Source organism: Burkholderia sp. Bp9015, from assembly GCF_003853505.1.
In the GTDB taxonomy this organism is placed as follows: Bacteria; Pseudomonadota; Gammaproteobacteria; order Burkholderiales; family Burkholderiaceae; genus Burkholderia.
Genome location: NZ_QTPZ01000041.1, coordinates 1 through 57147 on the forward strand (window position 1 = coordinate 1; position 57147 = coordinate 57147).

Here is a 57147-nt window from a genome sequence, read left to right on the forward strand (position 1 = left end):
TCGCGCCGCTGTACGTGCCGCTCGCGGTTCCGCCGAGCGTCAGCGCGTTCGCGCCGAGATTCACGTTCGTGCCGGCCACGCCCGACAGCGCGCCGAGCGTTTGCGCACCCGACGCATTGCTCAGGTCGAGCGTCGCGCCCGCGTTCGCGAGATTCATCGCGCCGGTCGCCGACAGGCTGCCGCCCGCGCCGATCGCCAGCGTGCCGGCATTGATCGTCGTGCCGCCCGTGTAGGTGTTCGCGCCCGTCAGTGTCACCGTCGCCGCGCCGTTTTTCACGAGCGCGCCGGCGCCGGAAATCACGCCGCCCAGCGCGAGCGCATTGCTGCCGCCGAGCGTGAGTGCCGTGGCCGTGCCGAGATCGATCGCGTTGGCGACCGACAGGCTCGTATTCGCATCGAGCGTCGCCGCACCGCCGACGGTCAGCGTGCCGGCGCCCAGCGCCGCGGCGTTGCCGAGCACGAGGGCGCCGGCGTTCAGCGTCGTGCCGCCCGTGTAATTGTTCGCGCCGCTCAGCGTCAGCGCCGCCGCGCCGTTCTTCACGAGCCCGCCGCCGCCGGAGATCGTCCCGCCGAGCCCGAGATCGGTGCTGCCGCCCAGCGTCAGCGTCGTGCCGGTGGCGACGTTGATGCCGTTCGCGAGCGACACGTTGGTGGTCGCATCGAGCGTCGACGAGCCGTTGACGTTCACCGCGCCGGAGCCCAGCGCCGTGTTGCTGCCGACGACGAGGTTGCCGCCGTTCAGGTTCGTGCCGCCGGAGTAGACGTTCGTGCCGGTCAGCGATTGCGTCCCGGGGCCGGACAGCGTCACGCTGCCCGAGCCGCCGATCGTGCCCGCGTAGGTCGCGTTGATGGTGCCGTTGAGCGTCAGCGAATTGCCGCCGAGGTCCACGTTCGTGCCGGCCGCTCCCGCCAGCGCTCCGATCGTCTGCGCGCCCGACGCGCCGCTCAGGTCGAACGTCGCGCCCGCGCCGGTCAGGTTCACCGTGCCGGTCGCCGCGAGGCTGCCGGCGCCGCTCAGTGCGAGCGTGCCGCTGTTGATCGTCGTGTCGCCCGTGTAGGTGTTCACGGCCGTCAGCGTGGCCGTCGCGGAGCCGTTCTTCACGAGGCCGCCGTTTCCGCTGATCGTGCCGGACAGCCCGAGGCTGTTGCTGCCGCCGAGCGTCAGCGTCGCGCTGTTGTTGAGATTGATCGCATTGTCGAGCGTGACATTCGCGCTCGTGTCGAGCAACGCCGACGCATTGACGTTCACCGCGCCGGTGCCGAGCGCCCCGTTGTTGCCGACCACGAGGTTGCCGCCGTTCAGGTTCGTGCCGCCCGTATAGGTATTGGCACCCGACAGCGCCAGCGTGCCGCCGTCGTTCTTCGTCAGCGCACCGCTGCCCGACACCGTGCCCGACAGCGTGAGCCCGGTCGCGCCCTGCACCGTCAGCCCGGTGCCGAGCGTTACGTTGTTCGACACGTTGAGCCCCGCCGTGCCCGCCTGCAGCGCGCCGCCGTTGGCCGTGATCGTGCCGGTGCCGAGCGACGCGTTGTCGTTGATGATCGCGACGCCGCCGCTCGACAGCGTCGCGTCCTGCACGGTCGCCGCGCCGTTGATCGTCCAGTTGCCGCTCGCGACGTCGAGGTGATTGAAGTTGACGTAGTTGTTGATCGCGATCGTGCCGTTCGCGGAGGTGCCCTGCTGCAGGTTCAGCGTGTTGTTGCCGCCCGCGCCGCCGTCGACGATCCCCGTCGCCGCCACGTTGAGCGTGTTCGGGCCGACCGTGATGTTGAACGCGCCGCCGGTGCCGCCCGCCGCGTTGACCGACGAGCCCGTCACCGCGTCGAACGTGTTGGTGCTGTTCGCGCCCATCGACACGCTGCCGTTGATCGTGCCCGAGTTGGTGAACGTGTTGCCGCCCCCGGGCGTGCCGTTCGTGGCGAGCGACACGCGGCCGTTGATCGTGCCGCTGTTCGTCATGTTGACCGTGCCGCCGCCGTATGCGGCGACCACGGGCGCATCCGCGCCGGACAGCGTCGCGCCGACCAGCGGGTTCGAACCGATCGTGCCGGTGTTGTTGATCGTCGACGTGCCGCCGGTGCCGTTCTGGACCGACAGTGCCATGCCGGTCACGCCGCTGATCGCGACCCCGGTCGAGCCGAGCATCGTGCCGTTGTTGGTGACGGTGGTATTGCTCGCCGACGCATTGCCGAGCACCGCGCCGCTCGACAGCACGCCGAGCCCCGAGCCGAGCGCGGACGGGTCGATCGTGCCGTTGTTGGTCAGCGTGTTGTTGTTGCCGGTCAGCGACATCGCGGTGCCGCCGACGCCCAGCAGCACGCCGACGCTCGCGCCCGGATTGACGGTGACGTTCAGGTTGTTGGCGCTGTTTGCATAGCTCGGCGCCAGCGGATTCGCGACGCCCGAGCAGGTGACAGTGGTGCCTGCCGTGCTGCAGGTCGCGTACGCGGGAACGATGCCTGCGCCGGACAAGGCCAGGAAGACGCCCGTCGGCAACAGGAATTTCGGAAACGGCTCTCCGCTCTTCTTCGAATGCGCAATGTTCATGCTTCCCCTCGTGCTCGGCATGGCCGGTGAATCGAGCCGGCGGCGGCGGAAAATCCGGGACGCAAGCGTGCCCTCCGGCGGTCGCGGAACGACGTCGGTCTATTCGTGGATGAACTGCGGGTTAATCGATTCTCGTTTGCGAGTGCAAACTCAACCGGACGACATGATCGTGGCCCCTTGTTCTTATGCAGCGACTTTCTGGTTGATTTGATTACCGCCCTGCTTTTTGTCAGACAAGGCTATATCAAATAAACAGGGTTTTCCAGTCGATGTTTGGTTATCGGAGCGAGGTCGATGGAATACGTATTTTTTACTCGTGCGATTGCGTGAAACGACTGTATTAAAAGGATCTTTCGGTCATTCCGTCATGCCAGGCAAAGTTACCTGCACCACGAGATCAGTAAAAACACCGATAATTCATACTAATCGCCGGCCGGTTTTTCGCGACTCAATTTAAATAATGACGGCGGCAGTTGGCGCAAATAATCCGAACCCATTTTATTTAAAGAATTGAGAGCATGGATTCTCAACACACTTGCAGAGTGCCTTCGAATTCGGCGCACATGATCCCGCCGCCTTGAAATGAAAAATGAAAGCCGGAAGGTTAATCGCCCCCCGGCCACGCGGCCCCGCTTGAAACGCGGGTTCAAAGGTGTCGGACTTCAGGACAAGCGTGCCGCCGGCTTGCACGGCACGCGGCCCGGCATGCTGCCACGGCCCGCTCGCGCATGGCCAGGCACTGCGGTCGACACGGCGTGTCGAGCCTGTCCGGAGCAGCCGGACGATGTTCGGCATGCCGGAGCTTCGGGGTTCGAAGAATGTTCAACGAAGGTCGACGCGCCTGCCCGGCCGGCGTCAATCCACCGGACACATCGCGAGCCGCCCCATCGCCTCCCCGGCGCCGCGCACCGCGCAGGTGGCCGGCTCGTCGGCGATCCGCGCGCTCAGCCCGGTCTCGTCGCGCAGCAGGCGTTCGAGATCCGCGAGCAGCGCGCCGCCGCCCGTCAGCACCACGCCGCGATGCGCGATGTCGGTCACGAGTTCGGCCGGCGCGTTTTCCAGCACCGACTTCACCGCGCCGATCACCTGCTTGAGCGGCGCGGCCAGCGCGTCCGCCACATCGTGGTTGGACAGCTCGATCGAACGCGGCAGGCCGTCCTTGACGCTGCGCCCGATCGCGCGCGTCGACGCGCGCGGCACGGCGCTGGTGGCCGAGCCGATCGTCTCCTTCACGCGCTCGGCGGTCTGCTCGCCGAGCAGCACACCGTACAGGTTGCGCACGTGATTGACGATCGCCGCGTCGAACTGGTTGCCGCCGACCCGGATCGCCTCGCGATAGACGACACCGCCGAGCGCGATCACCGCGACTTCGGTCGTCCCGGCGCCGATGTCGACGACCATCGAGCCGACCGGCTCGGTCACCGGCAGGCCCGCGCCGAGCGCGGCGGCGAGCGCTTCCTCGATCAGTTCGACGTCCGATACACCGGCCGCGAACGCCGCCTCGCGCATCGCGCGACGCTCGACCGCCGTCGCATCCGACGGCACGCACAGCGTGACCTCGACGCGGCGGCTGAAGCGCGAGCGCGTGCGCGACATGTCGATGAAGCGCCGAAACATCTGCTCGGCGGCGTGCGCATCGGCGATCACGCCGTGCCGCATGGGCCGCACGGCCTCGAGATGCCCCGGCTCGCGGCCGAGCAGCGCCTTCGCGAGTTCGCCGACCGCCTCGAGCGTCGGTCGCGCATCGGACGCGCCGCCCTTGCGAAAGCACACGACCGACGGCTGATCCAGCACCACGCCGCGCTCGTGCGTATAAATCCGCGTACTCGCCGTTCCAGGGTCGATCGCAACGGGTTGCGCAAACAACTTTCCGAACAGCGGTGTCGACATGGTTACCCTTTTCTTGAACAAACGGCCGAAGCGGCCAGGCCGCATCCCCGCGGCGCGCCTTCGCCGCCCCATTGAAGTCTTAGCGGCAAATCGTGCCGATACTTTAAGCAATTCCAATGATTATTTCGCGACGAAATTGCCGAAACCGCGTTTCGGCAGGCCTGCGGCTACGCATCGGCCGCTCGCGCTGCGCTTGTAAAACACGGTAATCTCTCGGTCTTGCCTGCTCCCGGCAGGCGCCCGACGCCCGATCACGCCAGGTATTCCACCATGACAGCGACCGCCTCTCTCCGCTGGCTCGGGGTGCGCCGGCTCGGCGCCACGCTCGTTGCGCTGTGGTGCTGCACCGTTGCCGCGCAGCCCTTGCCGGCCGCCGACACCGCCGCGCGCACCGCGCCGGCGGCCACTGCCGCCGCACCGGCCGCCCCTGCCACGACGGCCGCCCCCGCCGCCACGCCCGCATCGACCTGCAACGCCGACGGCGGCCCGGCCGGCCGGCCGCCGGTCGGCCTCGTGCTGTCCGGCGGCGGCGCGCGCGGTTACGCGCACCTGGGCGTGCTGAAGGTGCTCGAAGAAAACCGCATCCCGATCGACTGCATCGCCGGCACGAGCATGGGCGCCGTGGTCGGCGGGCTGTATGCGAGCGGGATGGCCGCCGACGAGATGCAGAAGCAGCTGTCGGAGGTGAACCTGGCCGACATCGCGTTCGACGTGACCGACCGCGCCGACCTGCCGCAAACCAGCCGCGAGGACGAGCGCCTGTACATCAACAGCCTGACGCTGGGCTTCGGCAAGAAAGGCGTGAAGGCGCCGGTCGGCCTCGTGCAGGGCAACCGGCTGCAGGCGCTGCTCGCGAACTGGACCGCCGCCGTGCCGACCAACCAGCCGTTCGACCAGTTGCCGATCCCGTATCGCGCGGTCGCGACCGACCTGCAGACCGGCCAGATGGTCGTGCTGGACCGCGGCTCGCTGCCGCTCGCGATCCGCGCGAGCATGGCGATGCCCGGCCTGTTCGCGCCGGCCGAGATCAACGGCCGCGCGCTCGTCGACGGCGGGCTCGTCAGCAACCTGCCGGTCGACACCGCGCGGCAGATGGGTGCGAAGGTCGTGATCGCCGTCGACATCGGCTCGCAGCTGCGCCCGCTCGACGCGCTCGCGTCGCCGGCGGACGTGATGCAGCAGATGGTCGGCATCCTGATCCGCCAGAACGTGACGACGCAGCGCAAGCAGCTCGCCGCGCAGGACGTGCTGCTCACGCCCGACCTCGGCGCGCTCGCGTTCACCGATTTCCAGAACGCGAAGCAGGCGATCGCCGCCGGCGCGGCCGCCGCGACCGCGGCGCTGCCGCGGCTCAGGCACCTCGCGCTTACGCCGGAACAGTACGCGGCCTACCGGTCCGCGCATGCGCAGCCGCTGCCGCCGCCGATCCGCATCACGCGGGTCGAGATCAAGACGACCGGCGGCGTGCCCAAGCGTGTCGTCGCCGACGCGCTGCACGTGAAACCGGGCGACACCTACGATCCGGCGACCGTCAGCCAGGACCTGCTCGGACTGACGACCGGCGGCAATTTCGAGAGCGTGACGCAGCAGATCGTGAGCCACGGCGACGAGAACGTGCTCGAGATCGATGCGCGGGAGAAATACTGGGGGCCGAATTTCCTGCTGTTCGGCGTCGGGATGTCGAGCAGCTCGACCGACGAAGGCGGCTTCCGCCTGCACGTCGGCTACCGGCGGCCGTGGCTCACCGAATCGGGCCTCGAGTTCCGCGCGGACACGACGATCGGCAGCGACCTGCAGTCGGCGCGCGTCGAATTGCGCCAGCCGTTGCCGGCCGCATACGGCTTGTACATTTCGCCCTATGCGGAATACCAGCGTCGCTACGTGAACCTGTACGACAACAGCGGCCAGGTGAAGCTGAACCAGTACTTGATGCAGACGGCGCGCACCGGGCTCGACTTCGGCCTGCCGATCGCGCGGCTCGGCGACTTCCGGATGGGTATCGGCTATGCGACCGGGCACGGCTCGCCGAACTACAACCTGCCGTTCCCGTTCGACGACGGCAGCTCGACGCTGATCTGGCCGAGCTTCACGTCGCAGGCGCTGACCGCGCGTGCGCGGCTCGTCATCGATCAGCTCGACGATCCGATGTTCCCGCGCCGCGGCTACTACGGCGAATTCCGTGTCGAACGGTCGCTGTGGTCGCACAACAGCCAGTCCGCGGAGGACCTCGCCGATACATCCAACACGCCTTACACCGAGCTCTACGCCAAGGCGATGATCGCGCAGCAGTTCGGCCGGCACAGCGTCAGTGCAACGATCGAGGGCGGCAAGAGCATCGGCGGCACCAACCTGATCAACGCGTTCAACTTCACGCTCGGCGGGTTCCAGCATCTGGCCGCGTATGCGGCCGACCAGCTGACGGGCAACGAACTCGCGTACGGCAACGTGACCTACATGAACCAGCTGATGACGTTCAACGCGTCCCCGATCAAGGCGCTGTCGGTCGGCGCCAGCGCGGAACTCGGCAACGTGTGGTCGAGCGGCGTGAAGGTCGGCGGCGGCACGCTCAAGCAGAGCTATACGTTCTTCACGAGCCTGTCGACCTCATTCGGTCCGCTGTACATGGGTATCGCGCTCGCGCCGGGCGGCCGGCGCAACATCTACCTGCAGCTCGGCCGCACATACTGATGGCGGCGCGTGCGGATGGCGGCGGGCATCCGCCGCGTCAGCGCCCGCGCCTTGCGCGGCCGGACGCCGGCTAGATCGGCCAGCTGATCTCGAAGCGCGCGCCGCCGAGTTCGGCCGGATCGACGACCGCGATCCGGCCGTTGTGCGCGTGGAGCACCTGCCGCGTGATCGCGAGGCCGAGCCCGTAGCCGCCGGTGCGGCGGTCGAGCCGCACGAACGCGTCGAAGATCCGCTCGCGTTCGCTCTCCGGCACGCCCGGCCCGTCGTCCTCGACATAGATCGCGATGTTGCCGTGTTCGATCGCGATCCCGACGACGATCCGCGACGCCGCATATTTGCTCGCATTGCGCAGCAGGTTGCGCATCGCGTACGACATCAGCCGCCGGTCCATCTTCACGCGCAGGTCCGACGCGATCGCGATGCGCGACTCGATCGCGCGCTCCGGATACAGCAGCTGCGCGTCGCTGACCTGGTGCTCGAACCACGCGACCGGCGCGGTCAGCTCGAGGTTCGACTGCAGCGAGCTGTATTCGAGCCGCGCGTACGTGAGGCTCATGTCGATCAGTTCCTCGAGTTCCGTCACGTCCTGCGCGATGCTCTCCAGCGCACCGTGGTATTCGGCGGCCGAGCCCGGCTCGCGCAGCATCTCGAGCGCGAAGCGCACGCGCGCGAGCGGCGTGCGCAGCTCGTGCGAGATCCCGTTCGTCAGGTCGCGCTGCGCGGCGATCAGCCGCTCCATGCGCATCGCGAGCGCATTCAGCGTGCGCGCGAGCGGGCCGATGATCACGCTGTGCGACTCGCGTGCGCGCGTGTTGAAGCGCCCGCCGGTGAAATCGATCGCGCGCTCGCGCACCATCACGAGATCCGACCAGACCGGCCGCATCCACCGATACGCGGCGAGTGCGGGCGCGGTGAACACGAACGCGAGCACGATCCAGATATCGCCCGGCAGCGCGTCGAACGCATGCCACACGACTTCCGGCGACAACACCACGCACAGCGCGAGCGCCGGCACCAGCGCGGTCAGCAGCACGAGGCCGAGCAGGTGCAGGTAGGTGCGCACGTACAGGCGCGACCAGCTCGGAATGCGGTCGGCGCGCGTGTCGGTCCACGCGCGGCGGAAATGCAGCCAGCGCCATTTGACATAGCGCAGCGCGGAAAGCGGCGCTGCGTCGGGGTGCGAACGGGTGCGTCGGATCATCGCGGCTTCCGGCTATCGTGCGATGCGGGGACGCGGCGGCCGACGGCGTCGCGCCAGGGTGGCGTCATTCCCACGCATGCTTGCTGAACTGGTAACCCTTGCTGCGGATCGTCTTGATCCGCTGCGGGTTGCCTGCATCGTCGTGCAGCTTGCGGCGCAGCTTCGAGATGCGCCCGTCGATCGTGCGGTCGAGGCCGTCGAATTCGACCCCGCGCAGCTGCAGCATCAGGTCGTCGCGGCTGACGACCTCCCCCGCACGGCACACCAGCACCCACAGCAGGTCGAACTCGGCCGACGTGAGGTCGGGCGAGCCGCCGCCGGGCAGCACGACCGAGCGGTCGGTGCGGTCGATCGAGAACTGGCCGAATGTGTAGCGCTCCGGCTGCGACGCGGCGCCCTCGGCCGCGCGCGCGGGCACGCGGCGCAGCTGCGCCTTGATCCGCGCGAGCAGGATGCGCGGCTCGACCGGCTTGTGCACGTAGTCGTCGGCGCCGAATTCGAGGCCGAGCAGTTCGTCGAACGGCTCGTCGCGCGCCGTCACCATGATGATCACGCCGTCGTATTGCTTGCGTGCCTCGCGGCAGATCTCGAACCCGTCCTTGCCCGGCAGGTTCACGTCGAGAATGACGAGATCCGGGCGCGTGGACAGGATCGCCGGCACGGCGGCGTCACCATGCAGCACAGTGTCGACTTCATAGTCGTTCTTGCGCAGGTAGCCGGCGATCAGCGTGGACAGGCGGGTGTCGTCTTCGACGAGCAGGATGCGAAAGGGCATGGGCAACGGTCGGATCGTACGGGGAGACCGCGGCGGCGGCAGGCTTGCGCCGGCTGCCGGCCATCGGTCGAAACGTACCGCATGATACTGCGCCCACCGCTCGCCTGTTTGCCCGACCGATAAATAAGGGCGCGATTGCTGCCGCGCTTGACGAACCGGCGCCGAAACGGTTCCATACGGGCTCTTTGGAAACCGGGCCGCCCGCCCTGCCTCGCACGCGATGAACTATCAGCCGATCCTCGAACGCATCCATACCGAACTCGCCCCCTGGATCGGCCAGGGACGCGTCGCCGACTACATTCCCGAGCTCGCGAAGGTGCCCGCCGACAAGTTCGGGATGGCCGTCGTGACGCTGGACGGAAACGTTTACACGGTCGGCGACGCGCGGGAGCGCTTCTCGATCCAGAGCATCTCGAAGCTGTTCGCGTGCACGCTCGCGTTCCAGTTGCTGGGCGACGCGCTGTGGGAACGGGTCGGCCGCGAGCCGTCGGGCACCGCGTTCAATTCGCTCGTTCAGCTCGAAAGCGAGCGCGGCAAGCCGCGCAACCCGTTCATCAACGCCGGCGCGCTGGTCGTCACCGACGTGCTGTGCCGCCGCTTCGTCAGGGCCGAGACGGCGCTCGTCGAGTTCGTGCGGCGGCTGATCGGCGCGACCGACCTCGACTACGATTCGCGCGTCGCGCTGTCGGAACTGCAGCACGCGGAACGCAACCGCGCGATGGCGCATTTCATGGCGAGCTTCGGCAACATGCAGATGCCGCCCGATACGGTGGTCGACGCGTATTGTCGCCAGTGCGCGATCACGATGAACTGCGTCGAGCTGGCGCAGGCCGCGCTGTTTCTTGCGAACGGGGGCGTCGCGCCCGTTACCGGCGAGCGGGTCGTCGACGCGAGTTCGGCGAAGCGGCTGTCGGCGCTGATGCTGACCTGCGGCACCTATGACGCGGCGGGCGACTTCGTATATCGCGTCGGCTTGCCTGCCAAGAGCGGTGTCGGCGGCGGGATCGTCGCGGTGCTGCCGGGGGAGATGGCCGTGTGCGTGTGGGCGCCGGGGCTCGATGCGAACGGGAACTCGCTGGCGGGGACGTTGGCGCTGGAGTGGTTGACGACTTATACGGAAAGGTCGATTTTTTGACGCACAGAATTCACGCGCAACGCATTCTTCGCAATGTGACGATCGATTCGGCACACACCGGCACGTTGAATCGGGAATTCGTTCTCGGGCAGCAATCGACCCGGAGGACACGCTCGCAACGCCCGAAACCGGACATCGCACCCGTCATGAATCGAGCGCGACAACCGATCGCATCGGAACATTGAGCGAGCAAGATTCGGATAGGCCGGCGCAAATCCGGCCACGCAGCTAGAAGGCGCTCTTTATCACGCCCCCGTCGGCTCGCAACGCAGCGCCGGTCGTCGCCGACGAAAGCGGGCTGGCGATATACGCCACGAGGGACGCCACTTCCTGCGGCGAACCGAATCGCTTGATGAGCGATGTGGGACGGACCTTCTCGAAGAATTCCTTTTCGAACGCTTCAAACGATTTGCCGTCGGCCTTCGCGAGCGTCTCGACGAATTCGCCCACGCCGCGCGATTTCGTCGGCCCCGGCAGGATGCTGTTGACCGTGATACCCGTGCCGGCAACGGCTTCGGCCAGCCCGCGCGCAACCGCGATCTGCGCGGTCTTCGTCACCCCGTAGTGGATCATTTCGGCCGGAATCTGCACCCCGCTTTCGCTCGAAATGAAAATGATGCGCCCCCAGTCGGCCTGCTTCATTGCCGGCAGAAACAGCCGGGCGAGGCGTACGCCACTCAGGACGTTGACCTCGAAGAAACGCTTCCAGTCCGCGTCAGGAATCTCTTCGAATGGCTTGGGCTCGAAGATGCCGAGGTTATTGATCAGGATTTCCACACCCGGATAGCGTTGCGCCAGTTCGTCGGCCGCTTCGGCCGTACTCAGGTCGCCCGCAAATCCAGCCACATCGCCGCCGGTATCCGCTTTCAGTTGCGCGACTACGTCATCGACAGATGACCGGGAGCGTCCGTTCACGATCACACGAGCGCCTTCCTGGGCCAGCGTGCTGGCGATAGCGAGGCCAATGCCGGCTGTGCTGCCGCTCACCAGTGCGAGTTTGCCTGTCAGATTCAGGTTCATGAGTGATTCCTTTTTCCGTGGACAAAGTAGACGTGACGACATCGAGTCTCGAACGACTGGATGTCGCCAACAGGTTTACGTACGCGTAATCGATGCGCCGCCATCGACCAGCGAGGCAGTGCCGGTGACAAAGGACGAATCGTCGGATGCGAGATAAAGCACTGAACGCGCCAGTTCTTCCGGCTTTGCCACGCGCTTGAGCGCATGCAGTCCGGTCACGAACGCCTGCGATTCTTGAGTGTCGTTCATGCCGCGATACATCTCCGTGTCCACGGCACCCGGCAACACCGCGTTGACCCGCACGCCTTGCGCGCCGTACTCCGCGGCGAGTGCCTGCGTCAAGCCGATCAGCCCGGCCTTGCTCGCCGCGTAGGCCGCCGTGCCGGGAAACGCGAACGAGTAACCGACGAAGGTCGACGTGAAGATGATCGATCCGCCGCCTTGCTTCAGCATTTCGGGAATCTGGTGCTTCGCGCCCAGGAAGGCACTGGTCAGATTGGTCGCCAGCGCGGCGTTCCAGCCTGCTTCGGAAATACCGGTGGTCGGGCCCATCTCGCCGAGCGTACCTGCGTTGTTATAGGCGATGTCCAGACGGCCGAAGCGGCTCACTGCAAGCGCGACCAGCGCTTTCGCGAAGTCCTCCGACTGTACGTCGCCGGCCAGATACGCGGCTTCGCCGCCTTCGCTGGCGATCTCCGCCGCGAGCGCTTCGAGTTCCGCGGCGCGCCGCGCCGCAATGACCACCTTGGCGCCTTCCTTCGCGAACAGCTTTGCAGTGGCGCGGCCAATACCTGCGCTGGCACCCGTCACGATGGCGACTTTTCCTGTCAAACGTTGCATTTCCAATCTCCTGATCCGCTGCGTCGGCCAGCGCCCGATGCGTTGGCCCGTGAGAGCAATATAGGCTTCAGTCTTGATTGCAGAAAGGCATAAAAAATGGTCCTATCATTAAGTTTTTGTGAATGATCGAGGATTGGTATGGATCGCCTTCGCGCCTTCGAGGTTTTCGTGACGGTGGTGAGCCGTGGCGGCTTCGCGCGCGCGGCGGAAGCGCTCGGCACGTCGCCGGCCAACGTCACGCGGTACGTGCATGAACTGGAAGCGCACCTCGGCACGCGCCTCCTGAATCGCACGTCACGCACGCTGTCCCTGACGGAGGGCGGCGAGACACTCTACGCCCGCTGCAAGTCCATCCTCGACGAGGTTGCGGAGACGGAGGGGCTTGTGTCATCCGCGTCGGTCGAACCACGTGGACGACTGCGCATCAATGCGCCCGTGAGCTTCGGCATTCTGTATCTGGCGCCGCTATGGCCCGGCTTCATGCAGAAATATCCGCGAATCGAACTCGACATCGGGCTGATCGACCGCGTCGTCGATATCGTCGACGAGGGCTACGATCTCGCCATTCGCATCTCGCGCGCCGGCTCGACCAACCACGCGGCACGCAAGCTGGCGACATCGCAAAACATCTTGTGTGCGTCGCCGGCCTATCTGGCCCGCTTCGGACATCCGACCGCGCTGACGGACCTGGTCGAGCATCGCTGCATCGGGTACACATATGCGGCCACTGGCGACGAATGGGAACTGATCGATGGTAACGGCAAGACCCATCCTGTGAGGGTCGACTGCCATATGCATACCAATAACGGCGATACGGCGCGCTCGGCAGCGCTCGCCGGGCAAGGGCTGATCTGGCAACCCACGTTCCTGATCAACGACGATCTGCGTGCAGGCAAACTCGTTCACGTGTTGCCTGAGTATCGTCTACCCGAGATCGACATACTTGCTGTCTACCCGAGCCGCCGACACTTGAGCGCCAGAGTGCGCGTCATGATCGATTTCCTGGTCGATGCGTTCGGTGGCGTGCCGCCGTGGGACCGGGATGACGGAAATCGGGCAGGCGCCACGCCGGCGATGCGTTGAAGGCGCATCCCGAACATGCGTCCGCCATGTTCGGGCATTCAGGCTGCGGGAGCGCGATCGTTCCGTGCTCTGGCGCGCGGACATCGGATGACGGCCCCGGCCAGCCTTTGACCACGGTCGGCGACTGTCTGGAAATTTCAGCATCTCCGGACATGGAATGCGCGCGAAAGCCCGTCACCTCGGCGCAGGCGACATTCGAATGTCGATGCGATAGAACCCGCCGACATCCACGACTGGCCGAACCCGGTCCGACGGCGAAGATCGCGCCGCATTGTTGGAGTCCGCGGACCGTCATTCCATACGTTGCAAATTTGATTATTGACGGGTGTCCGTTGCGGGCCGCACGCCCCGTGGGGGAAAGTCGAACGAGAGAAACGGCATCGCTAGTCTGCAACGCAATGGGCGCGCTCTCCTGCCCCGTGGAAACGGGCCATGTCACGCGCGGGAGACACTCCGAATTGGCGTGCATATTCACGGCTGAATTGACTCGGGCTTTCATAGCCCACGCTAAAGCCGACGCCTGCGACATCTCCTTGTTGCGCTAAAAGCCGGGCGCGAGCGGTCTGGAGGCGGATTTGCTTTTGATATTGAAGCGGGCTCATGGCGGTTGCCGCCTTGAAATGGCGGTGGAAAGATACTGGGCTCATCCCTGCCAACGCGGCCAGGCGTTCGACCCGCACCGACTCCGAAAAATTGGTGCGCAGCCATGTGATGGCACGACTCACCTGCGAGAGGCGGCTGTCCGCCATGGCAATCTGGCGGACCATGGGGCCACACGGGCTTTGCAGAATCCGCCAGAACACCTCGCGCCGGATCATGGGCGCAAGGACTGCAATGTCCTCCGGCCGGTCGAGCAACCTGACCAATCTCCACATCGCATCAAGCAAATCGGGCCCAGCGTGGTTGACCTCCACGCCGGCGGCGCCGCCCTGTGGCGCCATTGGCTCGGCGATCAAGCTCGCGAGCATGCCCAAGTCCAGGTCCAGCGTGACGGCGGAGTATGGCGCCTGGGTGACCTGCCCTGTCGCTGGCAGGTCCACGGACACGGCTACGTAGTCGCCCGGCACGATGTCGAATAGCCGGCCTCCGAGCACCGTCCGCTTTGCCCCTCCGAGGATTAGGGCCAAAACCGGCCGGTGGACCACGTAGGTGACCACCGAAAGATCCGTCTCGACATAAAGCGTCAGCCCGCCAACGGCGGTTTCAGTCGGGCCTTCCCCGCCATGGCGCTCGACCAGCGCGCGAAGTTCGTACAAGTGGTCCAAGCCTGCCTCCAAACACCTCAGGGCATTGCACCCGCTCCGGAAACACCAATTGACAGGATTGTGCAAGAGATTGGCGGCATTGCGCTACCGCCGCGAACGGTCGCTGCGATTCAATGGAGCGTCCCAAACGCAGAATTGAACGAGGAAACCGTATGACGCACACGCCTCAAAAACCAATCGGTTCAGGCTTCGGCCCCGCCTCGACCGCCGACGAGGTGATCCGTGGCATCAATCTTACGGGCAAGACCGTCGTGGTAACCGGCGGCGCTTCAGGTATCGGAATCGAGACCGTCCGTGCATTTCGTTCCGCAGGCGCCAGGGTCATCGTGCCGGCCCGCGATACAGCCCAGGCCGAAGCAGCCCTCGCGACCATGCCTGACGTCATCGTGGAAGCGATGGACTTGCTGGAGCCTGCAGCGATAGACAGATTCGCCAGTCGCGTACTGTCGCTGACGGACACGCTGGACATTCTTGTCAACAACGCTGGAGTCATGGCCGCACCGCTGACACGCGATGCGCGCGGCTACGAAATGCAGTTCGCGGCCAACCACCTCGGCCATTTCCAACTCACCTGCCGGCTATGGCCCGCACTCGTGCGCGCGGAGGGGGCTCGCGTCGTAGCGCTCAGCTCCTACGGACATCGCCGCGCCGGCATCGATTTTCGCGACCCTCATTTCGAGCGTCGTGAGTACGACCGATGGATAGCCTACGGCCAGGCCAAAACCGCGAACGCCTTGTTCGCCGTCGCGCTGGATTCAATCGGCCGGCACTGGAACGTGCGCGCATTCGCCGTCCATCCCGGTGGCATTGCCACCCCGCTAGCGCGCCACATGCTGCCCTCCGAGATCGAAGCGAGCCGGATCTTCGATGCCGAGGGCAAGCCGGTCATTGATCCGGAAAACAACAAGAAGACGCCCGAACAGGGGGCGGCCACCTCCGTGTGGTGCGCGACGAGCCCTCAACTAGCCGGCATGGGCGGCGTCTACTGCGCCGATTGCGACATCGCCATCGCGCTTCCCAGCGACGGGAGCCCTGAAATGCACGGCGTCAGGCCCCGTGCCATCGACCCCGTCTCCGCCGGCCGTTTGTGGCAGCTCAGCGAACAACTGACGGGCGTGACGCTGGATTGAGCAAATTCGATGCGACTCGGGACAACCAGTCGCGCCTTATCACCAACCACTATGGCAACGTAGCCAGGAGAAAAAACATGCGAACGGTATCACTCGGAAGCCAAGGCATGGCGGTCAGCGCGCAAGGCCTTGGGTGCATGGGTATGAGCACTACCTACGGGCCCAGCGACGAGCACGAAAGCCTTGCAACCCTCATGCGCGCCCTCGACCTCGGTGTGACGTTCTTTGATACGGCGGAGGTCTACGGCCCATTCATGAACGAGGAGCTTCTCGGCAAGGCCTTCATAGGCAAGCGCGACAAGGTCATCCTGTCGACCAAGGCAGGATTTCGCTACACCGAGCACGGCAAGCTCGCCATGGAAGGTGAGAAGCCCTTGGTCACGGGCGATCCGTCGCATATCCGAAAGTCGGTCGAAGGATCGCTGCGACGCCTGAGGACCGACGTCATCGACCTCGTCTACCTGCATCGCATCGATCCGGCAACGCCGATCGAAGTGACGATCGGCGCGCTAGCCGACCTCGTGCACGAAGGCAAGATCCGCTACCTCGGCCTTTCCGAGGCATCGGCAAAGACGATCCGGAAAGCCCACGCGGTTCATCCGCTCACGGCCGTCCAAATGGAATATTCGCTGTTCGAGCGTGGCGTCGAGCACAACGATGTGCTGGCGACCGTCCGAGAGCTGGGAATCGGTTTTGTCTCCTACTCGCCGCTCGGCCGAGGCTTCTTGACCGGTGCGCTGAAGCATCTGGATAACCTGCATCCGACCGACTTCCGCCGGTTCGATCCGCGCTTCCTGGGAGAGAACCTCCAGTCCAATCTACTGTTGGTCGACCGCATCACCGAGATCGCTGAAGCAAAGGGCGTCATGCCGTCTCAGCTCGCCCTTGCATGGGTGACGAGTACCGGAACGGTGCCCATTCCGGGAACGCGACGCATCAGGTATCTCGAAGAGAACGTCGCCGCCGTCGATATCACGCTGACCCAGGACGAGATGAACGCCCTGGATGCGGCCGCTCCGTTCGGCGCTGCAGCTGGCGAGCGCTATTCGTCCGGAATGATGGCCACACTCGGTCATTAGGACAGCAACCCGCAGGAGGCGCCGCGAGCGTTTGCGCAGGCGGTGATCGACGTTGACAGGTTTTGATCCGGCAGACTCCGGCCTTGAAGGCGCGCGCCTCAGCCAGACTGTGGTCAACACGACGTAAGTAACCAGGGGCCGCGCCACGACGTATACGAGCTGTGGCCTGTCGGACATCTTGCGATTTCGCGCAAGTTTGAAAGATGCATAACTCTTGTTCTCGGGAGCGGGTTTGCTTCGTAACTCCCCGCCGTGCACCACGACTCCCGCCCATCCTATTCGCCCAAAGCGGTGCGGTACGCGATCCGGCTTCCAACGAGGGCTACGATTCTGTTCGTCCAGGTAGAGCAGCCACGGAGACCTGACTGCCGGCGAGCATCCTGTTGGCTCGGCGCACGAACACCCAGTGCCAAATCCAGAGGAGAACCGCAACTCCGCCGGCGACGGTGCCAATGGTATTGGGTATTAGCGAAAGAACCTGGGCAAGACACCACCCGATGCCGCTGATCCGGCCGAACGAGCGCAAACCCGACAGAGCCGGATTGATACGAGACTCCGCTTCCAGGGACTTCGCGACGTTGGAAATAATGAAGAAGTCCTCGATGAAGTTGTATGGCAAGAGGAACATGAGCCAGACGCTGTTGGGTTCGGCCGCACGCGATCCTCGGTTGACCGATTTCAGGGTGGTCCTGAGGTCGCTCGCGTAGGCATAGACCAGCGCCAGGAAAACCGCGATGACGACGATGCCACCGATCGGCCCAAGCATCTCCATTTCGCCGAGAACGCCTCCGCCTTCAGCGGGATAGATAAGGGGATAGGCGAGCCCAAAGGCAATGGGGATGCTCAGAATGGCTTTGAGAATGGTCCGCGCAGTCGTGCTCATGTATATCGGCTGGAGTAGGTGCGTTGTCGCAGGCAGCATAGCGAACGATCATCCTCGCCGTGCGATTATTTCCTGATATATACCGCCTTTTCTCGCGACTCCAGCCGAGCGGTGTTCTCGATTGATTCGACCCGTTCGATGGCAGGAATGCAGCCCGCCGAGAGGTGCGCCTCCTGTGCGACGGTCAGCACACGCTGGAGAGCTTCCGTTCCTAGAGGTGCTTGCGAACGTCACCGTCAAGCGCTTGCTTGACGACTCGTGTTCCGCAGTTCGTCCCGGGCCAATGCGCGTTAGCCTCGATCTCCCGATCGAATATCCGCCGTCCGCTGAGCACAACGGTCACTCGTTCCGAACATCCGATCGCTTGTCCTCCCTCCGCGGATCGATTGCAGCGACCGAAAGCCGGGCGCACCACGTGACTGACCTGGCTCCAGCACCCAGCCCGACCTGCGCCCCCAACGGCAAGCAATGGTCAGAGATCTCCGCGCACTTCACCGGTTCCCAGCGCGCTGCGCTGCCGGTTGACTTCCGCCCAAAGCTCATCGCTGTCGTCATTGCGCAGCACGACCATCCAGTCCAGTTGATCGTCGGTCACGCCGAAGTATTCCAGGATTTCCCGGCGAACCGCATCGACGAACTGCGCATATTCCGGGGTTGCCTGCGCCTGCGCGTGCAGGGCGTCGTATGCGGCATCGTCCGCGCCGCCGCCGTGCTCGTCGATATAGCGCGAGATCCACTGGTCCAGTTCGCGGTCGTAATCGGCCTCGGCGCGCATCGCTTGCACAGCCGTGTAGAAATCCAATTGCGCAAACGCGGCGATTGCCGCCGTTGTCGCCTCGTCGAAGGTAGTCGTCATTCCATCTCTCATGTCGGTCATGGCACATCATCGCACGGGCCGCACCCGGGCAGATGCCGCGATTCCGGACGGTGCAACACACCGCCTCGCGCCACCGGTCGACCGGAGCAAAGGCACCGTGAGCGGGGGCACGTCTTCCAGTGCGCCACTCATCGGGGCCGCCCGGCAACAGGACACTCATTTTGCCGCATTGCGAGCACAGTGAAGAAAGCAACCGGGCGCGGCAAATCGCGGAACAAGTTTCGTGCGTATCGCCGCAGGCGTCACACCGGTACTCAAGCGCCAATGCGGGTGCCGGTCGTGCATGACTCGTAATGGCCGAATCGAACGCCGTTGGATACCTCCCCGGCGGTCCGTTGCCGGTTGAATCCGCTCCCCTTGCCGAAAAGCCCACTCGTCGGTCAGTCGAATAGCCTTCGGCCCATGATCTGCGCGCCGGACACACGAGCCTGTCAACCACAGACCCGCCGCTCCTGCGGCAAAGCGGAGTGGCCTGCGCTGCTGCGCAAGCTGGACCGCATCGCCCCTCTTGTCGCCGCTGAAAAAGCGCAAGCCCGGCGCGAAGCCGGGGTGACGGAAACGCGCCGCTGTAATCGCCCTCAGGCCGACGATGCCGCCGACGCATTGCCGCCCGCGCGGCGACGGTACAGCCCGAGCGTCGCGCAAAAGCCGCAGAGCGCAGCGAAGCTCAGCCAGTAGCCGGGTGCGGCCTTGTCATGCAAGACCTGAATCAGATACGTCGATACGGCCGGCGTAAAGCCGCCGAACAGCGCCGTCGCGAGACTGAACGCCAGCGAGAAGCCCGCGACGCGCACTTCGACCGGCATCACTTCGGTGAGCGCGGCGACCATCGCGCCGTTATACATGCCGAAGAAGAACGAGAACCACAGCAGCACGATCAGCATGCGCGCGAAGCTCGGTGCATCGGCGAGCCAGGACAGCGCCGGATAAGCCGTGAAGATCGTCAGCGCGGAAATGGCGAGTAACAGCGGTTTGCGGCCAATGCGGTCGGAAATCGTGCCGCCGATCGGCAGCCAGACGAAATTCGACGCAGCCACGAGCAGCGTCACCATCAGGCTGTCGGAGGTGGACAGCTTCAGCACCGACTTCCCGAAGGTCGGCGTATACACGGTGATGAGATAGAAGGTGGTGGTAGTCATCGCCGTCAGCAGCATGCCGCCGATGACGGTGCGCCAATTGCCGAGCAGCATCGCAAAAATCTCGCGCGCCTGCGGATGATGCCGCCGCGCTTCGAACGCCGCGGTCTCCTGCAGCGAGCGGCGCAGCACGAACAGGAACGGCACGATCGCGCAACCGATGAAGAACGGCACGCGCCACCCCCATGCAGCGATCTGCTGCGCGGACAGCCACTGGTTCAATCCGTAACCGATGGCCGCCGCCACGACGATGGCGACCTGCTGGCTCGCCGACTGCCAACTCGTGTAAAAACCCTTGTTGCCGGGCGTCGCCATTTCCGCGAGATAGACCGACACGCCGCCCAGTTCCGCGCCCGCCGAGAAGCCCTGCAACAGACGCCCGAGCAGCACGAGCGCTGGCGCGACCAGGCCGATGGTCGCGTACCCCGGCACGCAGGCAATCAGAACGGTGCCGCTCGCCATGATCGACAGCGTAACGATCAGCCCGGTGCGCCGCCCGACCTTGTCGATATACGCGCCGAGAAAGATCGCGCCGAGCGGACGCATCAGGAAGCCCGCGCCGAACACAGCGAAGGTGAGCATCAGAGACGCGAACTCGCTGGTGGACGGGAAAAAGATCTTCGCGATCGAGGTCGCGTAGAAGCCGAACAGAAAGAAATCGAACTGTTCGATGAAATTGCCGCTGGTCACGCGCAACACGGCGGCGGCCCTCGTCATGGGCGAAATGCCGGGCGTGGCAGCGATCGATTCTGTGCGGTTCATTGCGTCTCCTGCTTCTTGTCTATGATGATGGGCGCCCACGCGCCCTGGTGTCTGCTAATCCGAACCGAGGTTCAGCGTGCTGCGTTGCCGCTTCTCTAGCGACGATTTGAGCAATGCCGCCGAGCGGAAGATGCCGTGCGCGAACTTGCCGTAAGGCAGCGTGGCGAACAGCGCCATCACGATGCCGAGATGAATCGCGAGCAGCGACGGCATCGCCGAGGTCGTGCGGAGCGCGAGCAGCGCGAGACCGGATGCGCTCGTCAGAAGCAGGAGCGCGATGAAGCCGCGGTCCATCGGACGCTGACGGGGATCGCCCCGCTCCGGAACGCGTTTCAGGTTCAGCCACAGCAGTCCCGCCGGCCCCGCAATCAGCCCGATGCCGCCCGCCGTTCCCATCAGCACCGGCACGCTCAGAAACGGATACGGCGCTTCCAGACCGAATGCATAGTGATAGAGCGTCGCGACTGCGGTTGCCGCAAAGCACAGCATGAAGCCGTAGAACGTCAGGTGATGGAAGCGACGCCGCGCCAGCGTGAAGGCATCGTCCTCTTCGTTGCAGCCGTCGCCGTGGCCGCCGTCCAGGTACTTGAGCGTCAGCGCGTTCCTGGCCGCTTCCGCGACGGCTGGCGCGCTCGCGCTCGCCGTTCCTGCCGACACGTCGCGCCAGAAGCGCGTGACGCCGAGACCGAGCGCAAGAATGGCGAACAGGAAAACGATGCCGAACATCGCCGCGAGCAGGCCGTGCGGGAAGATCGCGTAGAAGTTCGCCGGCGCGACATCGCCCGACAAGCCGCCGCGCAATGCCGTACCGAGCAGCAGAAACAGCGCGATTCCGGCCGCCAATGCAACCGACAAAGTCAGGCCGTTTCGCTTGTACAGCGCGCCGAACGACGCAGGAAACGCGTATTCGGTGTAGGTTTCGAGCCGGACTTCGGCCATCGCTTTCGGCACGTTCACGCCGAATTCGTGCGGCGGCGCGTATTGGCACGCGTGATAGCACGCGCCGCAGTTGTGGCAGAGATTCGCCAGATAGTTGACGTCCGCCTTGCCGAATTCCAGGCGGCGCGTCATGGCCGGGAACACCGCGCAGAAGCCTTCGCAATAGCGGCAGGCGTTGCAGATCTGCATCTGCCGTGCCACTTCGGTTTCGCCGGCGCTCATGTGTACGATGGGGATCACGCGCGCCGTGCTGCCGTGTGGAGTTTTTTTCGTATCGACCGAGCACGCCGTGCGCGCGCGTTCGGGCGCGAGCGGGTCAGACTGCTGCACTGGTTGCCTCCGTTGTCTTGAGCGCGGCGCGTGCGGCCTGCGTCCCGGCAATGCGCCCGAAGGCCGTGCCGATCGACATGCCGACGCCCGCCGTATAGCCCTTGCCGAGCACGTTGCCGGCCATCATTTCGCCGGCGACGAACAGGTTTTCACTGGCGTTGCCGCCGAAGTGAACCTGCGCGCGGTCATTGGTCTTGAGTCCGAGATACGTGAACGTGATGCCTGGCCGCAACGCGTAACCGTAGAACGGCGGTGTCTCGATGCGGCGGGCCCAGTGTGTCTTGGGCGGCGCGAGGCCTTCGGTGTGGCAGTCGTCGAGCGCGGTGTGGTCGAAGGTGCCGTCGCGGCACGTATCGTTGTAGCGCGTGAGCGTTTCCATGAAGCGCGCCTCCGGCAGCCCGAGCTTGCGCGCGAGTTCCGGCAGCGTGTCGGCCTGTGCGCCCGGAAACACCGGCGGCATGAAGCGGCCGATTGCTTTCGAGTCGATGATCGAATAGCCGATCTGCCCCGGCTGATGCGCAACGAGCCGTCCCCAGATTGCATAGCGCTTCGGCCAGAAATCCTCGCCTTCGTCGTAGAAGCGCTCGGCGTCACGATTCACCACGACGCCCAGCGACACGCAGTCGATGCGTGTGCAGATTCCGCCGTCATACAGCGGCGCGCGTGCATCGATGGCGACGCAATGCGACTGGGACGGATCGCCAATCATGTCCGCACCAGCGTCGGCCATATGCTTGATGAGCACGCCCTTGTTGAAGCGCGTGCCGCGAATCAGGAAGTTGTCGGCGGGCCATTCGCCGCGCTCGTTTTGCCCCCACGCTTCGCGCAGCCATTCGCGATTCGATTCAAAACCGCCTGCCGCCAGCACGCAAGCGCGCGCCTCGAAGCGCTGGCTGCCGCTGCGCGCCGCGATGAAGAGACTGCCGTCGAGTTCAAGCGAATCAACGGGCGTTTCATAGCGGATATCGACGCCGAGCGCTTCGGCGCTGCGGTAATACGCGTTGACGAGCGCCTTGCCGCCGCCCATGAAGAACGCGTTGGTGCGTGCCACGTGCAGCGCACCGGACAGCGGCGGCTGGAAGCGCACCCCATGCTTCTGCATCCACGGCCGGCACGACGACGACGCGCGGATCGTCAGCCGCGCGAGATGCTCGTTCGTGATGCCACCGGTGACTTTCAACAGGTCCTGCCAGAATTCCTCTTCCGGATAGGCGTCGACGAGAACGTCTTGCGGCGCATCGTGCATGCAGCGCAGATTGCGCGTGTGTTGCGAGTTGCCGCCGCGCCATTCGCGCGGCGCGGATTCGAGAAGCAGGACCGAGGCGCCCGCTTCGCGCGCCATCAATGCGGCACACAGCGCGGCATTGCCTCCTCCGATTACGAGCACATCGACCATCAGACTTGCCTCCTTTTGGACAAATCGTAAAGGTCTCGTGCCCGCGTCGCTACCAGCCAGCCGTCAACGGGTCTTCACTTTTTGTGAAGGCTGAGGTTCCCGCAGCCGCGCACCGGGCCAGCGGCCTTCCTGCACCAGTCGACGGGCGACATCGGCGAGCACCACGCGCGCAGCGAGACCGGCGGGAGACAGTTCGTCATCGGAGATGCTGGCGAGCATGTTGGGCCGCGTGGCGTATTTTTCAGCGACGGGCACGCTCGTCAGTATCACGTTCTCGGGCCTTGCGAGCGCCGCGCCCGGTTGTATCGTCGCGCCGATGCCGGTGCGGACGAAGTCCATCAGGAGCGCAAGGCCGTCGACTTCGGCGACGATGTTCGGCTCGTACTCGGCGCGCCTGAACGCCGATAACAGCAGCGAACGCAGCCCGTGCGTGCCGCTGGGGAGAATCAGCGGAAGCCTGCCAAGATTTTTCAGCCGGACGGACGCGCTCGTCGGCATGCCATCGAGATCGCCCGCGCCGATCAGGAACAGCCGCTCGTCCAGCAGCGGCAGCACGCTCCATCGTTGCGCGGACTCCTCATGGAACAGCACGGCGAGATCGATCTGACGCGCGCTCAACATGGACGCAAGATAGCCGGAGAGACTTTCGACCATGTGCAACCGTACATCGGGATAGCGCGAGCGCATGGCCTGCATGAATGCGACACCCAGCACGCTCGCCGTGCTCGGCGCCATGCCGACGCTGACATGGCCCGACAGACGGGCCGAGCGTGCGGCAAGCGCGGCATCGTCGATATGCCGCAGCGCGAGTTGCGCCTGACGCCAGAACGCCAGACCTGCATCGGTCGGAACGACGCCCGCCGAGGTGCGTTGCAGCAAGCGCGTGGACAGTTCGCCTTCGAGACGGCTGATCTGCTGACTCAGTGCCGAGGTCACCACGCCGAGTTCCAGCGCTGCCTTGCCCATGCTTCCGTGTTCGACGACACTGAGAAAATAGCGTAGTTGTCTGAGTTCCATTCCGCGCTCGATCAGGAGGATTGGGCGGATATTTTGACAGAACGTCGTCGGGTAATCCTCAGTGTCGAGGTTGGATCTTTACAGCACGTGCGTCTCTGCAGCAGTCGCACATATCCGGCAGAGACCAACCCCTTACTGCCACCGCTCTCTTCGAGAACAGGCGCTGATCGCTCCATACGCGCTTACCGAAGCCACCCTGGCTCGAGCTTCGACCGAAGCTAACCCCGCGTGCCGCTTTTGACGAATGCCAATCGGCTCCACATCACACCCGCACGCCGATTTCCACGCTGTACGGATTCGGTCTGGACATTCAGCACATTGCGCAAGCCATGAGCATTTGCGAGCTGCATGGTTTCTTCCGCTGAGACGTCGAACATCCGTCGTCCTTCCGGAACCGGTCCGTAACGCAAGGACACGACCAGCACCGCGCCGTCGCACAGGAGAGCGCTGACGTTCGGCATCGCCCGACGACGTTCGTCTTCATCAAGGTGCATCCAGACGGCCGACAGCATCACGAAGTCAAATTCCTTTCGCCTCGTACGCAAAATCGCAAGATCCGGCAGGCTATCGTCCAGCCATTCGATCCGAGGAGACGAATGCCGCCTGATTCCCGCAACGCGCAACGCATCCACCGGTTCGACGGCTACGACCGAATGCCCCATCGCCGCGAATGCAGCCGCATCGGTTCCGATACCGGCTCCAACATCGAGAATGCAAGACGGGCGCGCGGGAACGAGATGCAGCATGGGCCGATGATGTTCCTCGAACGAGATGTCCTGCCATTGCTCGATGAGCGAATGTGCATGCTCCGCGTAGCCTTCCGTGCCGCGTACATTGATGGACACCACCGTTCTCCAAATGTCGGTGTTTCGCGAAGTTTGCCAGATTGCCGGCATTTCAGTATCGCCGACCCGATGTCCAGAGCTGAACGAACCCGGTCGTCCAGGGCGGTACCGCACTCGCCAGCTCGGCCGGTCTGCACCAAGATGAAATGTCGGTTTATATTGCCGGAGTTCCAACACGCTCGCGCCGGAATGGTTGACGACGTATACGGAGCGGTCGATTTTCTGAAAACACCGAAGTGGCTCATGGGAGAGCATCAGTCATGCAACCGGAACACGCTTCAGATCTCGCGACGACTCGCCATGCAGGTGCGGAAGGCAGCACGCACGCGCCGATACCCTCGATCGTTCCGGCACAAACCGCGCTGATCGTGATGCACTACCAGACCGACATCCTCGGCCTCTTTCCGTCAGTCGCCCCCACCCTGCTCGCCAATACGCGCAAGCTGTGCGATGCAGCCCGGGCGAGCGGTGTCCACGTCTGCTTCGCGAATCTCCGCTTCAGCCCCGGCTATCCGGAAGTCAGCCCCCGCAACAAGAACGGGCAAGGGATCAAGCAACTCGGCCTGTTCGTCGACGACGGCCCGTGCCCGGAGCTCGGCCGGCTAGACAGCGAGCCGCTGACTATCGCGCATCGCGCGAGCGTGTTCTTCCGCACCGACCTGCAGGCGCGGCTCATCGCGCGGGGTATCGATACGCTGATCCTGGTCGGGATTGCGTCGACCGGCGTCGTGCTGTCGTCGGTCGCACACGCCAGCGACGCGGATTTCCGGCTGTATACGGTGAAGGACTGCTGCTACGACCCGGATGAAGTCGTGCACGAGCATCTGTTCGCGACGGCGTTCGAGACGCGCACGACGGTGCTGTCGCTCGCGGACGCGCTGCGGCTGCTCGCTTAGGCGCACGATATCCACGCCACGCCGGCCGGAACGCTTCCGGCCGGCGCCTCGCGCATTACGCCGTGCGCAACTTCGCGCGTTACTTCGCGATATACACGCCCGACGTCGGGCACGTCCCCTGCGTATTCCCGTCCGTCACGAGCGACGCCGCGCTCGGAAACTGCGCGGTCGCGTTCGTCTTGACCGCGATCCACGCTTCCGTGAAATAGCTGACGCCATTGGTCTTCGTGCACTTCAGCGACACCGCGCTGCGCGTATTGCTGCCGAACGCGCCTTCGAACGCGGACAGCAGCTGGTTGCGCGTCACCGTCTTGCCCGCGTTGGCCTGCAGGAACGCGTTGAACGACGTGTTGCCGAGCCGGCTGATCATGCCGGCCGCCTGGTTCCAGTACGCATCCGGCGACGCCGAGTTCGAGCAGGTGCCGTGCTTGAACCATTCGTGCTTGTCGAGGCACGACGCCACGCCCGGCATGTAGGTCGACAGCGTGCTGCGGGTCGCGGTGCTGACCGGATACGCATCCATGCTGCACCACTGGTGCGCGTTGTCGAGATCGACGTCGCTCTGCGGCACGCCGCAGTAGAACGGCTGGTTGCCGTCGTACCGGTTCGGCCAGAGACCATGCAGCGACAGGCTCGTCGCCGCGTACGTGCCGGCGAGGTTCGTACACTCCGGCGTGTCGTGCGACGCGCAGAAGCCGGGTTCCCACGAAGCAGCGAGCAGCAGGTAGTCGTAGCTGGTCTGCGCGACGGCGTGCAGCGAGGCGGATGCGACGGCGATTGCGGCCGCGGCGCGGGCGAGCGTCTTGAGCATGGCGTTTCCTCGGAAAAGGCTTGCGGTCGCGGGATGCGCCACAAGGTTGTCGAATGTCTGCCCGCGATTGTTGCTCGCGCAACGTGGCATCAATATGAAGGTGGACGAAGGAATTCGTAGTCGAACGCCACCCTTGTCAGCGCCGGCACCGGTACCAATACGCGCCCTTCTCCGCCGGAGACGCCGGCTCGCCCTGCAACGGAGCATCCCCACGATGACGGCCTGCCGGCCGGGCAGGCCCTATCGCGTCGCGATCGGAATGGGCAAAGCATCGAACTCGCGGACAGCATGCCCCTGCTCACGGCTCGCTGCTGCCAAGCTGCATGCGCGCACGCGCGGCCGAATCCGCGCCTTCGAGCGCGAGAATCTGTCACACGCCGATGCTCACGCGCCGGCCCTCGTCCGGCGCCACGCGATCATTTCACCGACGCGGCCTCCGATCCGCCGGACGACATCGCCGCGCTGTCCTGCTCGCGCCACGCGCGGCGCGACGCGATGATCGCCTGCACGGCCGAGCGCGCGACCTTCCACCACGCGAACGGACGCGGATCGGCGAGCATGCTGAGCGCGCGCGCATAGTCGAGCGTGAGCCCGGGCGTCCAGGCCATCGTCACCGCGCGCTTGCGGATCTGCGCGGCGACCCACAGCTCGGGCGTGAGCAGCAGCCGCACGAATGCGCCCCACCCGGCCCGCGTGCCCTTGAGCCGCCACACCGCGCCGTCGAGCGCCGCTTCGAGCGCGTTCGACACGGTGCTCGAACAGTTGCGGTGCGTGAGGTTGTACGTGACCGTCTGCCGATACGACGACCAGAACGCGGCCAGCTTCGCCGGATCGTAGTTGCGGATCCGCACGCGCACGGTCGACGGACACCACGCCTTCGACTCGGTCGCATAGTCGGGCTGGAACAGCCCGGGCACGTCGTTCTCGCGCGTCGCGCGCAGGATCCGTGTGAATTCATCGGGAGAACGATCGATCTCGACGGCCGGATACAGGCTGATGTAGATACCCTCGGGCGACTCCAGCGCCGCATGGCCGGTGGAGATCACGCCGTTGACGTCCACCGCCGCGATGTAGCGGTCGATCACCGGATAGCGCTGCGCTTCGGCCTTCGACGTGCCGGTCGGCGTCCACACGTGCACGGTCAGCGCGTGCTCGTGGTCGGCCGGCGGGCCGTCCCATTCGGATTGCGTGAAGCGCGGGAGGTCGGCAGCCGTGTCGATGTCAGGCACGATCGCCGGCGCCGGCGACGTGACGAACGCGGGGTTGCGCGTCAGCCGCCGCACGCGCGCGGCGAGGCTCAGCATGTGCATGCCGCCGAACATCAGCAGCAAGCCGAGGCAGTACGGCACGGTGCCCACATAGTGAGTCGGATACGGCTGGTAGAAGAAGATCGCGAGCAGGATCTCGACGACGCCCCACGCGAATGCGACGTGCCAGCGCCGGTAACGCACCATCCACGCGGACGTGCACTGCAGCAGCCCGTCGACGAGAAACAGCGTGCCGAAGATCATCGACAGCAGGAAGTGTCCGTGATGATGGCCCGCGAACACGAGCGCGGCGGCCACCACGACCGCGATGCCCTTCACGTAGCGCAGGATGCGCTGCCCGCCGACGCCGCTGCCGGCCACCGCGAGCGTCGCGAGCCCCTCGATCAGGAACAGCCACGCGAACAGTTCGATCGGAAAATGCAGCGCGCCGTCGAGTGCGTCGACGAAGATGCCGACGCCCGCGACGACCCACAGCCAGCCCAGCACGGTCAGTCCACGCCAGCGCGTTCGCAGATATTCGATGCCCAGCAGCAGCAACACCAGTCGTACCATGGCGCCCTCGTATTGATTTTTTCGGGATACGCGCAGATCACGCGCCTCCGGTCGTGCCGATCATGCATCGTGCGATGCGGAAGTCGGACGGTGGCAATGCTGACCGGCGCGTCATGCGTCGACATGTCCAATCACGGCCGGCGCGCTCCGCTTTCGCCGAATAATAAGATATGGCGGAGCCGGTTGAAAGCCTGGCGAAAACATTGCCGGCGGAGCCGGACGCCGGGCGTGTCGATAGAGACGGCGCGATTGGCGGGGTTGCGGCTGCTATTCCGCCGAAGGTTTCGACGTACCGTCCGGGATGGCCGCACCGTTGCTCGATCAGCCGTACACGATCTAAGCTCGGCATGTCACGATGGCGATCGCAGGTCTGGATCTCACGATACAGCGCACACCGATCACCGCCGACGGCACACCCGCCCTTGGCGGACGACGCGCGTTCCGATCGGGTTCGTCGTAATCCAGGCATCCCGGAAATGACGGCCCCATTCATCCATTGCGCAACGCGGCGCCTGCGCGGCCCGCATCCCGAACGGAATACGAACATGCCCGCCTCACCGCTTCACACCCCGCCGCTCGGCCCGCAACTCAAGCGTTGGCGCACGCTGCATCGCGTGAAGCAGAGCCATGCTGCCGAGTTGTTCGGCGTCGCCCAATCGACGATCTCGCGCTGGGAAGCCGGCATCCAGCAGATGTCGCCGGACGAGCGCGCGACGGCCGAGCGGCTGCTTGCCGCGCGTCTCGATTCGGCGGGCGACCACGCGCTCGCGCGGCTGATCGCGAGCAGCACGGCGCGCATGCATCTCGTGTGTGACCTCACGCACCGTCTGCTCGCGTGCTCGCCGTCGCGCGCGGCCGAGTTCTCGCGGCCGCTGCCGACGCTGCTCGGCACGTCGCTGTGGCGCTATGCGTCGCCGGAGATCGTCCGCATGGAAGCCGCGCTCGAACCGCTCGGCTGGCACGATCACGCGGGGCCGCCGAGCGTCGAATTCGCAACCGGCGCCAATGCGTCGCGCGTCGTGCCGATCCGCGGCAGCACCTGCCGATGGACGCGGATGACGCTGTCGGACGGCTCCGCCGCGCGCCTCGTCGAAACGCTATAGCACGCGCGGCGGTCGCGGGGTACGAGCGCGGCGCGCATATTTCATGCGTCGACGCAGCGCGGCCGCACGGCGTACGCTTGACGGCACGATTCGAGCATTCCCACCAGCCATGAACCTCGACACGATCCACGCGCGGCTCGATTTCCTGCGCGAAGCCGAACGCCTGAAAGACGTGCTGCGCAGCGGCCACACGTCGAGCGGGCGCGCCGAAAGCACGGCCGAGCACAGCTGGCGGCTGTGCCTGATGGCGCTCGTGTTCGCCGACGCGCTGCCCGACGTCGACACGACGAAGCTGCTGAAACTGTGCGTCGTCCACGATCTCGGCGAAGCGCTGCACGGCGACATCCCCGCGATCGAGCAGGCCGCGCATCCGGACAAGAGCACGCACGAACGCGACGACCTGCTCACGCTGACGGCCGGGCTCGATCGCGCGCTGCGCGACGAGATCGTCGCACTGTGGGACGAATACGAGGCGGCGGCATCACCGGAAGCGCGCGCCGCGAAGGCACTCGACAAGCTCGAGACGATCCTGCAGCACAACCAGGGCAGCAATCCGCCGGACTTCGACTACGCGTTCAATCTCGGCTACGGCCGGCGCTACACCGACGCGGCACCGCTGTTCAACGCGATCCGTGCGATCGTCGACGCGGACACGCAACGCAGGATCGACACACGCGGCGACGGCGCGTAAGCGCGCGGAACCAGCCGCGCACCACACCGCGTGCGGCAATCGCACAAGATGCGCACGCACCTGAACGGACGGGAATCGGCGCGATGCCCGCGCGCGGCGAGGAACACGACCGGCCGATGATGACGCTCGTTGCCGCGTCACGGCAACGACGCGTCACCCGACGCGCGGCGCACGCGTCATTCACACACCGTCACCCCCCGCCGCGCCGGCGCGAACGCCACCGCGCTTGCCGTCGCGAGCACGGCCACGCCGGCCGCGCCGTACACCATCACCCAGCCGAAGCCGTGCACGAGCGCCGCGTGCAGCGCCGCACCGTTCGGGTCGGCCTTGGCGAGCGCCGGCGCGATCGCCTGCAGCCCGTCGGTGCGGCCCGACGCGATCTGCTGCGCCAGCGCGCGCAGCGCCTCCACATCGACCGCTCCCGCGACGCCGGCCTTCAGGCTCGCGACGATCCCCGCGACCAGCACGAAGCCCATCGTCGCGATGTTCAGCGCGAGCGAGATCATCCGCGCGCTCATGTCGATGCCCGACGCCATCCCGGCCCGCGAACTCGGCACCGCGCCCGTCGTCGTGTTCGTGACCGGCGTGTTGGTGAGCCCGAGCCCGATGCCGGCGATCACGCAGCCGGGCAGCATCGTGAGCCAGCTCGCGTGCTCGACGCCGCTGCCGATCCGCATCAGCGCGAAGCCGGCCGCGATCGTAAACAGGCCGCCCGGAATCACGACGCCTGGCCCGTAGCGCAGCGCGAGCCGCTCGCCGAACGGCGGCGCGACCAGCGTCGGCAGCGTGTACGCGAGCAGCGCGAGGCCGGCCATCACGCTGTCGTAGCCGAGCGCGACCTGGAACCAGATCGGCAGGTAGATCATGAACGGCCAGAAGCTGAAGTTCATCCCCATCGAGCCGAAGATCGCGCCTGTGAACGCGCGAATCCGGAACACGGAGAAGTCGAACATCGGCCGCGCGCTCGTGCGCTCCGCGACGAAGAAGCCGGCCAGCGCGAGCACGGTCGCGCCGAGCACGCCGAGGCCGGCCGCACTCGTGAGCCCCAGCTCCGCGCTCTGCGTGATATAGAACGCGAGACCGAGCACCGCGAGCGACAGCGTGACGATGCCCGCGACGTCGAGCGTGCCCGCATGCGGATCGCGCGACTCCTGCACCGCGCCGCAGATCAGCACGAGCGCGACGGCCGCGAGCGGCGCATGCACGAGAAACACCCACGGCCAGCTCGCCGCTACGACGATCGCGCCGCCGACGATCGGCCCGAAGCCGAGGCCGATCCCGAACACGATGCCCCAGATCCCGAACGCGCGGCCACGCTCGCGCCCTTCGCGGAACTGATGCGACAGCACCGCGATCTGGCAGATCAGCATCGCGCCGCCGCTCGCGCCCTGCAGCAGCCGGCCCGCGACCAGCACCGGCACGTTCGGCGCGAGCCCGCACAGCAGCGAGGTCGCGCCGAACAGCACGGTGCCGATCACGTACACGCGCTTGCGGCCGAACCGGTCGGCGAGCGTGCCGGCCGCCATCAGCACCGTCGTGCACGCGATCGTGTACGCGTTCATGATCCACTGCATGCCGTTGAAGTCGCCGTGCAGCACGCGTTCGAGCGTCGGCAGGATCACCGGCACGCTCGAGATCTCGAGGCCGAACATCAGCGACGTGAGACAGACGGCCGCCAGCGCGACCGCATTCCTGCGGGAGTCGGATAGGGTCATGCGTATTGCGCGACGGCCCTCGACAGGCCGTGCGCCTCCAGGTGAGAAGGATGCGCCGCGTGCGGCCGGCAACGCACGCTGAGCGGGAATCGGTACTATAGTGAGAATTTCCCTCCCCATTGACGCGTCCACTTCCCCGGACTCGGGAATCACAGGACGCAATCAGGGCAACCCCAGCACGCCCCGCCATGACCGACAAACTCGACGGCGTAACGACCTTCGTCCAGGTCGTGGAATCCGGCAGCTTCGCGCTCGCCGCGGAACGGCTCGACATGACGCGCTCGGCGGTCGGCAAGGCGATCGCGCGGCTCGAGAAGCGGCTCGGCGCGCGGCTGCTGCAGCGCACGACGCGCAGCCAGAGCCTGACCGACGACGGCCAGGCGTACTACGACCGCTGCGTGCGCGCGCTGGCGGAGCTGGAAGCGGCCGAAGCCGATCTCGATTGCGGCCGCAACGAAGCGCGCGGCAAGCTGCGGCTGAGCGTGCCGCTCGCGTTCGGGCATCACTGCGTGACGCCGATCGTGCTCGATCTCGCGCGCACCTATCCGCACCTGCGGATCGACGTGTCGATCACCGACCGCTTCGTCGACCTGGTCGAGGAAGGCATCGACCTCGCGGTGCGGATCGGTTCGCTCGCGGACAGCACGAGCCTCGCGGTGCGGCGGCTCGGCACGCAATACGGAAGCCTCGGCGCCGCGCCGTCGTATCTCGCGCGCTACGGGATGCCGCAATCGCTCGACGATCTGAGGAACCACCGGACGATCGCATACTCACGCTCGGGCGTCGCGCAGCCGTGGGACCTGCGCGCGCCGGACGGCTCGACGGTGCGCATCGACATGCCGCACCAGCTCAGCTTCGACGACGTGCAGGCGATCGCGGCGGCCGGCGCATCGGGGTTCGGGATCGCGTGGCTGCCGAGCTGGCTGCTCGATCATTACGTGAAGCGCGGCGAGATGGTCGTCGTGCTCGATCGCTGCTTCGTATGCGAAGGCGACATTCACGCGATCTGGCCGAAAACGCGCTACCTGCCGCGCAAGACGCGCTGCGTGATCGACGCGCTCGTGCAGGCGGTGCCGCCGATGATCGAGCGGCCGCAGCCCGCGAGCATCAAGAAAACCGGTTGAAACCGACGCGCCGCACGGGCGCGCCGGGCCGTCACGCGGCGCTCACGCCGCGCCGAGATCGGCGAGCGGATGGGCGAACAGCTTCCACGGCGACGTCAGGAAATGCCGCACGCGCTCGGCGCGCAGCTCGACGAGCGACGCCGGCGCCCAGCGCGGCTTGCGATCCTTGTCGACGAGATGCGCGCGCACGCCTTCGCAGAAGTCGCCCTCCTCGATCGCGCGCGCGACGATGCCGAGCTCCATCCGGAACGATTCGGCGAGCGTCATCTGGCGGCCGCGCAGCAGCGCTTCGCGCGTCACGCACAGCATCGTCGGCGAATGGCCGGCGAGTGCATCGAGCGTCGCCTGCAGCCATTGACGATGCTCGCGCGACAGCTCGTCGCGCGCGAGCTCCTGCGTGAGCGTCGCGACGATCCGCTCGACGGTCGAGCGCTTGTCGAAGTGCCGGACGATCCACGCCGTCTGCGTATCGAGCGCCGCATGCGGCACGACGTTGCACGGCGGCTCGAACACCTTGCGCAGCGCCGGCAGCACGTCGCCGTCCCATTTGATGCTGTCGATGCGCGTCTCGAACGTATCGAGCCACGCCGACGGCACGCACAGATCCGCGAGCTTCGCGCTCAGCGCGTCGGCACCCGACAGCATCGCGCCCGTCAGCCCCACGTACAGCTCGAGCTCGACCGGCATGCGCGACAGGAAATGCGTCGCGCCGACGTCGGGCACGAGGCCGATGCGCGTCTCGGGCATCGCGATCTTGCTGCGCTCGGTCGCGACGCGCAGCGCCGCGCCTTGCGCGAGCCCCATTCCGCCGCCCATCGTCACGCCGTCCATCAGCGCGACCACCGGCTTCGGGAACGTGTGGATCGCGTAGTCGAGCCGGTATTCGTCGACGAAGAACGGCAGCCAGGTCTCGCGCTGCGCGACCATCCGGTGCAGCGCGCGCACGTCGCCGCCCGCGCAGAAGCCCTTCTCGCCCGCGCCGCGCAGCACGACCGCGACGATCTGGTCGTCGGTGCGGCAACGCTCGAGAAGCGCGGCCAGCTCGCCGATCATCGAATAGGACAACGCATTGAGTGCGGCCGGCCGGTTCAGCGTAATGAGCGCCACGCGGTTCACCACGCGAAACAGCACCTCCGGCGCGGGTTGCGCGAAGCTGTCATGAGTCGTCACCGGCGTGCTCATCGTTGCGACTCCCCGTCGGTGTGCCATTGCGGCGCGCGCTTGCCGAGAAACGCGGCCACGCCTTCGCGCGGATCGTTCGTGTCGAACAGGTCGACGAAGCGCTCGCGCTCGACCGCGAGCGCCGCGCTACGCGGCACGCCGCGGCGCGCGAGGCCGATCAGCTCCTTGCTGTAGGCGACCGCATGCGGGCTCTGCCGTGCGACGTTGCGCGCGAGCGCCAGCGCCGCATCGCGGGCCGCGCCGCTTTCGACCACGTCCTCGACGAGGCCGATCCTGAGGGCCGTCGCCGCGTCGACGCGCGTGCCGGCCAGGATGATCTTCTTCGCCCAGCCTTCACCGACGAGCCAGGGCAGCGTCTGTGTGCCGAGCCCGCACGGCAGCAGGCCGACCGACGGCTCGGGCAGCGCCATCTGCGCGTGCGTCTCGGCGATCCGCAGGTCGCACGCGAGCGCGCATTCGAGGCCGCCGCCCATCGCATAGCCGTTGATCGCCGCGATCGTCACGACGCGCGCGTCGTGCAGCGCCTCGAATGCCGCGCCGAAACGCGCGGCCATCGCGCGCGCGACCGCGCGGTCGCCGTCGGCGAACGTATTCAGGTCCGCGCCCGCGCTGAAGAACTTCGGGCCGTCTCCGGTGATCACCAGCGCGCGCACGCGCGGGTTCGCATTCAATTCGGCGACGGTGGCCTGCAGCTGCTGCAGCCCGTCGGCGGTGAAGGCGTTCGCGGGCGGACGCTTGAGCGTCGCGCACGCGATCGCGCCGTCGTCGACGTAGTCCAGTTCGATCATGAGGCGTCCTTCTTGGTGGCCGGTTGGTACAGGCGGATCACCGCCGAGAAATCGAGCTGCCCATCGCCGCGGCTGCTCATCGTCTGGTACAGCTGCTGCGCGAGCGCACCGAGATAGACGGGCTGGCGCGCCTGCTTCGCGGCGTCGTTCGCGAGGCCGAGATCCTTCAGCATCAGGTCGGTGCCGAAGCCGCCGCTGTAGCCGCGCGACGACGGCGCGGTGTCGATCACGCCCGGATACGGGTTGTAGGTGTCCGAGCTCCAGCAGCGGCCCGTCGACGTGTTGACGATGCCGGCCAGCACCTTCGGGTCGATGCCGAGCGCGACGCCGAGCGACATCGCTTCCGACACGGCCGCCATCGAGATGCCGAGCACGAGGTTGTTGCAGACCTTCGCGACCTGCCCCATCCCCGTCGGCCCGCAGTGGACGATGTTCTTGCCCATCCCGGCGAGCACCGGCTTCACGCGCTCGAAATCCGCATCGCTGCCGCCGACCATGAAGGTCAAGGTGCCGGCCGCCGCGCCGCCGGTGCCGCCCGACACCGGTGCGTCGACGAACGCGCCGCCGTGCTCGCGCACGAGCGCGCCGAACGCCTGCGCGCTCGCCGGGTCGATCGTGCTCGAATCGATCACGGTCGCGCCGGCGCCGAGGCCGGCCAGCACGCCGTTCTCGCCGGCGAGCACCGAGCGCACGTGCGGCGCGGCCGGCAGCATCGTGATCACGAAGGCCGCGCCCGATGCCGCGTCGCGCGGCGATGCGGCGACCTGCGCGCCGGCGTCCTGCAGCGCGCGCAATGCGTCGGCGCTCAGGTCGAACGCATGCACTTCATGGCCGGCCTTCAACAGGTTCAGCGCCATCGGCGCACCCATGTGGCCCAGTCCGATAAAACCGATCTTCATGTTCGTGTCCTCCGCGGCTCAATGCAGCCGGATCGTCGTGTTCACCGGGCCGGCCGTCGTGTCGTCGTCGAACCAGCGCGCGGTGACCGTCTTGGTCTGCGTGTAGAACTGCACGACCTGCTTGCCGTACGGGCCGAGATCGCCGAGCTTCGAACCGCGCGAACCGGTGAAGCTGAAGAACGGCACCGGCACCGGGATCGGGATGTTGATGCCGACCTGGCCGACGTCGATCTCGCTCTGGAACTTGCGTGCCGCCGCGCCGCTCTGCGTGAAGATGCCCACGCCGTTGCCCATCGGGTTCGCGTTGACGAGCGCGATCGCTTCGTCGAGCGTGTTGGCTTCGAGCACGACCAGCACCGGACCGAAGATCTCGTGCGTGTAGATCGACATGTCGGTCTTTACGCCGGAGAAGATCGTCGGGCCGACGAAATTGCCCTCCTCGTAACCGGCCACCTTCACGTCGCGGCCGTCGAGCTCGAGCTTCGCGCCTTCCTTCACGCCCGCTTCGATCAGCGACAGGATGCGCGCCTTCGCTCCGCGCGACACGACCGGACCGACGTCGGTGCCGGCTTCCGCGCCCGCGTTCACCTTCAGCAGCTTCGCCTTCGCGACGAGATCGGGCAGCCAGTCGCGCGCCTCGCCGACCAGCACCGCGACCGACGTCGCCATGCAGCGCTGCCCGGCCGCGCCGAAGCCCGCGCCGACCAGCGCGTTGAGGGTCTGCTCGCGATTCGCATCGGGCAGCACCACCGCGTGGTTCTTCGCGCCCATCATCGACTGCACACGCTTGCCGTGCTGGCTGCCGAGGTTGTACACGTGCGTGCCGACCGCCGTCGAGCCGACGAACGAGATCGCCTTCACGAGCGGATGCGTGCAGATCGCGTCGACGACTTCCTTGCCGCCGTGCACGACGTTCAGCACGCCCTTCGGCACGCCGGCCTCGATCGCGAGTTCGACGAGCTGCATCGTCGACATCGGGTCTTGCTCGGACGGCTTCAGCACGAACGTGTTGCCGCATACGATCGCCATCGGGAACATCCACAGCGGAATCATCGCGGGGAAGTTGAACGGCGTGATGCCCGCGCACACGCCGAGCGGCTGGCGCAGCGTGTAGGTGTCGACGCCGCCCGCGACGTTCTCCGCGAATTCGCCGAGCTGCAGCGTGCCGATCGAGCACGCATGCTCGACCACTTCGAGGCCGCGGAAGATGTCGCCTTCGGCATCGGGCAGCGTCTTGCCCTGCTCGGCCGTCAGCGTCTTCGCGATGCGCTGCAGGTTCGCGCGCACCAGATCCTGGAACTTCAGCATGATGCGCATGCGCGCGGCGATCGGCGTGTTCTTCCACGTCGCAAACGCGGCGTGCGCGGCCTGCACGGCCGCGTCGACTTCGGCGACGGTCGCGAACGGCACGCGCGCGAGGACCTGCTGCGTCGCCGGGTTGACGATGTCGCGCCACTCGCTCGTGGTGGACTCGACGAAGGCGCCGTCGATCAGCAGCTTGACCGTCGGCACGTCTTGCCCCGTGCGGGGCGTCGGATTCGCGTTCATCAGTGCACTCTCCTTGCAGTGGGCCGCATGGCGTGATGCCACGCGCGGCCGGTTCGGTTCAGTCCGGTGACGGGCGACGCACGGCAAAACGCGGCGCGCGCGGCCCGCGGCCGGTCATTTCAGTTCGGCGGCGAAATCTTCTTCCCAGTATTCGCCGGGCATCCGCGTGGTCGCATCGTCGCCGCGCTCGATCTCGCGGCGGCGCAGCTCGACGCGGCGGATCTTCCCCGAGATGGTCTTCGGCAGCTCCGCGAACTGCAGGCGGCGAATGCGCTTGTACGGCGCGAGCTTCTCGCGCGAGAAGCGGAAGATCTCCAGCGCGAGCGCGGGGCTCTCCTCGTAGCCCTGGCGCAGCGTGATGAAAGTCTTCGGCACCGACAGCCGCAGCGGGTCCGGGCTCGGCACGACGGCCGCTTCCGCGATCGCCGGATGCTCGATCAGCACGCTTTCCAGTTCGAACGGGCTCAGCCGGTAGTCGGACGACTTGAACACGTCGTCCGCGCGGCCGATGTACACGTAGTAGCCGTCGTCGCCGCGCATCGCGATGTCCGACGTGCGGTAATGGCCGTCGCGCATCGCGTGGGCAGTCGCGTCGGGATTGTTCGCATAGCCGGTCATCAGGCCGACCGGGCGCGTCACGCCGGCGCCGATCGGCAGCGCGACCTCGCCTTCGGTCACCGGCGCGCCGTCCGGGTCGAGCAGCGCGATCCGGTAGCCGGGCAGCGGCCGCCCCATCGAGCCCGCGACGACCGGCTGGCCCGGCGCGTTGCCGATCAGGCAGGTCGTCTCGGTCTGGCCGTAGCCGTCGCGAATCGTGATGCCCCACGCCTTCTTCACGCGCTCGATGATCTCGGGATTGAGCGGCTCGCCCGCGCCGACGATCTCGCGCAGCTTCACGTCGAACGACGCGAGCGGCTGCTGCACGAGCATGCGCCACACGGTCGGCGGCGCGCACAGCGTGGTCACCTGGTATTTGACGAGCGCATCGAGCACGACCTTCGGCTCGAAGCGCGCGTAGTTGAACGCGAACACGCACGCCTGCGCATTCCACGGCGCGAAGAAGCAGCTCCATGCATGCTTCGCCCAGCCCGGCGAGCTGATGTTCCAGTGGATGTCGCCCGGCTGCAGGCCGACCCAGTACATCGTCGACAGGTGCCCGACCGGATAGGTGCGATGCGTATGCTCGACGAGCTTCGGCTTCGACGTCGTGCCCGACGTGAAGTACAGCAGCATCGGATCGCTCGCGTGCGTGACGGCGTCCGGCTCGAACGCGGCGCTCGCCGCATAGCCGTCGTTCATCGCGAGCCAGCCCGCGCGCGGCGCGCCGGCGACGATCTTCTGCTTAAGGCTGAGATCGGCCTGTTCGAACTTCGCGGTTTCGTTCTCGTCGACGATCGCGTATTTCGCGCCGCCGATCTGCACGCGATCGCGCACGTCGTCGGCCGACAGCTGCGTGGTCGCGGGCAGCACGATCGCGCCGAGCTTCATCGCGGCGAGCATCGCGTCCCACAGCTCGACACGGTTCGGCAGCATCAGCAGGATCCGGTCGCCGCGCACGACGCCGATGCCGCGCAGCCAGTTCGCGATCCGCGACGAGCGCTCGGACATCTGCGCGAACGAATACGGGTCACCCGTGCCGGTTGCCGCGTCGACGATCCACAGCGCGGGCTTGTCGTTGCCGCGCGCCATCGGGTCGAAGTAGTCGAGCGCCCAGTTGAACGCATCGAGCACCGGCCATTCGAAATCGCGGTAAGCGGTTTCGTAGTCGGTGCGATGGCGCAGCAGAAAGTCGCGTGCGTCCAGGAATGCCTGTACCGTCATCGTGTCGTCTCCAGTCTCCATGCCCAGCGGTCAACCGGGCACGCGCTGCAGCGCATGCCCGGTTCCGTATCGCGCGGCGCACGGTCACGTCGTTGCGTGCCGCGTTTGCCGCGCTGCCCTCGTGCCCTGCCTGTTTGCCTGCCTGTATGTCTGGTTGTTTGCGTGGTTGTCGATGGAGCGCGCGTCGCGACTCAAAGCTGTCGCGCGATCACCATCCGCTGCACTTCGCTGGTGCCTTCGTAAATCTGCGTGATGCGCGCGTCGCGATAGTGACGCTCGACTTCGTAATCGACGAGGTAGCCGTAGCCGCCGTGGATCTGGATCGCGTCCGAGCACACGCGCTCGGCCATCTCGGACGCGAACAGCTTCGCCTGCGATGCTTCCGACAGGCACGGCAGACCGGCCGTGCGCAGCTTCGCCGCGTGATGCACGAGCAGGCGCGCCGCGTTGATCTGGGTGGCCATGTCGGCGAGCTTCTGCTGGATCGCCTGGTGCTCGGCGAGCGGCTTGCCGAACTGCACGCGCTCGCCCGCATAGCGGCGCGCCTTGTCGAATGCGGCGCGCGCGATGCCGAGCGCCTGCGCGGCGATGCCGATGCGCCCGCCTTCCAGGTTCGACAGCGCGATCTTCAGCCCTTCGCCGCGATTGCCGAGCAGGTTCTCTTCCGGAATCGCGCAGTTCTCGAACGTGATCGGGCACGTATCGGATGCGCGGATGCCCATCTTCTTCTCCGGCTTGCCGACGATGAAGCCCGGCGTGTCGGTCGGCACCAGGAACGCGGAAATGCCGCGCTTGCCGGCTTCCGGATCGGTCATGGCAAAAACGATCGCTACGCCGGCGCGCTGGCCGTTGGTCACGAACTGCTTCGCGCCGTTCAGCACCCACTTGCCGTCGCGCAGCTCCGCCCGCGTGCGCAGGTTGTGCGCCTCCGAGCCGGCCTGCGGCTCGGTCAGGCAGAACGCGCCGATGATGCGGCCCGCCGCCATCTCGGCCAGCCAGCGATCCTTCTGCGCGGGCGTGCCGAAGCCGAGGATCGGCCCGCAGCCGACCGAGTTGTGCACGCTCATCATCGTCGCGCAGGCGGCGTCGCCCGCCGCGATCTCTTCCATCGCCAGCGCATAGGCGACGTAATCCGTATACGCGCCGCCCAGCTCCTGCGGCACGATCATCCCGAGCAGGCCGAGTTCGCCGAGCTGCGCGACGACGGCGTCGGGCAAGTGCGCGTCGTGGTCCCACTGCGCGGCGTTCGGTGCCAGCACCTCGGTGGCAAAAGCGCGCGCGGCGTCGCGGATCATCCGCTGGTCTTCGGTGTAAAGCTCGTCCATGGCGCTGCTGTCTCCCGCGGCCGCGTACCGCGACCGACCTTTCGTTTCGATGCAACAAGTGTAGGCAAGCGCGCGCGACTGTTCGATGCTCGCGCCGCTCATTTACACTGAGCGTTTTTGCCATACCGGCGGCTTCGATGAAGCAGGAAGAGAAGGGAACCGTCGCGATCAGCCTCGTCGCCTACAGCGTCGCGCTCGCCACCCGGCGCGGCGTCGCGGCCGAGCCGCTGCTCGCGCAGGCCGGCATCGCGCCCGCGCTGCTCGCGCAGCCGCGCGCGCGGGTGTCGGCGCAGCAATACGGCGCGCTGTGGAACGCGATTGCGCGCGCGCTCGACGACGAGTTTTTCGGGCAGGATCGCCACCCGATGCGCAGCGGCAGCTTCATTGCGATGAGCCAGGCCGCGCTATCCGCGCAGGACGGGCTGCACGCGATGGCGCGCGCGGTGAATTTCATGCACTGCGTGCTCGACGACCTGCACGCGGAGCTCGACGCGAACCCGCAGCGCGTGCGGCTGCGCTTCGTGCACCGCAACAGCGCCGCGGCGCCCGCGATGTTTACGTACGCGACCTATTTCATCATCGTGTACGGGCTCACCTGCTGGCTGATCGGGCGACGCATCCCGGTGCTGCACGCGAGCTTCCGCTGCGACACGCCGCCGGCCGACCACGAATACCCGTCGATGCTGTGCGACGACATGCGCTTCAACCAGCCCGATTCGTATGTCGATTTCGATCCCGAATTCGCGACGCTGCCGGTCGTGCAGAACGCGAAGACGCTGAAGACCTTCCTGCGCAACGCGCCGGCCAGCTTCATCGTCAAGTACCGCAACCCGAACGCGCTCGCGCAGCGCGTGCGCACGGTGCTGCGCGGGATGCCGCCCGCCGCGTGGCCCGGCGCCGGCGGGATGGCCGCGCGGCTGCATGTGGCCGAAGCGACGCTGCGCCGCAAGCTGCACCAGGAAGGCCACGCGTACCAGTCGATCAAGGACACGCTGCGGCGCGACCTCGCGTTCGAGGCGCTGGCCGATCCGGCGCGAACCATCGCCGACGTCGCGGCCGCCGCCGGTTTCGCGGAACCGAGCGCGTTCTACCGCGCGTTTCGCAAATGGAGCGGGCGCAGCCCGGCCGAGTACCGGGAAGAAGCGCTCGCGCGGGGCGGCGGCACTGGCTGAGTGCGCGGCCGGCGGCACCGCCTTCGCGCTTTCCGCCGAAACCGCCTAATCTTCAAATATCGGGCCAACGCCCTTTCCGCGAGCCGGACGGCGTGCGGCCGCGCGCCGCCCGGACGCCCCGATGCACATTCACCGTCATGGGCCGCCGCCGGCACCTGCATCGCCCGGCGCCCGCCCCCGTCACCCGCTGTCCGCGCGGGTCGCGCGCGCCGCGCTGTTCGCGGCGCTGCTCGTCGTGTGCGCGGCGGTTGCCGCGCCGCCCCCCGCTACCCAGCCCGTCGCCGCGCCGCCTGTCGTCGTGATTCCGGTCAACGGCGCGATCGGGCCGGCCAGCGCCGACTTCATCGTCCGCTCGCTCGACCGCGCGGCGCGCGAGCACGCGCCGCTCGCGATCCTGCAACTCGATACGCCCGGCGGGCTCGACACGTCGATGCGGCTGATCATCAAGGCGATCCTCGGCTCGCCGGTGCCGGTCGCCGCGTTCGTCGCGCCGGGTGGCGCACGGGCCGCGAGCGCCGGTACCTATATCGTCTACGCGAGCCACATTGCCGCGATGGCGCCCGGCACCAATCTCGGCGCGGCATCGCCGGTGCAGTTCGGCATCGGCGGCGGCGCGCCGGGAGCGCCGGGAGCGCCTGGGGCGCCAGGTGCGACGAAGCCGTCGCCGGCCGGCGCATCGGGCGCGTCCGGCGCATCCGCGACACCGGCCGAGTTGCCGAACGACACGCAGTCGACCGAGATCCGCAAGGCGACCCAGGATGCCGCCGCGTACATCCGCGGCCTCGCGCAGTTGCGCGGACGCAATGCCGCGTGGGCCGAGCGCGCGGTGCGCGAGGCGTTGAGCCTGTCGGCAACGGAGGCGCGCGCGCAGCATGTCGTCGACCTGGTCGCGCAGGACCCGGCCGACCTCGCGCGCCAGCTCGACGGCCGCACCGTGACGACGACCGCCGGCACGCTGCACCTCGCGACCGCGCATGCGCCGCTCGTCGTGCTGGCGCCCGACTGGCGCAGCCGCTTCCTGTCGATCATCACCGATCCGAACGTCGCGCTGATCCTGCTGACGATCGGCATCTACGGGCTGTTCTTCGAGTTCGCGAATCCCGGCTTCGTGCTGCCGGGCGTCGCCGGCACCATCTGCCTGCTGATCGGGCTGTTCGCGATGCAGTTGCTGCCGGTCAGCTATGCGGGCCTCGGGCTCGTGCTGCTCGGGCTCGGCTGCCTCGTCGCCGAGGCGTTCCTGCCGACCTTCGGCGTGCTCGGTTTCGGCGGGATCGTCGCCTTCACGATCGGCGCGCTGATGCTGATCGATACCGACGTGCCCGGCTACGGCATTCCGTGGCCGGTGATCGTGGGCCTCGCGGCCGGTGGCGGGCTGCTCGTCGCCGTCGTATCGAGCGTCGCGCTGCGCGCGCGGCGGCGGCCGGTGGTGACGGGCGCCGAGGCGATGGTCGGCAGCATCGGCGAAGTGCTCGACGACGGCCTGCACGCCGACCAGCCGCAGGGCGCGGCCGGCGCCGCACCGTCGGCGGCGGGCTGGGCGCGCGTGCACGGCGAGCGCTGGCGCGTCGCGAGCAGCACGCCGCTGGCCGCCGGTTGCCGCGTGCGCGTGACCGGCCGCCACGGGCTGACGCTCACCGTCGCGCCGCTCTACGACGTGCCGGTACACGAACAACAACACCAGGGAGCACCGTCATGATGGGCTACACGTTTGGCTTCAGCAGCGTCCTGATCGTCTTCATCGTGGTGCTCGTCGCATCGTCGATCCGCATCTTCCGCGAGTACGAGCGCGGCGTCGTCTTCATGCTCGGCCGGTTCTGGAAGGTGAAGGGGCCGGGGCTCGTGCTGATCATCCCGATCGTCCAGCAGGTCGTGCGGATCGACCTGCGCACCGTCGTGTTCGACGTGCCCGCGCAGGACGTGATCACGCGCGACAACGTGTCGGTGAAGGTCAATGCGGTCGTGTATTTCCGCGTCGTCGATCCGGAGAAGGCCGTGATCCAGGTCGCGCGCTTCTTCGAGGCGACGAGCCAGCTCGCGCAGACGACGCTGCGCGCGGTGCTCGGCAAGCACGAGCTCGACGCGTTGCTCGCCGAACGCGAGCAGTTGAATGCCGACATCCAGAAGACGCTCGACGCGCAGACCGATGCGTGGGGCATCAAGGTGTCGACGGTCGAGATCAAGCACGTCGACCTGAACGAGACGATGATCCGCGCGATCGCGCGGCAGGCCGAGGCCGAACGCGAGCGGCGCGCGAAGGTGATCCATGCGGAAGGCGAACTGCAGGCGTCGGAAAAGCTGCTGCAGGCCGCGCAGCGGCTCGCACTTCAGCCGCAGGCGATGCAGCTGCGCTACCTGCAGACACTGACGACGATCGCGGCGGACAAGAATTCGACGATCGTGTTTCCGCTGCCGGTGGATCTGCTGGGGGCGTTGCTGGAGCGATTGAGGCCGCCGCGCGAGTCGTGAGACGCGCGGGCGCCGGCATGCACGACGCCGCGGCCGATGCCGATGCCGATGCCGACGCCAACGCTCGGGCGCGGGGCCGCGGCGGCCGGTAGCCGGTAGCCGGTTGCCGGTTGCCGGTAGCCGGTTGCCGGTTGCCGGTTGCCGGTTGCCGGTTGCCCGTTGCCCGACCCGCGCCCGGCCCGCGTCAGGCCAGCAGCTTGCGGTCGGTCTTGCCGTACTTGATCGACTTCTCGTCCGGGATCATCAGCCCCGTGTGCTCGTCGCGCCCCTGCAGCAGGAAGCGCGCGTCCGGCTTGCCGATCTGCTCCGCCGCGAGCTTGCTGTCCGCGCCGATCTCGCCCTTCTTCATCCGGTTCACGATCACGCCAGCCGCGGTGTCCTTGAAGTCGCGCAGCATCCATGCGTCGCCGTCGCTGTCGCCGAACACCAGCAGCGGGCCGTAACCCTTCTTCGACGCGAGGACGTTGCGGATGCCCACCGTCTTGCCGGGCCCCCAGTTGAAATGCCAGCCGGCCGGATAGGTGCTCGTGTACTTGCCGTCCTGCATGTCGAGACGCAGGCCGATCACGTTCTCGGGCGGCACGCCGTAACCATAGTTCGGATTGCCGGCGAATACGCGCACGACATCGTCGAGCGACGCGGTGCTCACGTACACGTCGATGCCGTTCGCACGCAGCGTATGCATCACCGCGCGGATTTCCTCGTGAATGCGGATGCCGTGGAAATGCGTGTCGGCCACCACGCCGGCCTTGCCCGGCAGCGCTTTCGGGCTTTCGTAGCGGACCTTGCGCAGCGCGTCGCCGATCCCGTAGTTGTTCGACGCTTCCGCCATCGCCTGCAGCTCGGCGGTCGTCATGTTCTTGTAGAAATAGATGATCCACTTGTAGCCGACTTCGAGCGGATGCGTATCGCAGATCGCGTCGTACATGAAGTACAGCTTCGCGCGAAAATCCTTGAACTGGTCGGTCTCGCGAATCTCGTCGAGGCTCTTGTCGCCGCCGAAACCCTTGTAGTTCGCGTAGAGCCAGCGGTAGTCGGACTCGACGTCGGCGGCGAGATCCTCCATCGTCACCGGCTTGCCGTCGACGGTCGTATAGTCCTTCATGAACGCGCCCTTCGGCACGTCCTTCCACATCACGCCGACGAACTCGTCCGGCGTCAGCTTGTACTGCAGATGGTTGATCTGGTACATCAGCAACGCTTCTTCGCAGTCGTTCATGATGCACGTGTTGTCCCAGTCGAACACCGCATACGGGCGGCGCTTCCCGTCGTAGCGCGCGCTCGCGACGCCGTGCTGGTCGAGCACCGCCTGCAGGCGCGCGGCGTTGAACGGCGACCAGCGGCCCGGGTCCAGCGCGTCCGGCGCGGTCGCGCTCTTCGCGCCGGCCATGCCGGCCTTGAGCATCAGCGGCGTCGCAGCGGTCGCCGCGGCCAGGGTGTTCATGAACTTGCGGCGTTGCATGGTCTGTCTCCACAGGAAGGTCGAATCGGCTTCGGTCGCTGCCCCCGCGCGACGCGCGGCACACCGGCCCCGCGAAGCCGCGAAGGCTTCGAATCGGGGGCGAATGATGTGACGAAATTATTTCGGCAATTTGACAGCGTCGCGCCGCGACACGACAGGGAGTTGATCCAGCGCGACATGCCAGGCCCGCGCCGCGGCCTCGCGTGGCGCTCCCCGGCCGGCTGCCCCGCTCGGGATGCGTGCGCAGCGACGGCCATCCGCCCCGACCGCCGCAAACCTAGAGCTTCCCCTCCATTTCGGCCTTCATTAGGAGAAATCCTCACCTCCGCGCCACGTCGAACCCGCTATGATCTTTACATCGATCAATGACACATTAAATGCTGACTGAATAACCCGCCGCCGGATCACCGGCGGATGCATTCCGGTTCAGCGCCCCAGCCTTGCACCGGACCCGCGTCGCGCCGACGCGCAAACGCGGGCCGACACATGGAGACGCATCATGACCGCCCACCATCCGCTGCCGGAAGTCCACCTCGACGAGCTGCCGCAATTCCGCGCGGTCCAGCAGCTTGCGTACCGCTGCGTCGAGACCGTCGGCGCGATGCTCTACCCCGGCATCACCGAGAAGGAAGCCGCGCGCCTGCTGACCGAATGGCTGCAGGACAACGGCGTGCACGACTGGCTGCACAAGCCGTTCGCGTGGTTCGGCGACCGCACCGCGTTCCAGGGCTTCTCGGGCCTGAAGCACATGGGCGGCTTCAACCTCGCGTTCTTCCCGAGCAACCGCCAGCTCGAAACCGACATGCCGGTGATCCTCGACGTCGCGCCCGTGCTCGACGGGATCGTCGCGGACGTCGGCTACGCGCACTGCCTCGGCCACAACCCGATCCTCGAACAGCTGCAGGACGACCTGATGGACCATCGCGACCTGATCGTGCAGCTCGTGAAGGCGCGCCGCCCGATGGCCGAGGTCGCGCAGGCGGTCGACGCGCTGTGCCGTCGCCAGGGCGTCGAGCCGCGCCACAAGGCCTATCCGTTCAAGGTGCTCGCGCATCGCGTCGCGAAGATCCACAAGCTGTCGAAGCCGCGCTTCGTCGCGCGCTTCGGGCTGAACGCGACGCGCAACCTGCTGCTCGACCAGGGCCGCGCGGCGAAGCAGCAGGGCTGGTCGCCGCTGTGGTCGATCGACCGCCGCTCCGAGCATGCGCCCGTGCCGGGCCTGTGGGCCGTGGAGCCGCATCTCGGCTTCGCCGGCGTCGGCGCGAAATTCGAGGAGCTGCTGGTGATCACCGACGACGACGCGTACTGGCTCGACGACGACCTGCCGCACGTGCGCCGCTGGCAGCGCCGCCAGGCCGAACGCGCGCCGGCCGTCGCGACCGTGCAGGCCGCCGCCTGACACGCACGCATTGCGCCTTCCTCCCGAATCCCTGAACGACGGACTCACGATGCAGCCTCTTTCCGACGAAGCGCCGCTGGCCCTGTTCGAATCGGTCCACAGCGAAACGGCCGTCGCCTCCGGCGACCTGACGCTCGCGGTGCGAACCTGGGGCGACCCGGCCCGCTCGCCGGTCGTGCTCGTGCACGGCTACCCCGACGACAGCAGCGTCTGGCAGCAGGTCGCGCCGCTGCTCGCGCGCAGGCACTACGTGATCGCCTACGACGTGCGCGGCGCGGGCCTGTCCGGCGTGCCGAAGCGCACGGCCGACTATCACCTCGCGAAGCTGACCGACGACTTCGTCGCGGTGATCGACGCGCTCTGCCCCGGCCGCGCGGTGCACCTGATCGCGCACGACTGGGGTTCGATCCAGGGCTGGGAGTTCGTCACCGATCCGCGGCTTGCGGGCCGCATCGTGTCGTACACGTCGTGCTCAGGGCCGTGCCTCGACCACGTCGGCTTCTGGCTGCGCGAACGCGTGCTGCACCCGACGCCCGCATCGCTCGGCAAACTCGGCGGCCAGCTCGTGCGCTCGTGGTACGTGTACCTGTTCCACCTGCCGTTCGTCCCTGAACTCGGCTGGCGACTGTGGCTCGGCCGCGCGTGGCCGGGCCTGTTGCGCCGGGTCGAGAAGACGCCTGCCACGCCGCGCCCGACGCAGGCCGACGACGGCGCGCGCGGCGTGCGCCTCTATCGCGCGAACTTCATCCGCTGCCTGTTCGCGCCGCGCGAGCGCTACGCACATGCACCGGTGCAGACGATCGTGCCGCTCGGCGACAAATACGTGAGCCCGGCGCTGTCCGAGAACCTGTCGCGCTGGGTGCCGCAGTACTACCGCCGTGAAGTCGCGGCCGGCCACTGGCTGCCGCTCGCCGATCCCGCGCGCTTCGCGGGCCTCGCCGAGCAGCTGATCGACGCGGTCGAATCGGGCGAGGAACCGCCCGCGCTCGCGAACGCACGCCGCCGCGCGACCAGCGGCCGGTTCAGCGGCAAGGTCGCGGTCGTCACCGGCGCGGGCAGCGGCATCGGCCGCTGCGCGGCGCTCGCGTTCGCCCGCGAAGGCGCGACCGTCGTCGCGTGCGACATCGATCTCGCGAGCGCCGAGCGCACCGCGCTGCTGCTCGGGCTGACCGGCGCGCAGGCATACGCGAAACGCGTGGACGTCGGCGCCGCCGAGGAGATGGAATCGCTCGCGGCATGGGTCGGCAGCGAACTCGGCGGCGCGGACATCGTGATCAACAACGCGGGCATCGGCATGGCCGGCGGCATCCTCGACACGAGCGAGCGGCACTGGGAGCGCATCCTGCACGTGAACCTGTGGGGCGTGATCCACGGCTCGCGGCTGTTCGCGCAGCAGATGGCCGCGCGCGGCGCGGGCGGCCACATCGTCAACACCGCGTCGGCCGCCGCGTTCGGGCCGTCGCGCGACCTGCCCGCGTACGCGACGACGAAGGCCGCCGTGCTGATGCTCAGCGAATGCATGCGCGCGGAACTCGCGGAAAAAGGCATCGGCGTGACGGCCGTGTGCCCGGGCTTCGCGGAAACCGGAATCATGGCGTCGACGCAATACGCGGGCGCCAACGCACAGGACGAAGCGCGGCTGCGCAAGCGCGCGACGAAGCTGTACCAGATGCGCGGCCTGAAGCCGGAAACCGTCGCGCAGGCGATGGTCGACGGCGTGCTGCGCAACCGGCCGGTCGTGGCGGTGGGCACCGAGGCGCACGCGCTGCGCTTCGTCGGCCGCTTCATGCCGTGGCTCGGCCGGATGCTCGCCCGCATCAGCATGGCATCGCATTGACGGCGCAGCGCGCCGCACAGGAACGGAGACACAGATGACCGCTACCGCCGACTATCACAAGATCAAGGCCCGGCACGTGAAGTTCGACTTCAGCGACACGCCGATCACCTGGGTGCCGAACGACCCGGGCAGCACGCACATCATCAACACGCTGAACCTGCTGTTCCCGGAAGGCGAGCTGTGGTTCTGCCGCGTGTACAACAAGGCGCTGCCGCACATCACCGATGCGCGCCTGCGCGACGAAGCCGAAGGCTTCCTGCGCCAGGAAGCGGTGCATTCGCGCTCGCACGGCGGCGTGCTCAGGCATTATTACGACCGGCACGGGATCGACACGAAGCCGTTCACGCAGAAGCTGAACTGGCTGTTCACGCGCGTGCTGGGCGAAGCGCCGTTCGGGCTGAAGATCGGCCATACGCGCTTCTGGCTGCGGCAGCAACTCGCGGTGATCGCGTCGCTCGAGCATTTCTTCGGTTATCTGGGCAACTGGGTGCTCAACGCGCACGGGCTCGACGAAGGCCGTGCCGACCCGACGATGGTCGACCTGCTGCGCTGGCACGGCGCGGAGGAAGTCGAGCACCGGACCGTCGCGTTCGACATCTACAACCACATGGGCGGCAACTACCCGGAGCGCTGCCTGCACATGGCGTTCGTGATCGTGCTGCTGCTCTACTTCATCACGAGCGGCGCGAAGTTCATGTACCGGCGCGATCCGGCCGTGGGCCGCTATCCCGGTTTCGTGCTCGCGTGGTGGAAGGGTTCGCGGCGCGGGCACCTGCCTTCGTTCTGGAAAGTGATCGGCGCGGCGCTGCGCTATTTCAGGCCGGGCTATACGCCGCACCACGAAGGCTCGACCGAGCAGGCGCTCGCGTATCTGGCGCGCTCGCCGGCCGCGCAGGCGGCCGCGCACGGCGGCAACTGGGGCACGACGAAAGGCGCGTGACCGGGTTCGCCGGCGGGTTCGCGACGGTTTCGGCGGGGGCGTCCGCCGAAATGCGTACAATCGCGGCTTCATTTCCCGGAGGTGCCGCGATGGCCATGAAGAAAACCGATCTAGAAAAGAACAAGGCGCTCAAGCTGACGCACGCGATGAAGCAGTCGAGCTCCGCCCGTTTCGGCAAGGGCGCCGAGGACGCGGCGAAGCTCGATCGCCGCGCGCAGCGCAAGCTCGACCAGGAACAGGGCCTCGTGCCGTTCGCGTGCAAGCTCAACGCCGAACTCGTCGAACAGCTGAAGGCACGCGCCGCCACGCATCCGAACGGCATGACGGGCCTGCTGTCCGAACTGCTCGTCAACGGCCTCGCCCAGCGCGACGCGTGACGCGCCACGTTTCTCGAAAATAGTCGTTGACAACGCCGTACGACATCGACAAACTCGTTCGCATGCCTACGTTCAAGCTCATCGCCATCGCGAATCATTGCCCGGTGAACATTCGAAAGAATGGATCACGGGAGGCGCTTGTGCGTTAGCATCCGAGCAGTACCGCATGTCACACGAGGCCTCACCGGAAACGGATGAGGCCTTTTTGTTCTGGTGCGCGTCATCCATCCGGCTCAACGAATGGAGAAGACGATGGACCAGGCAAGCCCGTTGTTCGACCGTCCCGATTCGCGCCGCGCCGGCGCGATCGCGTTACCGACCGTCGTGATCCGATTCGCGGTTGCGCCGCGCACGACGCTGACCTGGCGCGCGCCGGGCGATGCGGAAATTCGTGCGCACGGTGCACCGCTGTGGATCACGCGGCCGCCGAGCGTCGACGACTACTGGGTGCAACCCGGCGACGTGCTGCGCATCGCGCGCGGCGATCGCATCTGGCTCGGCACCAATGACGACCGGCCGGCCGAAGCGTCGATCACGACGGCGTACGTGCGGCGCGGCGAACGGCTGAGACGCACGCTCGCGCGAATGCAACGTTTGCTCGCCGGACGATGGCGAAGACGGGATTGACGATGCGCGATTCCGTCGCGCGACGGGACACCGGAACGCGCGGAATCAACGCATCCGGAAACGGACGCACCCGCGGCGCCATGCGTCGCGGGTGCGCATCGAATGACGCGGCACGCGCGTGCGTGCCGCGAGCGATCGCGCGCCGTGCGCAACCCTTGCATGCATCGCGTGCATCAGGTGCTGGCGGCGAGACGCGGGCCCGTGCTGCGGGGAGTGGCATCGAGGTCGGGGCGTTGCGCCGCCTGCGAGGTCACCCACGGGTCGATGCCTTGCTTTTGCACCTCCTCGAGAAATGACACCCGCGTACGCCAGTAATCCGCCTGTAATTTCGCATCGATGACGCGCTGTTCGGCTGCGAACAGTTCCATGCGCGCCGTCACGAGCATCGACGCAGCGGTTTTTTCCGGCGTGGGGGCGTGCCGCATCGCCCAACGGCTGATCCAGTTCAACATGCTCACCTCCGGGATGACGGACGAACCCGCATCGGGCAATCGCAACCGGTCGCGCCTGCCCGAATGCGCAACGACCGTCACCGCACTTCACCGCCTGCCCTGCACGGACTGCGACTCCCCCGCGTCGGCAACGACTGGCCGGCGTGTGTGCGCGGTGTATCTATCCTAGAAAGACTTGCCGGTTAACGCGATGACGTCTTGCAATCTTTTACACAGAAACCACAGTCGCGCCCGCGTCGCGAAATGACAGTTGCGGACGGAACGGGTTCGGCGCAGGATAGCCCGATATCTGCAACCGCCTGGACTGATGAATGGCCGCTGCACGCCGCTGCGCACCCGCGCCGGTCATGCCGCGCGCGTTCGCGCATGCATTGCGACCGTCCTGCGTTCGGCCAGCATGCGGGTGCGCGATTGCAGTCGCATGTCATCGCATGTCATCGCGCGGCGGCCGCGCGCCGCATGCCGGTCATGTCGTTGCGCCCGCATCGGCCGGCCCGGCCCGCCGCCCCTCATCGAATCGTTTCCATCGTTTCTACCTGCCCGCCTCGTCCGAACCGGTAAAATGCGCGCCTTCCTCGCGCGGCCGGCCTGTCCGACCGTTCGCGCGAACGCGGCCGATCGTGCCCCGCAACTATATCGTCCGAGCTATCCGCGCTATTACAATCCGCCGATAGCGCGGCAATAGTGGCTGGTTACAGTAGGCCGGCCTCGCGCTGCCTTACAACAATTCGGCACGAACAACAAGCAACACGACAACCCGACCGGAGAAAACGCCTTCATGGAATCCATCAAGCGGTATTTCGGCTTCGCTGAAGCCGGCACCGACTTCCGCACCGAAATACTCGCGGGCGTCACCACGTTCCTGACGATGGCCTACATCATCTTCGTCAACCCCGCGATCCTCGGCGATGCCGGCATGCCGAAGGAATCCGTGTTCGTCGCGACCTGCCTCGTCGCGGCGCTGGCATCGATCATCATGGGGCTGTACGCGAACTATCCGATCGCCTGCGCGCCCGGCATGGGCCTGAACGCGTATTTCGCGTATACGGTCGTCAAGGGAATGGGCTTCACGTGGCAGGCCGCGCTCGGCGCGGTGTTCATCTCCGGCTGCCTGTTCCTGCTCGTCACGCTGTTCCGCGTGCGCGAGGCGATCGTCAACGGCATTCCGAAATCGCTGCGCATCTCGATCACCGCCGGCATCGGCCTGTTCCTCGGCATCATCTCGCTGAAGACCTCGGGCGTGATCGTCGGCAGCCCGGCCACGCTCGTCACGCTCGGCGACCTGCACAAGCCCACGACGATCCTCGCGATCATCGGCTTCTTCACGATCGTCACGCTCGACCACCTGCGCGTGCGCGGCGCGATCCTGATCGGCATCATCGGTGTCACCGTCCTGTCGTTCTTCTTCGGCGGCAACCAGTTCCACGGCGTGTTCTCCGCGCCGCCGTCGATCGACGCGACGCTGTTCAAGCTCGACATCGGCGCCGCGCTGTCGACCGGCATCATCAACGTGATCCTCGTATTCTTCCTCGTGGAGTTGTTCGATGCGACCGGCACGCTGATGGGCGTCGCGAACCGCGCGGGCCTGCTCGTCGAAGGCAAGATGAACCGCTTGAACAAGGCGCTGCTCGCCGACAGCACCGCGATCGTCGCGGGCTCGGTGCTCGGCACGTCGTCGACCACCGCCTATATCGAAAGCGCATCGGGCGTGCAGGCCGGCGGCCGCACCGGCGTGACGGCGATCACCGTCGCCGTGCTGTTCCTCGCGTGCCTGTTCATCGCGCCGCTCGCCGGGGTCGTGCCGGGCTACGCAACGGCACCGGCACTGCTGTACGTGTCGTGCCTGATGCTGCGCGAGATGGTCGACGTGCCGTGGGACGACGCGACCGAAGCCGTGCCGGCCGCGCTGACCGCGCTGCTGATGCCGTTCACGTACTCGATCGCGAACGGCGTCGCGTTCGGCTTCATCGCGTACGGCGGCCTGAAGCTGCTGACGGGCCAGGCCCGCACGGTCAAGCCGATCGTGTGGATCATCGCGGCCGTGTTCCTGTTCCGCTTCTTCTATCTCGGCAGCGAGTGACGCACGCGCCCCGGTGCGTGGCATGATCAAAAGACGCCACCTTCACGTGTAGTGCCGCCCGGTTCCTGTCGCGGAACCGAACGGCATGACGAGAAGGACGGCCCCTGACGACCCGGTCGCATTTGCGGCCGGGTCGTTTCACATGGGCGCCCTGTATCGGCGGGCGCCCGCCTAGCTGCATGCCCGGGGGGCATTTTCCCGGGCGGGATTGATGGTTGTATTACGCGAAACAATGCGTTTCGGCGTATCAAAAAGCATTGAATTTACCCCAAATATCCAATCGAAATATTGGCGACCGATATATTAAAAATACAAGACATCACTTAATCGTCGCACAGCACCATTTTCCATCGATATTTTCGCAAATCGATACGACGCATGACTTTGATGACGCTCGCAATTATCCCCGGAATTATCGGGTTGATTTATAAAATCCGGCTGCTATATTCCGCTTGCACGGCCGAAAATCTCTGCGGTCGCGCGATCTTCCCGCTCATCAAAAGGAGTGATTCTTTCGGTTTTATTCGGGTCGGCGTGATTCAATATATCAAGCACGCACGGGGTATCCTCCACGCGAATGGGCAAGGGGCCGGAAAAACATTGCCTGTTTCATAATCAGGAGTCGTCATGGCAACGATCTACGTAAACGTGATTGTCAATGTCGCGAAAGCCATTGCCGAAAACAATCTGCCGAAATATGTATTCATGGTGGATTCGACGGGCTACAGCGGGGACGGTTCGGAAGGCAGCAATGAATTGCGGACGAAATGCGAAAACGGCGACACGATCGTCTGGTCCGCCGTTTCCCTCGACCCGGGTGAATCCATCGCGATTCTCGGCTTCTGGGGGAGCGCGATTCCCAACATGGTCAACCCGCAACAATATCCGCAGTTCGACGGCGCCGTGTGGGGCGGGCGGGTCAACAGCGCGGGAACCAACGTTCAATACTCGATCAACCTGCTGCTGGAGGGTAACGTCCATATGTCGTTCGACCCGTTCATCACGGCGACCAACCCGGCTCGATAACCGGGTGCGGCAGTCCGGGGGCGACTGAATGACCGGTTTCGGCTTGTCGCTTCGCGGCATGGACAAGCCGAAACCGCGATGGACGGATTTGCAGACAGGCGGTTCGTGAAGCGGCGGACCGAAGCGTCCCGAAAGCCTGATGCCTTTCCTTACCGTGAAGAACTGAACGGCATGACGCCGCAGGACCGCGTGTTCGTTCGGGTAGCCGCCTGGTGCAGGCGACATCAGGTCACGCGTCCGCCTGCCGGAGCACCCAGCGCGCGAAGGTCTGCAACGGCCCCTCGCCCAGTTCCAGCGCCTCCGGCAACACGAGACAGAAGCGCTTGACCACGCCGCGCCCGTCCGGCCAGGGCGCCGCGAGCAGCCCCTGCGCGATTTCGGCGTCGACATAGAGGCGCGGCACCAGCGCGACGCCGAGCCCGGCCAGTGCCGCGGCGATCAGCATCGAGTAAAGATCATAGCGGGCGCCGGCGGCCGGATTGTTCACGGGCAATCCCGTCTCCTGCACGTAAGCCGACCACGCATCGGGCGTCTGGCGCTTGTGCAGGCGCGGCAGCGTGCCCAGCAAGGTGTCCGGCTGCCCGCCCGCGAGCAGCGACGGATGGCAGACCGGCACCAGCACCTCCTCGCACAAACGGTACGTATGCATGCCGGCCCAGGCCGGATGCTCGAAGTGAATCGCCGCGTCGAAGCCGCTGCCGGCCAGTACGAACGGCTCGGCGCGATCGGCGAAATGCACCGTGATGTTCGGATGCTGCGTCTGGAATCCCTTGAGCCGCGGAATCAGCCAGCGCGTCGCAAACGTCGGCGTCACGGCGATGTCGACGCTGCCGCCGTCACCGGGCTGCCCCATCATGTACTGGCTGTCGCGCTCGAGCCGGTCCAGCACTTCGCGAACCTGCGCCGCGTAGCGCGCGCCGTTCGGCGCCACCCGCACGCGGTTGCCGACCCGTTCGAACAGCGCGACGCCCAGGAACGTCTCGAGTCGGCCGATCTGCCGGCTGATCGCGCCTTCCGTCAACGCCAGTTCGTCGGCGGCGCGCGCGAAGCTCCCATGCCGCGCCGCGGCCTCGAATGCCATCAATGCCGAATTGCTCGGAATCCTGCGTCGCGTCACGATTGCTCCCGGTCCGACCGCCGTCGGTCATGGCTTGATCAAATGTAATTGAATGGTGACGAATCATCGTTTTCCGCCCATTCTTCCGATCATTATCATGACAAAAACTCAACCAGTCGAGCCGGCCGATCGCTCAGAAGGCCGCTCGCCACCCGTGGAGATGTCATGATCTATGCCGTTGAATGCAGCATCGCCGAGCCCGCCGTCGAAGCCGGGTGGAACGACTTCTACAGCCGCGTCAAACTGCCGGCGCTGATCTCGGTATCCGGCTTCCGCACGTCGCAACGCTTTCGCGCCCTCGGCGGCGACGGCCCGGTCTACCTCGCGCTGCATACGATCGACGGCCCGGACGTGCTGACGTCGGCCGAGTATCGCGACAAGGGCGGCGGCAATTTCGCGCGCTGGCAGCCGCACATCGTCGAATGGCGCCGTAACGTGTACGACAGCGCGGCACCTGCGCCGGCCGTCTCCGGCCATCAATGGCTGGCCGTGTGCGACGACGCCGCCCCGTTCGCGCGAGCAGGTATCGCAGCCACCGCCATGCATGCGGTCGCGCTGGACCGCCAGCCGGCCGCTCGCTGGCTGGCCGTCCTCGATCACGATCAGGCGCGGCTCGCGTCCGATGCGTCGGGCGCCGCGATCCGGTGCTATGCGCCGATGGGCGACCGGCTCGTCAGCGCGACGACGACGTCGGCCGCACGCTGACGGGAGCCCGGCCATGCCCAGCGTCACGATTTTCATCCCCGGGACGAGCATGCCGTCCAGCGCGGCACTCGATGCACTGTCGTCAGCCTGCGAGACGCTCTGCACCGAGGTGTTGAGCGCCGCACCCGGCACGATCCACGTCGCGTACGTGCCGATCCGGCTCGGCCGCGGACATCCGGTCAGCGCGGAGATCCGCTTTCGCATCGCGTCATTTCGCACCACTGAATTGATGGACCGGTTCATGGCCGAACTGGATCGCGAGATTCTCCGCCACACCGGATTCATCGCACGCATCCGCTGCTTCGGCTACGACACCACCCACCTTCACGCCCGACATTGACCCCATGAGCGCACTCATTCCACGCCCTTCTTTCCCGCGCCGCCAAGTCGGCGATTTCACGGTGACCGCGATCAGCGACGGCACGCTGACGGCCGGCCTCGACCTGCTGTCGAACATCGACGTCGACGACGCGGCCCGTATCATGCACCGGGCCGGCATGCATACGCCGTCGGCGGTCAACATCAACTGCTACGTGATACGCGGCAACGGCCGCACCGTGCTCGTCGACACCGGTGCCGGCGGCATCCGGAACTGGGGCGGCCTGCTGCGTCCGTCGCTGTCACAAGCCGGCATCGATGCACGCGAGATCGACACGGTCCTGCTGACGCACGCGCATCCGGACCACATCGGCGGCCTGCTCGACGCAGACGGGCGCCCGGCCTTTCCGCAAGCGGAGGTGCTCATCGACGAACGGGAACGCATGTTCTGGCTGGACGACGATATGTACGAGAGAGCCAGCGAGCGAGCGCGCATCAATGTCCGAATCGCGCGGCGCGCGTTCGACGCCTGCGCGGCGCAACTGCGCACCATCGCGGCAGGCGACGTGCTGCCCGGTATCGCCGCCGTGCCGCTGCCGGGGCACAC

The 57147-nt window shown here is 66.6% G+C and carries 49 protein-coding genes (1 of these 49 only partly in view); 23 read left to right on the forward strand and 26 right to left on the reverse strand.

Annotated features, from left to right (window positions below):
- Both DIE12_RS31620 and DIE12_RS31625 read right to left on the reverse strand, forming a co-directional pair.
- Nucleotides 1-2548: autotransporter-associated beta strand repeat-containing protein (locus DIE12_RS31620; protein ID WP_185500399.1), on the reverse strand; the 2548-nt coding region annotated here is incomplete at its 3' end.
- A gap of 855 nt (nt 2549-3403) precedes the next feature.
- Entirely contained in the window at nt 3404-4438 is a 1035-nt protein-coding gene (locus DIE12_RS31625) for a rod shape-determining protein (RefSeq protein ID WP_044847899.1), read from the reverse strand.
- 270 nt (nt 4439-4708) lie between these two features.
- On the opposite strand from DIE12_RS31625, the gene DIE12_RS31630 reads away from it, so the two are divergent.
- Nucleotides 4709-7126, forward strand: coding sequence for a patatin-like phospholipase family protein (locus DIE12_RS31630; RefSeq protein ID WP_124523239.1), 2418 nt, complete (start codon nt 4709-4711; stop codon nt 7124-7126).
- Nucleotides 7127-7196: 70 nt separating this feature from the next.
- Here DIE12_RS31630 and DIE12_RS31635 read toward each other — a convergent pair whose 3' ends face one another.
- Nucleotides 7197-8327, reverse strand: coding sequence for an ATP-binding protein (locus DIE12_RS31635; protein WP_044846904.1), 1131 nt, complete (start codon nt 8325-8327; stop codon nt 7197-7199).
- A 64-nt stretch (nt 8328-8391) separates the two neighbouring features.
- Nucleotides 8392-9102: a response regulator gene (locus DIE12_RS31640; RefSeq protein ID WP_124485306.1), complete on the reverse strand. Its 711-nt coding sequence runs from the start codon at nt 9100-9102 to the stop codon at nt 8392-8394.
- A gap of 220 nt (nt 9103-9322) precedes the next feature.
- Between DIE12_RS31640 and DIE12_RS31645 the strand changes: the two genes are divergently transcribed.
- Nucleotides 9323-10237, forward strand: coding sequence for a glutaminase (locus DIE12_RS31645; protein WP_124523240.1), 915 nt, complete (start codon nt 9323-9325; stop codon nt 10235-10237).
- Nucleotides 10238-10465: 228 nt separating this feature from the next.
- Here DIE12_RS31645 and DIE12_RS31650 read toward each other — a convergent pair whose 3' ends face one another.
- A complete protein-coding gene (locus tag DIE12_RS31650; protein WP_124485305.1) occupies nt 10466-11257 on the reverse strand; it encodes an SDR family NAD(P)-dependent oxidoreductase in 792 nt (263 codons plus the stop codon).
- 75 nt (nt 11258-11332) lie between these two features.
- On the reverse strand, nt 11333-12097 hold the full coding sequence (locus tag DIE12_RS31655; protein ID WP_124485304.1) for an SDR family oxidoreductase: 765 nt from the start codon (nt 12095-12097) through the stop codon (nt 11333-11335).
- 138 nt (nt 12098-12235) lie between these two features.
- Here DIE12_RS31655 and DIE12_RS31660 point away from each other — a divergent pair, with 138 nt between their 5' ends.
- A complete protein-coding gene (locus tag DIE12_RS31660; protein ID WP_124523242.1) occupies nt 12236-13180 on the forward strand; it encodes a LysR family transcriptional regulator in 945 nt (314 codons plus the stop codon).
- A gap of 383 nt (nt 13181-13563) precedes the next feature.
- On the opposite strand, the gene DIE12_RS31665 is transcribed toward DIE12_RS31660, so the two are convergent.
- Nucleotides 13564-14445, reverse strand: a complete 882-nt coding sequence (locus tag DIE12_RS31665) for an AraC family transcriptional regulator (protein ID WP_124523243.1) — start codon at nt 14443-14445, stop codon at nt 13564-13566.
- Between the two features lie 152 nt (nt 14446-14597).
- On the opposite strand from DIE12_RS31665, the gene DIE12_RS31670 reads away from it, so the two are divergent.
- Both DIE12_RS31670 and DIE12_RS31675 read left to right on the forward strand, forming a co-directional pair.
- The gene (locus DIE12_RS31670; RefSeq protein WP_124523244.1) at nt 14598-15575 is read left to right on the forward strand and encodes an oxidoreductase; all 978 of its coding nucleotides are present in this window, start codon (nt 14598-14600) and stop codon (nt 15573-15575) included.
- 107 nt (nt 15576-15682) lie between these two features.
- A complete protein-coding gene (locus DIE12_RS31675; protein WP_260426272.1) occupies nt 15683-16654 on the forward strand; it encodes an aldo/keto reductase in 972 nt (323 codons plus the stop codon).
- 322 nt (nt 16655-16976) lie between these two features.
- On the opposite strand, the gene DIE12_RS31680 is transcribed toward DIE12_RS31675, so the two are convergent.
- The 7 genes from DIE12_RS31680 to DIE12_RS31715 form a co-directional block, all read right to left on the reverse strand.
- Nucleotides 16977-17537, reverse strand: coding sequence for a hypothetical protein (locus tag DIE12_RS31680; protein WP_124523245.1), 561 nt, complete (start codon nt 17535-17537; stop codon nt 16977-16979).
- Nucleotides 17538-18009: 472 nt separating this feature from the next.
- The gene (locus DIE12_RS31685) at nt 18010-18393 is read right to left on the reverse strand and encodes an ATP-dependent protease (RefSeq protein ID WP_124523247.1); all 384 of its coding nucleotides are present in this window, start codon (nt 18391-18393) and stop codon (nt 18010-18012) included.
- A gap of 599 nt (nt 18394-18992) precedes the next feature.
- Nucleotides 18993-20312 carry an MFS transporter gene (locus DIE12_RS31695; RefSeq protein WP_124523250.1) on the reverse strand — a complete coding sequence of 440 codons (1320 nt, stop codon included), beginning with the start codon at nt 20310-20312 and terminating at the stop codon, nt 18993-18995.
- A 54-nt stretch (nt 20313-20366) separates the two neighbouring features.
- Nucleotides 20367-21581, reverse strand: a complete 1215-nt coding sequence (gene tcuB / locus DIE12_RS31700; RefSeq protein ID WP_124523251.1) for a tricarballylate utilization 4Fe-4S protein TcuB — start codon at nt 21579-21581, stop codon at nt 20367-20369.
- Nucleotides 21568-22977, reverse strand: coding sequence for an FAD-dependent tricarballylate dehydrogenase TcuA (gene tcuA, locus DIE12_RS31705; protein ID WP_124523252.1), 1410 nt, complete (start codon nt 22975-22977; stop codon nt 21568-21570). The genes tcuB and tcuA overlap by 14 nt, the downstream gene beginning before the upstream one ends.
- A 63-nt stretch (nt 22978-23040) precedes the next feature.
- Entirely contained in the window at nt 23041-23994 is a 954-nt protein-coding gene (locus tag DIE12_RS31710; RefSeq protein ID WP_124523254.1) for a LysR family transcriptional regulator, read from the reverse strand.
- 218 nt (nt 23995-24212) lie between these two features.
- Nucleotides 24213-24839, reverse strand: a complete 627-nt coding sequence (locus tag DIE12_RS31715; RefSeq protein WP_185500402.1) for a bifunctional 2-polyprenyl-6-hydroxyphenol methylase/3-demethylubiquinol 3-O-methyltransferase UbiG — start codon at nt 24837-24839, stop codon at nt 24213-24215.
- Between the two features lie 260 nt (nt 24840-25099).
- Here DIE12_RS31715 and DIE12_RS31720 point away from each other — a divergent pair, with 260 nt between their 5' ends.
- The gene (locus DIE12_RS31720) at nt 25100-25735 is read left to right on the forward strand and encodes an isochorismatase family cysteine hydrolase (protein ID WP_124523257.1); all 636 of its coding nucleotides are present in this window, start codon (nt 25100-25102) and stop codon (nt 25733-25735) included.
- 79 nt (nt 25736-25814) lie between these two features.
- Here DIE12_RS31720 and DIE12_RS31725 read toward each other — a convergent pair whose 3' ends face one another.
- The gene (locus tag DIE12_RS31725) at nt 25815-26546 is read right to left on the reverse strand and encodes a ribonuclease T2 (protein WP_124523259.1); all 732 of its coding nucleotides are present in this window, start codon (nt 26544-26546) and stop codon (nt 25815-25817) included.
- A gap of 416 nt (nt 26547-26962) precedes the next feature.
- A complete protein-coding gene (locus DIE12_RS31730; RefSeq protein ID WP_124523983.1) occupies nt 26963-28366 on the reverse strand; it encodes an HdeD family acid-resistance protein in 1404 nt (467 codons plus the stop codon).
- A gap of 545 nt (nt 28367-28911) precedes the next feature.
- Here DIE12_RS31730 and DIE12_RS31735 point away from each other — a divergent pair.
- A complete protein-coding gene (locus DIE12_RS31735; RefSeq protein ID WP_124523263.1) occupies nt 28912-29469 on the forward strand; it encodes a helix-turn-helix transcriptional regulator in 558 nt (185 codons plus the stop codon).
- Between the two features lie 109 nt (nt 29470-29578).
- On the forward strand, nt 29579-30160 hold the full coding sequence (locus DIE12_RS31740) for an HD domain-containing protein (RefSeq protein WP_124485288.1): 582 nt from the start codon (nt 29579-29581) through the stop codon (nt 30158-30160).
- Between the two features lie 176 nt (nt 30161-30336).
- Here DIE12_RS31740 and DIE12_RS31745 read toward each other — a convergent pair whose 3' ends face one another.
- On the reverse strand, nt 30337-31875 hold the full coding sequence (locus DIE12_RS31745; protein ID WP_124523265.1) for an MFS transporter: 1539 nt from the start codon (nt 31873-31875) through the stop codon (nt 30337-30339).
- A 188-nt stretch (nt 31876-32063) separates the two neighbouring features.
- Between DIE12_RS31745 and DIE12_RS31750 the strand changes: the two genes are divergently transcribed.
- Nucleotides 32064-32999 (forward strand): LysR family transcriptional regulator, encoded by a 936-nt coding sequence (locus DIE12_RS31750; protein WP_124523266.1) that lies wholly within the window; start codon nt 32064-32066, stop codon nt 32997-32999.
- Nucleotides 33000-33041: 42 nt separating this feature from the next.
- On the opposite strand, the gene DIE12_RS31755 is transcribed toward DIE12_RS31750, so the two are convergent.
- The 6 genes from DIE12_RS31755 to DIE12_RS31780 all read right to left on the reverse strand — a co-directional run bounded on the left by DIE12_RS31755 (nt 33042) and on the right by DIE12_RS31780 (nt 40562).
- Nucleotides 33042-34181 (reverse strand): enoyl-CoA hydratase/isomerase family protein, encoded by a 1140-nt coding sequence (locus DIE12_RS31755; RefSeq protein ID WP_124523267.1) that lies wholly within the window; start codon nt 34179-34181, stop codon nt 33042-33044.
- Complete coding sequence (locus DIE12_RS31760; protein ID WP_124523269.1) at nt 34178-34969, reverse strand: enoyl-CoA hydratase; 792 nt, start codon at nt 34967-34969, stop codon at nt 34178-34180. Before DIE12_RS31760 ends, DIE12_RS31755 begins: the two co-directional genes overlap by 4 nt.
- Nucleotides 34966-35868: a 3-hydroxyisobutyrate dehydrogenase gene (mmsB, locus tag DIE12_RS31765; protein ID WP_044846886.1), complete on the reverse strand. Its 903-nt coding sequence runs from the start codon at nt 35866-35868 to the stop codon at nt 34966-34968. The genes DIE12_RS31760 and mmsB overlap by 4 nt, the downstream gene beginning before the upstream one ends.
- 18 nt (nt 35869-35886) lie before the next feature.
- Nucleotides 35887-37416: a CoA-acylating methylmalonate-semialdehyde dehydrogenase gene (locus tag DIE12_RS31770; protein WP_124523271.1), complete on the reverse strand. Its 1530-nt coding sequence runs from the start codon at nt 37414-37416 to the stop codon at nt 35887-35889.
- Between the two features lie 114 nt (nt 37417-37530).
- Nucleotides 37531-39237 (reverse strand): AMP-binding protein, encoded by a 1707-nt coding sequence (locus tag DIE12_RS31775; RefSeq protein WP_124551443.1) that lies wholly within the window; start codon nt 39235-39237, stop codon nt 37531-37533.
- Nucleotides 39238-39428: 191 nt separating this feature from the next.
- Nucleotides 39429-40562, reverse strand: a complete 1134-nt coding sequence (locus tag DIE12_RS31780) for an acyl-CoA dehydrogenase family protein (RefSeq protein WP_044846910.1) — start codon at nt 40560-40562, stop codon at nt 39429-39431.
- Between the two features lie 137 nt (nt 40563-40699).
- Here DIE12_RS31780 and DIE12_RS31785 point away from each other — a divergent pair, with 137 nt between their 5' ends.
- The 3 genes from DIE12_RS31785 to DIE12_RS31795 all read left to right on the forward strand — a co-directional run bounded on the left by DIE12_RS31785 (nt 40700) and on the right by DIE12_RS31795 (nt 44200).
- Nucleotides 40700-41734, forward strand: a complete 1035-nt coding sequence (locus DIE12_RS31785; protein ID WP_124523275.1) for an AraC family transcriptional regulator — start codon at nt 40700-40702, stop codon at nt 41732-41734.
- Nucleotides 41735-41855: 121 nt separating this feature from the next.
- Nucleotides 41856-43430 (forward strand): nodulation protein NfeD, encoded by a 1575-nt coding sequence (locus DIE12_RS31790; RefSeq protein ID WP_124523277.1) that lies wholly within the window; start codon nt 41856-41858, stop codon nt 43428-43430.
- Nucleotides 43427-44200, forward strand: coding sequence for a slipin family protein (locus DIE12_RS31795; RefSeq protein WP_124523279.1), 774 nt, complete (start codon nt 43427-43429; stop codon nt 44198-44200). Before DIE12_RS31790 ends, DIE12_RS31795 begins: the two co-directional genes overlap by 4 nt.
- 184 nt (nt 44201-44384) lie before the next feature.
- Here DIE12_RS31795 and DIE12_RS31800 read toward each other — a convergent pair whose 3' ends face one another.
- Entirely contained in the window at nt 44385-45662 is a 1278-nt protein-coding gene (locus DIE12_RS31800; protein ID WP_044846880.1) for a haloacid dehalogenase-like hydrolase, read from the reverse strand.
- Between the two features lie 499 nt (nt 45663-46161).
- Between DIE12_RS31800 and DIE12_RS31805 the strand changes: the two genes are divergently transcribed.
- The 5 genes from DIE12_RS31805 (at nt 46162) to DIE12_RS31825 (ending at nt 50842) form a co-directional block, all read left to right on the forward strand.
- Nucleotides 46162-47061, forward strand: a complete 900-nt coding sequence (locus DIE12_RS31805) for a M24 family metallopeptidase (protein WP_044846879.1) — start codon at nt 46162-46164, stop codon at nt 47059-47061.
- A gap of 49 nt (nt 47062-47110) precedes the next feature.
- Nucleotides 47111-48898 carry an SDR family oxidoreductase gene (locus DIE12_RS31810; RefSeq protein ID WP_124523280.1) on the forward strand — a complete coding sequence of 596 codons (1788 nt, stop codon included), beginning with the start codon at nt 47111-47113 and terminating at the stop codon, nt 48896-48898.
- 34 nt (nt 48899-48932) lie between these two features.
- Nucleotides 48933-49838 (forward strand): metal-dependent hydrolase, encoded by a 906-nt coding sequence (locus tag DIE12_RS31815; protein WP_124523281.1) that lies wholly within the window; start codon nt 48933-48935, stop codon nt 49836-49838.
- Between the two features lie 89 nt (nt 49839-49927).
- Entirely contained in the window at nt 49928-50215 is a 288-nt protein-coding gene (locus DIE12_RS31820; RefSeq protein ID WP_044846876.1) for a hypothetical protein, read from the forward strand.
- Between the two features lie 252 nt (nt 50216-50467).
- Nucleotides 50468-50842, forward strand: coding sequence for a DUF2917 domain-containing protein (locus DIE12_RS31825; protein ID WP_124523283.1), 375 nt, complete (start codon nt 50468-50470; stop codon nt 50840-50842).
- A 173-nt stretch (nt 50843-51015) separates the two neighbouring features.
- On the opposite strand, the gene DIE12_RS31830 is transcribed toward DIE12_RS31825, so the two are convergent.
- Nucleotides 51016-51294 carry a hypothetical protein gene (locus tag DIE12_RS31830; RefSeq protein WP_027807295.1) on the reverse strand — a complete coding sequence of 93 codons (279 nt, stop codon included), beginning with the start codon at nt 51292-51294 and terminating at the stop codon, nt 51016-51018.
- Nucleotides 51295-52072: 778 nt separating this feature from the next.
- Between DIE12_RS31830 and DIE12_RS31835 the strand changes: the two genes are divergently transcribed.
- The 3 genes from DIE12_RS31835 (at nt 52073) to DIE12_RS31845 (ending at nt 54400) form a co-directional block, all read left to right on the forward strand.
- Nucleotides 52073-53374 carry an NCS2 family permease gene (locus DIE12_RS31835; protein ID WP_044846874.1) on the forward strand — a complete coding sequence of 434 codons (1302 nt, stop codon included), beginning with the start codon at nt 52073-52075 and terminating at the stop codon, nt 53372-53374.
- Nucleotides 53375-53752: 378 nt separating this feature from the next.
- Nucleotides 53753-53989: a hypothetical protein gene (locus DIE12_RS31840; protein WP_124523285.1), complete on the forward strand. Its 237-nt coding sequence runs from the start codon at nt 53753-53755 to the stop codon at nt 53987-53989.
- A gap of 12 nt (nt 53990-54001) precedes the next feature.
- Nucleotides 54002-54400, forward strand: a complete 399-nt coding sequence (locus tag DIE12_RS31845; RefSeq protein ID WP_124485273.1) for a hypothetical protein — start codon at nt 54002-54004, stop codon at nt 54398-54400.
- Between the two features lie 229 nt (nt 54401-54629).
- On the opposite strand, the gene DIE12_RS31850 is transcribed toward DIE12_RS31845, so the two are convergent.
- Nucleotides 54630-55481: a LysR substrate-binding domain-containing protein gene (locus tag DIE12_RS31850; RefSeq protein ID WP_044846873.1), complete on the reverse strand. Its 852-nt coding sequence runs from the start codon at nt 55479-55481 to the stop codon at nt 54630-54632.
- Nucleotides 55482-55682: 201 nt separating this feature from the next.
- Here DIE12_RS31850 and DIE12_RS31855 point away from each other — a divergent pair, with 201 nt between their 5' ends.
- The 3 genes in view from DIE12_RS31855 to DIE12_RS31865 are tightly spaced (at most 13 nt apart) and all read left to right on the forward strand, a layout consistent with a single transcriptional unit that may run on beyond the window.
- Entirely contained in the window at nt 55683-56222 is a 540-nt protein-coding gene (locus DIE12_RS31855; protein WP_124523287.1) for a sugar ABC transporter, read from the forward strand.
- 13 nt (nt 56223-56235) lie between these two features.
- Nucleotides 56236-56562, forward strand: a complete 327-nt coding sequence (locus DIE12_RS31860) for a hypothetical protein (protein ID WP_124523289.1) — start codon at nt 56236-56238, stop codon at nt 56560-56562.
- Between the two features lie 4 nt (nt 56563-56566).
- Nucleotides 56567-57147, forward strand: partial view of an MBL fold metallo-hydrolase gene (locus tag DIE12_RS31865; protein WP_124485270.1) — the 5' portion only. It continues 283 nt past the right edge of the window; 581 of the gene's 864 nt are visible here — the first part of the coding sequence; its start codon is at nt 56567-56569; its stop codon lies beyond the right edge, outside the window.

What these genes read in the sequence shown, in the direction of transcription:
- DIE12_RS31625 (WP_044847899.1), bottom strand. Translation starts at nt 4,438, where the DNA reads ATGTCGACACCGCTGTTCGGAAAGTTGTTTGCGCAACCCGTTGCGATC.
- DIE12_RS31630 (WP_124523239.1), top strand. Translation starts at nt 4,709, where the DNA reads ATGACAGCGACCGCCTCTCTCCGCTGGCTCGGGGTGCGCCGGCTCGGC.
- DIE12_RS31635 (WP_044846904.1), bottom strand. Translation starts at nt 8,327, where the DNA reads ATGATCCGACGCACCCGTTCGCACCCCGACGCAGCGCCGCTTTCCGCG.
- DIE12_RS31640 (WP_124485306.1), bottom strand. Translation starts at nt 9,102, where the DNA reads ATGCCCTTTCGCATCCTGCTCGTCGAAGACGACACCCGCCTGTCCACG.
- DIE12_RS31645 (WP_124523240.1), top strand. Translation starts at nt 9,323, where the DNA reads ATGAACTATCAGCCGATCCTCGAACGCATCCATACCGAACTCGCCCCC.
- DIE12_RS31650 (WP_124485305.1), bottom strand. Translation starts at nt 11,257, where the DNA reads ATGAACCTGAATCTGACAGGCAAACTCGCACTGGTGAGCGGCAGCACA.
- DIE12_RS31655 (WP_124485304.1), bottom strand. Translation starts at nt 12,097, where the DNA reads ATGCAACGTTTGACAGGAAAAGTCGCCATCGTGACGGGTGCCAGCGCA.
- DIE12_RS31660 (WP_124523242.1), top strand. Translation starts at nt 12,236, where the DNA reads ATGGATCGCCTTCGCGCCTTCGAGGTTTTCGTGACGGTGGTGAGCCGT.
- DIE12_RS31670 (WP_124523244.1), top strand. Translation starts at nt 14,598, where the DNA reads ATGACGCACACGCCTCAAAAACCAATCGGTTCAGGCTTCGGCCCCGCC.
- DIE12_RS31675 (WP_260426272.1), top strand. Translation starts at nt 15,683, where the DNA reads ATGGCGGTCAGCGCGCAAGGCCTTGGGTGCATGGGTATGAGCACTACC.
- DIE12_RS31680 (WP_124523245.1), bottom strand. Translation starts at nt 17,537, where the DNA reads ATGAGCACGACTGCGCGGACCATTCTCAAAGCCATTCTGAGCATCCCC.
- DIE12_RS31685 (WP_124523247.1), bottom strand. Translation starts at nt 18,393, where the DNA reads ATGACGACTACCTTCGACGAGGCGACAACGGCGGCAATCGCCGCGTTT.
- DIE12_RS31695 (WP_124523250.1), bottom strand. Translation starts at nt 20,312, where the DNA reads ATGAACCGCACAGAATCGATCGCTGCCACGCCCGGCATTTCGCCCATG.
- tcuA (WP_124523252.1), bottom strand. Translation starts at nt 22,977, where the DNA reads ATGGTCGATGTGCTCGTAATCGGAGGAGGCAATGCCGCGCTGTGTGCC.
- DIE12_RS31710 (WP_124523254.1), bottom strand. Translation starts at nt 23,994, where the DNA reads ATGGAACTCAGACAACTACGCTATTTTCTCAGTGTCGTCGAACACGGA.
- DIE12_RS31720 (WP_124523257.1), top strand. Translation starts at nt 25,100, where the DNA reads ATGCAACCGGAACACGCTTCAGATCTCGCGACGACTCGCCATGCAGGT.
- DIE12_RS31725 (WP_124523259.1), bottom strand. Translation starts at nt 26,546, where the DNA reads ATGCTCAAGACGCTCGCCCGCGCCGCGGCCGCAATCGCCGTCGCATCC.
- DIE12_RS31730 (WP_124523983.1), bottom strand. Translation starts at nt 28,366, where the DNA reads ATGGTACGACTGGTGTTGCTGCTGCTGGGCATCGAATATCTGCGAACG.
- DIE12_RS31735 (WP_124523263.1), top strand. Translation starts at nt 28,912, where the DNA reads ATGCCCGCCTCACCGCTTCACACCCCGCCGCTCGGCCCGCAACTCAAG.
- DIE12_RS31740 (WP_124485288.1), top strand. Translation starts at nt 29,579, where the DNA reads ATGAACCTCGACACGATCCACGCGCGGCTCGATTTCCTGCGCGAAGCC.
- DIE12_RS31745 (WP_124523265.1), bottom strand. Translation starts at nt 31,875, where the DNA reads ATGACCCTATCCGACTCCCGCAGGAATGCGGTCGCGCTGGCGGCCGTC.
- DIE12_RS31750 (WP_124523266.1), top strand. Translation starts at nt 32,064, where the DNA reads ATGACCGACAAACTCGACGGCGTAACGACCTTCGTCCAGGTCGTGGAA.
- DIE12_RS31755 (WP_124523267.1), bottom strand. Translation starts at nt 34,181, where the DNA reads ATGAGCACGCCGGTGACGACTCATGACAGCTTCGCGCAACCCGCGCCG.
- DIE12_RS31760 (WP_124523269.1), bottom strand. Translation starts at nt 34,969, where the DNA reads ATGATCGAACTGGACTACGTCGACGACGGCGCGATCGCGTGCGCGACG.
- mmsB (WP_044846886.1), bottom strand. Translation starts at nt 35,868, where the DNA reads ATGAAGATCGGTTTTATCGGACTGGGCCACATGGGTGCGCCGATGGCG.
- DIE12_RS31770 (WP_124523271.1), bottom strand. Translation starts at nt 37,416, where the DNA reads ATGAACGCGAATCCGACGCCCCGCACGGGGCAAGACGTGCCGACGGTC.
- DIE12_RS31775 (WP_124551443.1), bottom strand. Translation starts at nt 39,237, where the DNA reads ATGACGGTACAGGCATTCCTGGACGCACGCGACTTTCTGCTGCGCCAT.
- DIE12_RS31780 (WP_044846910.1), bottom strand. Translation starts at nt 40,562, where the DNA reads ATGGACGAGCTTTACACCGAAGACCAGCGGATGATCCGCGACGCCGCG.
- DIE12_RS31785 (WP_124523275.1), top strand. Translation starts at nt 40,700, where the DNA reads ATGAAGCAGGAAGAGAAGGGAACCGTCGCGATCAGCCTCGTCGCCTAC.
- DIE12_RS31790 (WP_124523277.1), top strand. Translation starts at nt 41,856, where the DNA reads ATGCACATTCACCGTCATGGGCCGCCGCCGGCACCTGCATCGCCCGGC.
- DIE12_RS31795 (WP_124523279.1), top strand. Translation starts at nt 43,427, where the DNA reads ATGATGGGCTACACGTTTGGCTTCAGCAGCGTCCTGATCGTCTTCATC.
- DIE12_RS31800 (WP_044846880.1), bottom strand. Translation starts at nt 45,662, where the DNA reads ATGCAACGCCGCAAGTTCATGAACACCCTGGCCGCGGCGACCGCTGCG.
- DIE12_RS31805 (WP_044846879.1), top strand. Translation starts at nt 46,162, where the DNA reads ATGACCGCCCACCATCCGCTGCCGGAAGTCCACCTCGACGAGCTGCCG.
- DIE12_RS31810 (WP_124523280.1), top strand. Translation starts at nt 47,111, where the DNA reads ATGCAGCCTCTTTCCGACGAAGCGCCGCTGGCCCTGTTCGAATCGGTC.
- DIE12_RS31815 (WP_124523281.1), top strand. Translation starts at nt 48,933, where the DNA reads ATGACCGCTACCGCCGACTATCACAAGATCAAGGCCCGGCACGTGAAG.
- DIE12_RS31820 (WP_044846876.1), top strand. Translation starts at nt 49,928, where the DNA reads ATGGCCATGAAGAAAACCGATCTAGAAAAGAACAAGGCGCTCAAGCTG.
- DIE12_RS31825 (WP_124523283.1), top strand. Translation starts at nt 50,468, where the DNA reads ATGGACCAGGCAAGCCCGTTGTTCGACCGTCCCGATTCGCGCCGCGCC.
- DIE12_RS31830 (WP_027807295.1), bottom strand. Translation starts at nt 51,294, where the DNA reads ATGTTGAACTGGATCAGCCGTTGGGCGATGCGGCACGCCCCCACGCCG.
- DIE12_RS31835 (WP_044846874.1), top strand. Translation starts at nt 52,073, where the DNA reads ATGGAATCCATCAAGCGGTATTTCGGCTTCGCTGAAGCCGGCACCGAC.
- DIE12_RS31840 (WP_124523285.1), top strand. Translation starts at nt 53,753, where the DNA reads ATGACTTTGATGACGCTCGCAATTATCCCCGGAATTATCGGGTTGATT.
- DIE12_RS31845 (WP_124485273.1), top strand. Translation starts at nt 54,002, where the DNA reads ATGGCAACGATCTACGTAAACGTGATTGTCAATGTCGCGAAAGCCATT.
- DIE12_RS31850 (WP_044846873.1), bottom strand. Translation starts at nt 55,481, where the DNA reads ATGGCATTCGAGGCCGCGGCGCGGCATGGGAGCTTCGCGCGCGCCGCC.
- DIE12_RS31855 (WP_124523287.1), top strand. Translation starts at nt 55,683, where the DNA reads ATGATCTATGCCGTTGAATGCAGCATCGCCGAGCCCGCCGTCGAAGCC.
- DIE12_RS31860 (WP_124523289.1), top strand. Translation starts at nt 56,236, where the DNA reads ATGCCCAGCGTCACGATTTTCATCCCCGGGACGAGCATGCCGTCCAGC.